This window comes from Streptococcus sp. 9.1(2021) (assembly GCF_030466425.1).
Taxonomy (GTDB): domain Bacteria; phylum Bacillota; class Bacilli; order Lactobacillales; family Streptococcaceae; genus Streptococcus; species Streptococcus wuxiensis.
In genome coordinates, this window is record NZ_JAGQFU010000003.1 from 1 (window position 1) to 57,671 (window position 57,671).

The window sequence follows — 57,671 nt, forward strand, 5'->3', positions numbered from 1 at the left end:
CCAAGCTTCAGCGTTCTACTTGCATGTATTAGGCACGCCGCCAGCGTTCGTCCTGAGCCAGGATCAAACTCTCATTAAAAGTTTGAGTTCTCACTCATTTCTGTCACTGACAGATTTATTGTTTTTTTTCATTGTTCAGTACTACAACATCAGTTGTAGTGCCCTGCACATTGGTTCGTCTTGTTCAGTTTTCAAAGGTCTTTGTCGCGCTTACGACAACTATATTAGTATATCACAGTCACTTTTCTCTGTCAACAGGTTTTTTTAACTTTTTTTAATTCCTATTTCCATCAACCGCGATACACCCATAGTCCGTACGGGATTCGAACCCGTGTTACCGCCGTGAAAAGGCGGTGTCTTAACCCCTTGACCAACGGACCCTGAGCTTTTTCAACTCTTTCTATTATACCTACTTTTAGAATCTTGTCAACTAGTTTGATTTGTTTTTTCTGAAATTTTTTACTGCTTTTTCATAGATTAGTTTTTATAAATAAGAAAGAGAGGATATAATAGTATCCTCTCTTGTATCTCGTCTACTAATATTTTAGTTTTCTTCAGCCATTTTTGATTTGACTTCATCATATGATAGGGCACGTGATTCCTCTTCTACTGATTCAGGCATTTTCCCTGTTTCGTAAAGAGATTTGATTTGTGTACTATCCAATGTTTCATATTTCAATAAGGCTTCTGCAATTAATTTATGCGTTTCACGATTTGATTGAATAATTTCAGCTGCTTTATTACGTGCTTCATTTAACAATGCTCGAACTTCTTCGTCAATTTCATAAGCTGTACGCTCTGAAATAGATTTTTGTGGAGTCTGAGCACCAAACATTGCATGATTTCCTTCGTATTGAACAGGTCCAAGTTTTTCGCTCATACCATACTCTGTAACCATTGCACGCGCCATTTGTGTAGCTTGCTCAAAGTCGTTTGATGCACCTGTTGTTTGGACATTAAAGATGATTTCTTCAGCAACACGTCCACCCATCAAACCAGCTAATTGTTCTTTCATATCTTCTTTAGACAGCAACATTTGATCTTCTTTCGGAAGAGCAATCATGTAACCACCTGCTCGACCACGTGGAACAATTGTTACCTTATGAACGACACGTGCATTTGATAAGACTAACCCCACGATAGTGTGCCCGGCTTCGTGATAAGCAACCATTTCACGTTCTTTTTGGGAAACAGTTTTATCTTTCTTAGAAGGTCCTGCAATAACGCGATCTTCTGCCTCATCAATATCAGAAGCATCAATGACTGATTTGTTGCGACGGGCAGCAACTAATGCCGCTTCGTTCAATACATTTTCTAAATCAGCACCAACAAAACCTGGAGTTTGTTGTGCTACTAACTTCAAATCCACATCTTCTGCTAGAGGTTTATTTCTAGCATGGACTTTCAGAATTGCTTCGCGTCCTTTAACATCTGGACGACCAACCAATACTTTTCTGTCAAAACGACCTGGACGAAGAAGGGCTGGATCTAGAACATCTGAACGGTTTGTTGCCGCAATGACAATGATTCCTTCATTTCCTTCAAAACCATCCATTTCAATCAAGAGTTGGTTCAAGGTTTGTTCACGTTCATCATTACCTCCACCAAGACCGACACCACGTTGGCGACCAACGGCATCAATTTCATCGATGAAGATAATAGCTGGCGCTGCTTTTTTAGCGTCTTCAAAGAGTGAACGTACACGGCTGGCACCGACACCGACGAACATTTCTACGAAGTCAGAACCTGAAATACTAAAGAACGGTACTCCAGCTTCTCCTGCTACTGCTTTAGCAAGTAATGTTTTACCAGTTCCCGGAGGTCCCTCTAAGAGAACACCAGCTGGGATACGAGCACCTAATTTTGTAAAGCGTTTTGGATCTTTCAAGAATTCAACAACTTCAACAAGTTCTTGTTTTTCTTCTTCAGCTCCTGCTACATCTGAAAAACGTACTTTGATATCTTCCTTATTAGCAGCCTTAGCTTTACTGCGTCCAAAGCTCATCGGATTGCGTCCGCTATTTCCTCCCATATTTCCCATCATAGAAAATAGGAAGAAGAATAAAATGGCAAATGGCACTACCGAAACTAGGATGTTAATCCACATACCACTTGAGCTTTCGTGCTTGACTTCAACTTGTGTTTGGTGTTCACCAGCTAGTTTTTGCAAATCTGCTACAGTAGTATCCGATGGAAGAATAATACTTGTAAATTTTTCTACTTTTGTTGCAGAAGGTGTGAAAAACTGAATACCTGTTTCCGGTTTTTCTGTTTTAGCAGTTTTATAGACACCAGACACTTCAATAACACTACCACTTGGTTGATAGGTTATTTCTTTTACATTGTCGTTAGTGATTTCCTGCACCAATTCTGAGTATTTAATTTGTTGACTGTGCCCGGCAACTCTCCCAGCGAAAAAGTACTGGAATCCCGTTACTAGCAAGAAAATCATCAACAAATAAAGAAATGGATTTTTTATAAAACCATTATTTTGTTTTTGCATTCAACAACTTACCCTTCTATTTTGAGTAAACTTCCTCTTTCAATACGCCTACATAAGGAAGGTTACGATAATTTTCATTATAGTCTAAACCATAGCCTACAACGAATTCATTTGGAATTGTAAAACATGTATAATCTGCTTCAATTTCTACAGTACGTCCTTCTGGTTTATCCAGCATAGTAACAATCTTAACAGACGCTGCTTCTCTAGCAGTAAACATATCTCTCAAACTTTTTAATGTTTGTCCAGTATCAATAATATCTTCTACAAAGACAATGTGTCTACCTTTAACATCTTGAGTGACATCTTGTTTGATATTAATGACACCACTACTTACAGTTCCACCATGATAACTAGAAACCATCATAAAATCCATTTCAAGATGAGTGTCAATATATTTGACTAATTCTGCCATAAAAGGAATAGATCCTTTTAAAATTCCAACTAAAATCGGATTCTTACCTTCGTAATCTTTTGTCAATTGAGCACCTAACTTCTTAGCTGCTTCTGTAATTTCATCTTGTGAAATCAAAATCTTCTTGATATCTTGTTCTAACATGATTTTACCTATCTATTTTTTCTATATAAAGTACAGTGTTCATTATATCATTTTTCATTTTTATACTCAAATCACTGAGTTCGATTCCTAAAATTGAATAAATTTGTCCAAATTGCTCAACAATAATCGCATTTTTTCGTTTTTCTGTAGGTATTTTTAAATCAATAAAAAGTCGCCTTACTTTTTTTCGATGACCATTTATTATCAAATAATCACCTGGCTGTCGATGTCGCAAAATCAATGATGTTTCACGGGAAACATTTATTTGTTGAACACTTTTACCTTTTAGAGGAATTCCAAATGAAAATAGAAAACCTTCATAATAAACTTGATTTTGATAGTTTAACACACACTCGCTACTTTTTTCATCAGACTTTGGTCTGATTTTACCAATTTGAAAGTGCTGGTATTCTTTTATAAGTTCATAACCATTTTTTATATTATGGCGATATTGACTCTTAGTTTTTAAAATATGATGAATTTCTTGAAATTGTTCTCTTGTTACATTTAAATCAGCAAAACGACTAAGGTATTGTTGTAGTAAAACTCCTTGCGTTGCTTCACTAAAAGATAAAAACTGAGTTAAATCTTCTACATCAATTGCTTGAGATAATTCAGCCAGAGCAATTTGATAGTCAGAAACTTCTTTTCCAAACTCTAAAATTGCTTTTTTTACCTGAACATTTTCTTTTTCTAACTGTGGCAGATAGAGGTTGCGAATACGATTGCGAAGATAGTGATTTTCTTTATTCGTTGAATCTTCAAAATGATCAATTTTAGGAAAATCCTTCTTATAAAAAGACAACAAAGGACGAATCAACTCTCCCTTAGCAAATATTTGTCTTTCTTTAATAGCTGATAAATGTTGTAGTCTAACACCTCTAATCAATCGCATAAAGATCGTCTCAACTTGATCATCTGCATGATGAGCTGTTACAAGAGCTGTAGATGAAGTTTTCTCCATCACTTCTCTAAAAAATTCATAGCGAAATTGACGTGCATTCGCTTCTGAAAAATCTCCAGTAAAACAAGCTACATAAATTGGAACTCCAGCTTGTTCAGCTAATTTTCTTAATTCATTTTCTTCCTTATCTGACTCTGGTCGTTGTTTATGATTTACATGAGCTAAAAACAATTCAATACCAAGTTCTTTTTGATAGGTCAAAAGAAGTTGAAAAAGAAACATCGAATCCAATCCACCAGACAAGGCTAGCACAACTCTTGAGTGTCCTTCAAAGTAACCTTTTTCTAGAAAATGATTTAAAAAATCTCGGTCTCTCATTTTAGGACCTCGTAGACATCCTTAGCAATTTTAGAAATGGTATCGTAATCAGAATTTTTGGTAAAGATTGAAATAACGAAAGGAGAATCTGTATAGACTATTCCCACATCGTGTTTAAATTCATCTGCATCCCCAATTTTATGAGCTACATTAGCAGAAATATTCTTAGCAATCCGCTGATTATCAAAAGATGTTTGTGAAAGAGATTCTAAAACAAAACCATTCTGATTATAAATAGTTTCCATAACTTGACCAGCCATTTTAGCTGAAGCCATCTTATCTGTCACATCCCATTCTTCACCTGCGATAGTAGCCATTTCTTTTTTAAAGGCTTCATCTGATTTATTCGTAATATAATAAGCAAGAATATTATGAGCTACATTGTCAGATTCTTTTGCAGTTTTTGTGATTAAATCTTTGATTGTGTATTCTTTATTGTCCGCTGTTTTAGGGAGACTTCCGCTTCCTTCCGGTTTATAAGAACCAGGGAAATCATTAACTTCGGAAACATACTTCAATTTCGTGTCAAGTTGGTAATCACCTTGATTGATTTTTTCCTGAACAGAATAAAGATAAGGTAATTTCATAACACTAGCAGCGTACATTTTTTTATTTTCATTAATGCCAGCTTCCTTACCTGTACTCAATTGTTTAATATAAATAGAGAACTGTTCATTTTGATAATTTGCAGATAGCAACTCTTGTACTTTCTGAATACGATTATCATCATCAGAAATATAATCCGTCGAAATCCAGCCCGTTTGCTTGATATGTAAGAATTCACGACCTTCAGCAAAAATAGACATATCTGCTTCAACTTCTTGATAAGGCGCTAAAGTAGACTTTAATTCTTGTTGATCATAAGGACTATTATAAACGACAAATCCTGGTTCTAGCCATACTCGTTTAGAAAAATCGTTTACGATGGAACTATCGTATAAAAGTCGTTTATCAGCCATTACAAATTGATTATTTGACAATTTAAAGACAGGCTGTCCTTGTTTATTTAATCGCCATTCTAAAACAGATAATTTTGTTTCTGCATTTACTTTACCCGATTCATTAATCAGGTCTTCTGTAGAATAAACTGGCGTCTCACCATAAAATTTTGGAGATTCTATAACATCTTGATAATAAAAATGATATGGAGTATGAGTTAAAGAATAAACTTCTTGTTTTGGAATGATAACTGGATTCTCAGTGCTTACTACTTGAACGCTTTTTAGGAAAATAGGAAGTAGTAATATCACTAAAAATTTACGCATTCTTTTTCCCCTCTTCTTCTTGTAGTCGTAACAGATGATTCTTTTGAGCTAACTCATCTAATTTTTCATCTGACTGACTTAAAAATTTTTCGATAATATCTAATAAATTTTCCATTTCACATTACCTAGGAAGTAAGTCCGGAATTGTATAAACTTCCTCCCATGTTTTTGAATAATAATATTTTGCACGGGAATATTTAGCCGCATAGGATTCATCTTTTAGCTTAGTTGCTAAACTAGCTTCTTTATCCTTTTCATCGCTCAAGTCCTGATATTGTTTTTTCAAATCAGCTAGTTGCTGGCGACGTGTTAGTAATTGTTGGTAACTTTGTGCTAAATTGTAAGTTGGTAAGATGAATAGCAACATAATCAAAATCAAAACCCAACCCATAAAACGATTACGTTTTTGACGTTCTTCCATCATGTATTTACGTCGTTGGTGTTCATTTTGAATAAATGAATTATTCATTTGGACTATTTTTTTATACATCGTCTTCTACCCTTGTTTCACTTATAATATCATACATTCCAGCTGCATCTTCTTTTTTTGTGCTATCTTTCATTTCGAGCACCTTTACAAGCAACAATTTATTTCCAAAACGAATTTCAACCTGATCATTTATTTTTAAATCAGTTGAACTTTTAGCAAGGATACCATTTACCTTGATTCGCCCTTTATCTGCAACTTCCTTAGCTACCGTACGGCGTTTAATAATTCGTGATACTTTTAAATATTTATCTAATCTCATCTTATAATACCTCAAATTATTATTGTACCATTTTTATCCCTTTTATAGAAGAAAAAAGGTAATCCCTAATGTGACTCTTTTAAGTCTTTTATCTTCGCTAACGATTCTCCAAAGGTTAAGAGTCCTTCTAAAATCTCATAATCTTTTTTATTTCGGATATCAAATACAACTTCGATTAAACCTTGATTTTCAGAAATATTAGCCTTCAAATTTGTCTGAGAAAGAGCCTGGAAATAATCTTGGGTTAAAAATAGCTGTTGCGATATTTTTTCAAATTGAATGACAAGCTTATTATTTCTTCTTTCAACACGATTGACAAATACTTTATCTAGATAAGCTTTAGCTAATCCAATTTCTAAGAGATAGGCAACTACATCTGGATACTCACCAAAACGGTCAATTAACTCATCTTGTAATTCTTCATAGTTGACACGGTTGTCAATTTGACGAATTCTCTTGTAAATCTCAATTTTATGTCGTTCATCCGAAATATAACCATCTGGAAGATAAGCATCAATTTGTAGAATTAACTCAGCATTTCCTTTTTCACGTTTCTTGTCAGTTCCATTTTTCTTAGCAATTGCTTCTTCTAGTAATTGAGAATAGAGTTCAAAACCAACAGAATCGATAAAACCTGACTGCGAACTTCCTAAAAGATTACCCGCTCCACGAATAGATAAATCGCGCATAGCGATTTTGAAACCAGAACCCAATTCGGTAAATCCCTTGATAGCTTCTAATCTCTTTTCTGAAACTTCTGTCAAAGATTTGTCAGGTCGATACATAAGATAGGCATAAGCAATGCGATTACTACGACCAACCCGACCTCTTAATTGATACAAGGTTGACAATCCCATGTTGTCTGCATTTTCTATAAACAAGGTATTGGCATTTGGAATGTCTACTCCTGTTTCAATGATTGTTGTTGTTACTAAAATATCATATTCACCTTCAATGAAATCAAGTAGTGTGTTCTCCAAACGAATTTCACTCATTTGACCATGAACAAAACCAATAGAAGCTTCTGGAATCAGTTCTTGTAACTCTGAAACCTTCTTTTCAATCGTGTCAACTTTATTGTAAAGATAGTAAACCTGACCACCACGATCAATTTCTCTCAATACAGCATCTCGAATGACACGATCATTCTGTTCAAGGACATAGGTTTGTACAGGATATCGATTGGTTGGGGGAGTTTCGATGACAGATAAATCTCGAATACCTAGCATCGACATATGTAGAGTTCGAGGAATTGGTGTAGCTGTCAAAGTTAAGACATCAACCTTCTTTTTTAATTCTTTCAAAGCTTCCTTATGTTTAACACCAAAACGTTGTTCCTCATCGATGATGATTAATCCTAAATCAGCAAATTCAACATCTTTAGATAAAACTCGATGAGTTCCTATCAAAATATCTACTTGACCTTTTTTCAATTTTTCAAGTGTTTCAGTCTGCTCTTTTTTACTTCTAAAACGACTCAAAACATCAACATTGACAGCAAATTGCTCAAATCTTTCCTTAAAATTACTATAATGTTGCTGAGCAAGAACTGTGGTTGGTACTAAAACAACAACCTGTTTATGATTATTTACAGCCTTAAAAGCAGCTCGCATGGCCACCTCAGTCTTACCAAAACCAACATCTCCAACCAAAAGTCTATCCATTGGTTGAGAAGCCTGCATATCCTTTTTGATTTCATCGATACTTCGAAGTTGGTCCTCAGTTTCAACATAAGGGAAAGCCTCATCAAAAGCAACCTGATCTTCATCATCTTTTGAAAATGCAAAACCTTCAAGTTGACTCCTCTCTGCATATAACTTAATTAAGTCATCTGCAATGTCTTCAACTTGATTTTTAACTTTTTGCTTAGCTTTTTTAAAACGTCCATCGTTTAATTTGTTTAACTTTGGAGCCTTACCGTCACTTGAAACATACTTAGATAAGGTTTGGATTTGTTCTACAGGGATAGAAATTCGATCTCCATTTTGATATTGGATACTTACATAATCTCGGTGAATCCCTTTGAGTTCAATCGTTTCGATTCCTAAATATTGACCAATCCCATGAATTTGATGAACAACATAATCTCCTTTTTGGAGCTCATTATAGTCCTTTAATCTCTCAGCATTGCTAATATTTTGTCTTCTATATTTACGTTTAATCTTCTTTTTGAAAATTTCATATTCAGTGATGAATACTAGATTCTCATCCACAAAATGAAAACCATGACGAAGGTTTCCTTCAACAAGATTGACAGTTCCTTTACAGATTTCACTTTGATTACTATTGTCAACTTTAATGCTATATTCATCAAGAATCGTTGACAGTTTTTTTAGTTCTGTTTGGCTGCTTGATTGAAGAACAATCGTATATTTTAATTTTTTATAGCGTTCAATTTCTTCTTTCAGAAAAGAAAACTGATTGAAGAATTCTTGCATAGGATATTGATTAAATTGATAAAGATGATCAAATTTTAAATTTCCAAGTCCCTTTTGAAAATTAGAAAAGAAGCTGGCTGGTAAATATTTTTTTAACTGACTTTCTAAATCAGCAAAATATTGTAAACTTGATACAGCTTTACTATTGTGTAAATCCTCTGTAAAGTAGCTAGCTGTTTCCTTATCAAAAATATCATACTGATTCATGATTTTTTGAAAATCATCAAAGATAATAGGCGCTTGGTTCAAGTAGTCAATCAAGGTCCACTGTTTTTTATAAAAAACAGACAAAAATTTACGAATATCAGCATGAAGAACTTGCTCTTTCGCACAACTAAAAACTTCTTCTAGGTACGACTTTAAGGTAGGTGAAATAGTTTTATCAATCTCATGTTCTAAGAATTGTTGACCACGATTATAATCCTCAGCAGTTAATAAAATGTCACTAGCTGGATAGATTAAGACTTGAGACTGACTTTCTTTTGATAATTGTGTATCTGCGTCGAATTCTCTAATCCCATCTATTTCATCACCAAAAAATTCTATTCGGTAAGGAGATAGTTGCGAAGTTTCAAAAATATCTAAAATATCCCCTCGAAGACTAAATTCGCCTTGACTTTGAACTTGAGTAACTTTTTTATAACCAAGTGAAATCAATTGATTTTTTAATTCTCTTTGTTCACATTCTTCGCCAACTTCAAGTTTTAACACACTGTTATCAAAAACTTGAGGATCTGGTAAGAATAAACGGCTAGCTGCCATGTTACAAACTAATATTCCTTTTTGAGATTTATCTCTTAGAAAACGCAAGGCTTCAATTCGCGAAAAAATCTTTTCTTGAGACGATACTAAAAATTCTACCATTGGTGAATCATCTACTAAAAATGGATAAACCATATCAGTATCCAGGATAGAAATTAAATCATTTACTAGACGCTCAGCTTCTCCATAAGTAGATGTCATTACTAAAATCTTGTTCTGACTTTTAACACTACTTGCAATAGCTAAAGACTTTGCTGATCCAGAAAATCCTAATAGTAATTGTCTTTGCTTCTGTGTTAAATTTTCATGCCAAGACAGGATTTGTTTATTCTCTAAAAAGAATTCGATTAATGACATTTCTTTACCCATTGTATTTCTGCATTGTTTTTTCAAAGTTTTTCTCTTGTAAATAATAATTTACAGCATCGTCAACCTTGTCAATAGACTGTAAAATACCTATATAGTCATCCTTGTCAAATTTACTCAAAACGTGGTGAACAACAGACATTCCTTTTTTAGGTCTACCGATACCAATCTTTACACGATTGAAAACCTGTGTACCAATATGTTGGATAATTGACTTGATACCATTATGGCCGCCAGCTGATCCTTTAGCGCGAAGTCGAATTTTTCCTACTTCCATGTCAAGATCATCGTAAATAATCAGTAAATCTTCGATATCTAAACCATAGTAAGTTAATAAAGCATGAACTGCTTTCCCACTTTCATTCATAAAAGTTGTTGGTTTCACTAGATAAATTTTTTCACCATTAAGGAAAAATGAAGCTAATTCAGCTTGGAATATTTTATCGTGTGTAAAGGATACATTCTGTTTTTTTGCTAGTTGATCAATCAACATAAAACCAACATTATGCTTTGTCTCAAAATATTTATCCCCTGGATTTCCCAATCCTACAAGTAATTTTGTCATTAAAATTTCCTTTCAAAAGCCAAAAGGGTTGGAATTTTTTTCCAACCTAATTGACACTATTTAAAATGTTGATTATACGTTAAAGCGGAATTCCATAATATCGCCATCTTGAACGACATATTCTTTTCCTTCTTCACGCAAGCGTCCAGCTTCTTTTACAGCCTTTTCAGATCCGTATTTAATCAAATCATCATAAGACATAGTTACTGCACGAATAAAACCTTTTTCGAAGTCAGAGTGGATGATACCAGCAGCTTGAGGGGCTTTCATGCCACGTTTAAAGGTCCAAGCACGAACCTCTTTTTCACCAGCTGTAAAGTAAGTTCCAAGTCCTAATAGATGGTAAGCTGCACGAGTCAACTTATCCACACCTGATTCTGTCAAACCAATAGCTTCAAGAAACTCTTTTTTATCTTCATCGTCTAATTCAGAAATTTCTTCTTCAGCACGCGCAGAAATGACCACTACCTCTGCATTTTCTGTTGCTGCGAAGTCACGAATTTGCTTCACATATTCGATAGAGTCTGGGTCTCCAACAACATCCTCATCCACATTCGCTACATAAAGAACTGGTTTCGTGGTCAAGAGGAAAAGACCTTTGACAACCTTTTGCTCTTCATCTTTAAATTCAATAGTACGAGCTGATTTACCGTCTTCAAGGACAGGTTTAATCTTTTGGAGAACGTTAAATTCTGCAACTGATTCCTTATCTTTTTGCGTACGAGCCATCTTTTCCACACGCGCATAGCGTTTATTAACAGATTCTAAGTCAGCAAGAATCAATTCTAGGTTAATGGTATCAATATCTGCTAATGGATCTACAAAAGCATCTTCACGACCTTGCTCACGCATGACATTCTCATCATCAAAGGCACGAACTACATGGACAATGGCATCAACTTCACGGATATTGGCCAAGAATTTATTACCGAGACCTTCTCCTTTTGATGCACCTTTTACAATCCCTGCAATATCTGTAAATTCAAAGGTTGTTGGGACTGTCTTCTTAGGAGTAATCATTTCAGTCAATTTTTGGAGGCGTTCATCTGGAACTTCTACCATCCCAACGTTTGGGTCAATAGTTGCAAATGGATAGTTTGCAGCCTCTGCTCCTGCTTTTGTAATTGCATTAAATAGGGTTGATTTACCAACGTTTGGCAAACCCACGATACCTGCTGTTAAAGCCATAATTTCTCATTCTCCGTTCACATTTCAATCTTCAATATTATAACACAAAAAGGGAAAACTTGCTAACCCTCTAACTCCTTGCATTTAGTCGATAATTTTACTCATTTTTCTTTCAAAATCATAGCGACTCATCATGACAACATGATCACAATTACTGCATTTTATTTTGATATCTGCACCTAGACGTGTAATTTCCCAACGATTCGCTTTTTTACCTGTAGACTTGATTGTACAAGCATGTGGTTTTTTCATTTCAACAAAATTTCCAACTTGATACATACTACTCTCCTTTTCATATTTCTGATTATATCATAAAAGAGGTGAGCTAGGCTCAACCTCTTTAACTTAATTTGTACGAACTGGTGTGATCAGCTGCATGAAATCTTCATCTGTATCAGCTGGTACCAAGGTAAATGGACGAACCGCTGAAATGAAGCTGATTGTTACCTTTTCACTATTCAAGGCTTTTAGTGCTTCAATCAAGTAAGTTGGGTTAAAGCTAATAGTTAAATCTTCACCAGATACAGCATTTGTATCGATTTCTTCGTTTACTTTACCAACTTCTGGAGAATTTACATGCGCTGTAACTACTCTTTGTTTGATTTCTAATTTTACAGTTCCATTTTGAGTAGCACTTGATAAAAGACGTGCACGTTCCATAGATTGACGTAGATTCACAACATCAAAAGTCACTGTCGTATTAAAATCTGTTGGAATCAGACGATCTGTATCAGGATAATTACCTTCTAAGAGACGTGTATAGAAGCTAATATTTTCGCTTCTAAAGAGAATTTGGTTGTTTGCAAAGAATATCTCTACTGTTTCGATATCGTCCGTAAAAACAGCTGAAAATTCGCGTAGAGAGCGACTTGGAATGACAACATCAAAATTATCACTATTTTTTTCAAGAGTTAATTTCTTCTGACTGAGACGGTGAGAATCTGTCGCAACTGTTTTCAATTCTTGATGATTACTTAGGACAAAGTGTACACCAGTCAAGATTGGACGGCTTTCTTGTACACTAGCAGCAAAGGCAGTTTCGTTGATAATCTTCTTAAGAAGTTTTGTTTCAAGAACTAGAGGATTACTTGCTGTGATTTCCTGAATACGTGGATACTGTTCGCTGTCTTTTCCTTTCAGAGTAATTTCTGATTTTCCACTTGTTAGTACAATTTGATGTTGTTCAATTTCTTTAAAATCAAGAGTCACATCTGGAAGACTAGAAACAACATTGATAAAGAAAGAAGCTTCTAAAAGAATTGATCCTAAAGAGTTAATCAAAAGACCTGCATTTTCATCTTTTTGAGAAATGAAATTCTCAATTGAAATTTGACCATTTGATCCAATTAATGTAATTCCTTCGTTAGTCACATCAATTTTAATAGTTGATAAAACAGGAATAGCATTTTTTGAACTAATAGCACGTTTTGTAATATTTAATGATTGCAGGAATAAATTTTTATTAATAGAAAAATGAATCATGGAATCTCCTTTATTTATTTTTATTATTAGAAGGTTAATAGTAATAGTAGGCTATGTGAAATCTGTGGAAAACCAAGTTTAGTTTAGAAAAATCAAGAAGTTATACTTGTTTAAAATTTGTTAATAAATCAGTAAAATTTTAAACACTTATCCACAAGTTATTTGATTTTCTTTTTGATGGTTTCGATTTCTATACGTAATTTATCATCAGTTTCAATCATAGATTTGATTTTTGCATGAGCATGAATGACGGTTGTATGATCTTTACCACCAAATTCTTTTCCGATTTTTGGAAGACTGTTATCAGTTAATTCTCTAGCTAGGTACATAGCAACTTGGCGAGCTAGAACAATATTCTGAACACGTCTAGTTCCCTTCATCTCCTTAACGCTCACATCATAAAATTTTCCGACTTCCTCTTGAATTTTTTCAATCGGAATGACGATCATGGTGCTGACGCTTTGTTTTCTAGCACGTATAGCCTCAGATGCAATATCCACAGTTATAGTGTTGATTTGTTTGACTTTAGCCATGAGACTAATATCTTTGAGCGCACCTTCTAATTCACGTACATTTGAATCAAACTGGCCAGCCAAATATTCGATTGTGTCAGGTTGAAAATGATAATCTAAATCCTCTGTTTTACTATTTAGGATAGCGATACGAGTTTCAAAATCAGGTGGAGTAATATCCGTTGTTAATCCCCACGAGAAGCGCGTGACAAGTCGTTCAGGTAGATTTTCTAGTTGTTCTGGCCTACGGTCACTCGTTAAAACAATCTGTTTATTATTACTATGAAGGTTATTAAATGTGTTGAAAAACTCTTCCTGAGTTTGCACTTTATTTCCACTGAGAGATTGAATGTCATCAATAAGAAGGAGATCTATACTTCGATAGGTTTTTTTAAAATTATCCATATCATTGAGTCTTAGATGATCTAAAAATTCATTAATAAAGCTTTCAGCAGGAATATATTTTACACGCGTATTAGGATTTTTTTTGAGAATTTCATTACCCAAAGCATTGAGCAAGTGAGTTTTCCCTAGACCAGGTCCTCCATATATAAACAGAGGATTATAAGTTAGTCCAGGATCTTCCGAGACGGCTAAAGCAGCAGACTTAGCCCAAATATTTCCATCACCTTGGATAAAATTATCAAAAGTATAGATATCTCTTAATCCTGTTTCTGAATAGGGTATAGATTTTTTAATTTCTTCCTGTTGATGATTACTGTTTTCAACATTGCTTGCTATATCGGAGGTATTAGAATCTTCTTTAGTCAATACATATTGAGCTTTTATTTCAGTGTCGTAGATTTGGAAACCGACAGCTACAATAATATCATTGAGTTTTGTACTCCAAACCATTTCCATTTCAGATCTTGGCAAAAATATGGTAGCTACATTTCCCTCAACCTTTATTAATTCAGCAGGTGTTGCGTAGAAATCAAACATTGATCGTGTCAATCTCTCTTTAGCTAATTCTAAAATCTGATTCCAAAATTGTTTTTCTTTCAACAACAAACTCCTCCTTTTCTAAATGGTGTAATCTTAAACACTATTTTATCACATAGCAAGCAATTTTTCCACAACTTGTGAAAAACAATCCACAATGTTTAAAAAAATTATCCACAACTTGTGGATAAGAGGTCTATATTTTGATTTAATAGCCTTTTTCTATACTAATCCAGTGGATAAGTATGTGAGTTTAGAAAAATAAAATAACAGCCTTATTTCAGGCTGTTAATAAAACGTTGGTATTCTTCTTGATTATGAAAAGAGATAGTTATTTTTCCTGCCTCTTTTTTTTGAAGGACGATTTGGACATCTAATCCCAACAATTTTTTCAAATTTTCTTCTTCTTCTTTGATAAAGTGATCTTTTTCTTTGCTTTTCTTCTTATTTTTTTCTTCTTTAAGTAGATGTTCCACCTGCCGAACTGATAAATCCTCTTTCTGAATGCGATTGAGTAAATTTTTTTGTTCTTTCAAAGGTAGTTGGATTAGAAGTCTAGCATGTGCTTGAGACAATTTTCCAGTTTCTACTTCTGTTAAAATAAAATCAGGGAGCGTTAGCAATCGAACAAGATTAGTGATATAAGGGCGTGATTTCCCCATTTTTTCAGCAATGTCTGAATGAGTATATCCTTTATCAATTAAAGATTGATAAGCTTTTGCTTCTTCAATCGGATTTAAGTCTTCTCGTTGTAAATTTTCAATGATTGAGTGAACCATCATATCCTGATCAGATAATTTTTTGATGATTACAGGAACTTCTGATAGCCCAGCTGCTATCGATGCCCGATACCGTCTTTCTCCAGCTAGGATTTCATATCCGATAACTGGAGATTGACGGACAATAATGGGTTGAATTAAACCATTTTCTTTAATAGATTGGGCAAGTTCTTTTATTTTTTCTTCTGAAAATTCTTTACGTGGTTGATAGGGATTTTTTTGAATATCACTAATACGAATGAGTTTAAATTCTTCCATGCTTCTACAGTATCATAACTTTGATATTCTGTAAAGTTAGTTTACAAAACTGTAAACTATTGATTTAAATCACTAGTACTCTTGTCCAACTTGATTTTAGTTGTTTCTTCTTTACCATTACGGTAATAAGTTACAGTCATTTCATCTCCAATAGAGTGGCTATATAGAGCATTTTGTAATTCAGTTGTAGATGAAATCTTAGTATCATCTATTTTTGTGATAACATCATATTGTTGTAAATGTCCATTTGCAGGCATGTTCTTTTGAACAGATCGAACAGCTACACCAGAAGTAACGTTGTCAGGAAGTTTTAATTTTTGTAGATCGGCAGTGCTAAGGTTTGTCAAATTAACCATGTGGATACCAAGAGCTGGTCGAGTTACTTTTCCATCTTTTTCCAACTGTTTGATAATATTCTTAACATCATTTGCAGGAATAGCAAAACCAAGACCTTCTACGGATGTTCCACCATTAGAGGCGATTTTACTTGATGTAATACCGATAACTTCTCCCTGGATGTTAATCAAAGGTCCTCCAGAGTTACCAGGGTTAATAGCTGTGTCTGTTTGGATAGCATTTGTTGAAATAGCTTGACCATCTTCAGATTTCAAAGAAACGTGTCTGTTCAAGCTTGATACAATCCCTTGTGTAACTGTATTTGCATATTCTGAACCCAAAGGACTACCGATTGCGATAGCTGTTTCCCCAACAGATAATTGACTTGAGTCACCAAACTCAGCTACTGTAGAGACCTTTTCTGAAGATATTTTTACTACTGCAATATCAGAATAGGTATCAGAACCAACAATTTCACCTGGTACTTTTGTTCCATCTGCTAGACGAATATCAACTTTTTTAGCGCCACTAATAACGTGAGTGTTGGTTACAAGATAAGCATCATCCCCATCTTTTTTATAGATAACACCAGAACCTTCACTGTTAATTTGTTCAGTGTTTGAATCTGTATCAGTATCATTAGTTCCAACAAAACCACCTTGAGAGTTTTCTGAATAAGTGATAATCGATACAACTGCATCTTTAACTTTATCTACAGCCTGTGTGGTAGAATTTTCATTTTTCGAAGCAGTCTGAGTGACTGCTGCACTATTTTGTTCTCCACTTCCCTGCTTTTGGTTGAACTGAAGAACAGCCAAACTTCCTAAAAGACCACTAAAAAAGCTAATAAGTATAACTAGTAAAAGTTGTCCAATTGTTTTTGAAAACTTGTTTAAGTTTTTCATAGAATCCTCCATATTTGACTAATTAGTGAAAGTATAAAATTACTAACTTAATTCTAACTTAAAAAACTTAAGTTTTCAACAATCTGTGGATAATTGTTGAAAATTTGTGAATTTATAGTGTTTTTCACCTTTTTCATTTGTGAATAAGATGTGAATAGAACACGATTATGGTAAAATAGAAGCATGAAAATTAAACTTGTAACAGTTGGAAAACTAAAAGAAAAGTATCTCAAAGATGGAATTGCAGAATATTCTAAAAGAATATCACGATTTGCTGCCGTAGAAATGATCGAATTAGCTGATGAAAAGACACCAGATCGTGCTAGCGATTCAGAAAATGAAAAAATCTTAGATTTAGAGGGAAATCGAATTCTTTCCAAAATTGGGGATAGAGAATTTGTTGTCGTTTTAGCTATTGAAGGGAAAACCTTGTCTTCTGAAGAATTCAGTAAACAGTTAGAACAAGCATCTATTAATGGTTATTCAACCTTAACATTTGTGATTGGTGGGAGTCTGGGTCTTTCTCCTCAAGTAAAAAATCGAGCGAATCTATCCCTTAGTTTTGGTAGACTGACTCTTCCGCATCAATTAATGCGTCTAGTTCTTGTAGAACAGATATACCGAGCCTTTACCATCCAACAAGGTTCTCCTTATCATAAATAGGATTGACTATTCTCGATTATTTTGATAAGATAAACTAGTTAGGTCTCATAGCTCAGCTGGATAGAGCATTCGCCTTCTAAGCGAACGGTCGCAGGTTCGAATCCTGCTGGGATCATATACTAGATTTAACGCTGGGGAAACCCAGCGTTTTTTGTAAAAATTAACAGTTCAGGTACAAAAATGTGCAGTTGAGAATGAAATGTTTTAAAACAGACTCCGTTTTGTATAATAGTTTTGTAAGTGCATTTACAAGAAAAAAACAATAAAGGAGAATTTAATATGGAAAAAACAGTTAAATTAGAGCAGTTCAAAAAACTTACAGAAAAAGAATTACAGGAAATCCAAGGTGGTGATTGGAGATTTTTAGATTCAATACGTGAACTTATATTTCCAAAGAAAAAATAAAAAAAGGTAAAGAGTAATGGATTTATTTGGATTATTTATAGCTATTTTCTATTTTTTTATAATTAGCAAAAGTTATAGATGGATATGTAAAGTAACTAGAAAAGAACAATTTATTTTTCTATGTTATACACTTATTTCAGTGTTGTTACTTGAGGAATTTATTAGTCTACTAAACTTAGGTGGCTTTGGTATATCTAAATTTTTATTTCCATTACTTATTTCCATTTACCAGATAAAATTAAAGAGATACAATAAGTATAAGGGGATATTTATCAGTCTACTATTGTCTTTATTATATCATAGCACTCATACTTTTTTATCAGTAACTTTATCTTCTATAACAGGTGATTCTTTTGTAACAAAATATGAAGCTCTCTTTTTTGTAGTAGTTTTATTGCTGACTTATTTTGTAATAAAAAAAATTATTACTTATTTTCATCTTGAACTTAATTATTTTGATAAAGATTACCTCTATCCATTTTTAAAAAAAGTTATACTTGGTTTCTTTACTTTACATATTCTATCATTCATTTCAGATATGGTAAGTACTCATGCGCATTTTAATAGCTTTGGTAGTATTTTAGCAACAATTGTATTTATTTGTTTACTACTAATCTTCTTCGCTATGAATTCTTATAAGGTGCGAGTTGAAAAAGAAATAGCCCTAAAACAGAAAAAATTTGAACAAGAACATTTACAGACCTATACAGATGAAATTGTTGGTTTGTATAATGAAATCCGTGGTTTCCGTCATGATTATGCAGGTATGCTTGTCAGTATGCAAATGGCTATTGACAGTAAAGATTTACAGGAAATTGACAGAATTTACAATGAAGTCTTAGTAAAAGCTAATCAAAAATTACGTTCAGATAAGTATACATACTTTGATTTAAACAATATAGAAGACTCAGCTTTACGAAGTTTGATTGCTCAATCTATTGTATATGCCAGAAATAATGACGTAGAGTTTACACTAGAAGTAAAGGATATTATCACAAGGTTGTCAATTGATTTACTTGATCTTGTGCGTATTATGAGCGTATTATTGAACAATGCCGTTGAGGGTGCTGCAGAAAGTTCCTCAAAACAAATGGAAGTTGCAGTGATTAAGATGGATTTAGAAACAGTTATCGTGATTCAAAATTCGTGTAAAATTACCATGACGCCTTCAGAAGACTTGTTTGAACTAGGTTTTTCTACTAAAGGTAGAAATAGAGGAATTGGCCTTAATAATGTCAAAGAGATTTTGGATAAGTATGAAAATATCATTTTAGAAACAGAGATGGAAGATAGTACGTTTAGACAGATTATTAGATTTAAGAGAGAGTTTGAATGAAAGTATTAATTTTAGAAGATGTTATTCAACATCAGGTCAGACTAGAAAGAACCCTAGATGAAATTTCAAAGGAATTAAATATTCCTATTTCTTATAAAACAACAGGTAAAGAACGAGAATTTAAGGAATACATCGAAAATGATGAAGTAAACCAGCTTTATTTTCTAGATATTGATATTCATGGAGTTGAGAAAAAAGGATTTGAGGTAGCACAGTTTATTCGTCGCCACAATCCTTATGCAATTATCGTATTTATCACTAGTAGGTCAGAATTTGCTACCTTAACTTACAAATATCAAGTATCCGCCTTGGATTTTGTTGATAAAGATATCAATGATGAGTTATTTAAAAAACGTATCGAACAGAGTATCCTATATACCAAAAGTATGCTGCTTGAAAATAAAGATGTTGTGGATTATTTTGACTATAATTATAAGGGAAATGATTTAAAAATTCCTTACCATGATATTTTATATATTGAAACAACAGGAGTATCTCATAAGTTAAGGATTATTGGTAAGAATTTTGCCAAAGAATTTTATGGTACTATGGCGGATATTCAAGAAAAAGATAAAAATACTCAAAGATTTTATTCTGCTCATAAATCATTTCTTGTCAATGTAGGAAATATTAGGGAAATTGATCGAAAAAATTTAGAAGTGGTTTTTTATGAGGATCATCGTTGTCCAATTACCCGTCTAAAGGTACGGAAATTAAGAGATATTCTGGAGAAAAAATCTAAAAAGTGATTGACAATTAGTAAGAAATTGATATAATGGTTATATCTGCTACAGATAGATGGTCCGTTGGTCAAGGGGTTAAGACACCGCCTTTTCACGGCGGTAACACGGGTTCGAATCCCGTACGGACTATATTATCCGCCATAGCTCAGTTGGTAGTAGCGCATGACTGTTAATCATGATGTCGTAGGTTCGAGTCCTACTGGCGGAGTTAAACAAAAAGAACACCATTGGTGTTCTTTTTTTGTCTCTAATTTACATCTCCCAACATTTTCATAAGAAAGTTTGTCATTTCTTGTGGACTTTCTTTTTTTCCATGAGCAATCCAGGTTTGACATACACCAAATAGTGCGTTTGTTAGATAAATGCTACTATACTCTAACTCAGTATTGTTTAAATTTAATTGCATAAAGCGTTTTTGGAGGTCAGTGCTAAGCATAATGTGAAGTTTATTTCTCAAGAAGTTTTGTATCTCTTTTGTACCATTTTCAGATAGAAGAGCAGCTAGTAAAGGTTCAGACTCTAAGTATTCAAACACTTCTAGAATAGCATCTCTTTTATGATTTGCGTGTTTTTGGAAAATATACTCAAAGGTATGAAAAAGCTTACTTTGGTAATGTTCAATCATATCATACTTATCTTTGTAATGAGTATAAAAACTAGAACGACTAATTCCAGCTTTTTCTGCCAGCTTAATAGTGCTAATTTGATCAAATGGTTGTTCCGTTAATAATTGAACCATGGCGTTCTCAATAATACGTTTGGTTTTTAAGCGTTTGTTGCTCTCTTTCATAGTTCCTCCTTGTGAACAAAAATAGACTTAGTGTCTAAAAATTATGATTTTGACTTGTAAATAAGAATTTTTAATGTATAATCTATTATATCAAAATTTTAGACAATATGTGTAAAAAAGGAGACAATATGTTTAAAGAATGGAAAGCAATTTTTAAAAAACCAACCTTTATCATTGTAATGATAGGGATTTCTCTAATTCCTGCTTTATACAACATCATATTTTTATCATCTATGTGGGATCCATATGGCCAGTTATCTGAGTTGCCTGTAGCGGTCGTTAATAATGATAAAGAAGCATCTTATAATGGAAACACAATGACTATTGGAAAAGACATGGTGTCCAATTTAGAGAAAAATAAATCATTAGATTTTCATTTTGTCAGTGAAGAAGAAGGTAAGAAGGGTCTAGAAGACGGTGATTACTATATGGTAGTAACTTTACCAAGTGACTTATCTGAAAAGGCTGCTTCTATTCTATCAGATCACCCAGAACAAATGAATATTAACTATCAAACTTCTAGTGGGCATAGTTTCATTGCAAGTAAGATGAGTGATTCTGCCATGACACAGTTAAAACAAAATGTTTCTGCTAATGTAACCGAAACCTATACGAAAGCTTTATTTCAAAAGATGGGAGATTTAAAATCTGGTTTAACGAAGGCAGCTGATGGAAGTGAACAATTGGCCAATGGGGCTAGTCAGTTAGCTGTAGGAAGTCAGACATTGTCTTCTAATCTTGATACTTTAGCTAGTTCAAGTTTAACCTTTTCTGATGGCTCAAATCAATTTACAAAAGGGTTGACAACGTATGTAACAGGAGTAAAGCAACTGAATAGTGGCTTAGGTACATTTAATGATGGTTTACAGAACTATACAAGTGCAGTTTCACAGGTTGACACTGGACTTAATCAATTATCTTCCAAGACTCCAGAATTAGTAGCAGGTGTCAATCAGCTAAATACTGGAATGAAGTCATATGCAGGAGGAGTTTCGCAACTAAATACAGGTCTCAATCAATTTTCAGTTGGTGTCAATGCTTACACAAGCGGTGTTGACAAACTATCTATTGGGGCAAATCAATTATCTAGTCAATCAGATACATTGAGAGACGGTATTACCCAATTAAATAAAGGGATTAAAGAAATTTCGACTCAATTGAATACTTCATCTCAACAAAAAGAGGAAATCACTCAATTAGCAACTAGTTTAGATGAATTGAATAAAGCACTTCAAGCTGTAACTATTTCAGATAATACTGAACTTAAAAGTACAATATCTAATGATTTAGCGAATATATCTACTCTTGCTCAAACTATTGTGACTAATAGTCAAACAGAGCAAGAGAAAACTCTTACCAATCTCCAAGCAACAGCAACTTATCAATCTCTTACTGATACTCAGAAACAAGAACTGACTGCAGCTGTTTCAAATAATTCTAATTCTACGATAGAGTCAGCAAAAGCAATTTTAACGACGGTAGGAGATTTAAAAGAAAATTTGGAAAGTGTAAACCAACCAGTCTCTAATCTATCTACTTTACAGACTAAAGCAAATCAAGTATTACCTGTGGCGTCTAGTTCCTTGACATCTATGTCAAGTGGATTTACACAGTTGCAAAATGCTGTAGATAATAAGTTAGTTCCTGGAAGTCAATCGATTGAAAATGGGGTTAATGATTATACTAAAGGGCTGGATACCATTTCTTTAGGTGTAAACCAACTAAATGAAAAGAATACAACTTTAACAACAAGTTTGGATCAATTGGTTTCTGGATCAAGTAAGTTGACAGAAAACTCTTCAACCTTGACAACTGGTTTGGATTCGCTAGCTGGGAAAACTCCAGAACTAGTAACAGGTATCGAAAAACTCTCATCTGGTTCTAGCCAATTAAATAGTAAGAGTTCAGACTTAATTGCAGGACTGGATAAAATACAGCTAGGTTCTAGTCAATTAACAGATAAATCGAGTCAATTGCTTTCAGCTAGCTCTCAGTTAGAAAGTGGAGCAATGAAAATTGCTGATGGTGCTGGAAAACTAGCAGATGGTGGAACAACTTTAACTGCTGGTATTGAAAGTCTGCAAGTAGGATCTACAGGACTAGGAGAAGGATTAAATAGTGCTAGCAATCAACTAAAAACAGCATCAACAGAGCCTAACAATGCAGAAGTATTATCTGAGCCCTTGAGTCTTTCAAAAACAGACAATGATCAGGTTCCTGTAAATGGGATTGCTATGGCTCCTTATATGATATCTGTTGCCCTCTTTGTTGCTGCGTTATCAACAAATATGATTTTTGCTAAGTTACCTTCAGGTCGTCATCCTGAAAGTCGTTGGGCTTGGGTTAAATCTCGTTTCGAAATAAATGGAGTTATAGCTGTTTTAGCAGCTGTCTTAGTCTATGGAGGAGTTCATCTTATCGGTCTAACAGCAAATCATGAAATGAGAACCTTGCTCTTAATCATCATCGCAAGTTTGACCTTTATGTCTATGGTAACCGCGTTAACGACATGGAATAGTCGCTTAGGTGCTTTCTTCTCTCTTATTTTACTATTATTACAATTAGCATCAAGTGCAGGAACTTATCCGCTTGCTTTGACTAATGATTTCTTTAAGGCTGTCAATCCTTGGTTACCAATGAGTTATTCAGTTTCAGGATTGAGACAAACGATTTCTATGACAGGGAATGTTCATTATCAGGTAATTTTCCTTCTCGTAACTTTAGTTCTATTCATAGGAATAGGTATGCTTGCTTATCAACCTAAAAAACTGGAAGAAGATTAAAAAAATCGACCAATTTGGTCGATTTTTTATGTGCATGAATCTTGTCAAGAATTTATAAATCTAATAATAGAATGTTTCACGTGAAACAATGAATAGGTTGAATAGAATCAGATTGACAGAACTATCAACTAAAAATTCATAAGAAATAAAAAAACTCAGTTGGGCTCCCAACTGAGTTTTTTTTTAAGTTCTACCTAATCTTTCCAAAGTTCTTTGACTTTTGCTTGAACTTCAGCATTTTCTAAGAATTCATCATAGGTTTCATCAATACGATCGATGACGCCGTTTTTAGATAAGACAATAATGTGGTTAGCCAAAGTTTGAATAAACTCATGGTCGTGACTGGCAAAGATGATGGACTCTTTAAAGTTTTTCAATCCATCGTTCAAGCTTGAGATAGATTCCAAGTCTAAGTGATTTGTAGGATCGTCAAGTACAAGAACGTTTGACTTTAAAAGCATGAGTTTTGAAAGCATCACGCGCACCTTTTCTCCCCCAGACAAGACGTTTACAGGTTTGTTAACTTCGTCTCCAGAGAAGAGCATACGACCTAGGAAACCACGCAAGAAAGTGTTGTCATCTTCTTCTTTACTTGCGAATTGACGGAGCCAGTCAAGGATAGATTCATTGCCAGCAAAATCAGCTGAATTGTCTTTTGGCAAGTAAGAGCGACTAGTTGTAACTCCCCACTTGACAGTCCCTTCATAGTCAATTTCACCCATAATGGCACGAATCAAGGCAGTTGTTTGGATGTCATTTTGTCCGATAAGAGCTGTCTTGTCACCTGGACGCAAGATGAAGCTGATGTTGTCAAGAATAGTTTCACCGTCAATCTTTACAGATAGATTTTCTACTGTCAAGAGGTCGTTCCCAATTTCACGTTCAGCTTTAAAGCTGATAAATGGGTATTTACGACTAGAAGGAACAATTTCCTCTAGCTCAATCTTGTCAAGCATTTTTTTACGTGAAGTTGCTTGTCTTGATTTAGAAGCATTAGCAGAGAAACGAGCAACGAATTCTTGAAGTTGTTTGATTTTTTCTTCTGCTTTAGCATTACGGTCTGCTAGTAATTTAGCAGCAAGCTCAGAAGATTCCTTCCAGAAGTCGTAGTTTCCGACATAGAGTTTGATTTTTCCAAAGTCCAGGTCAGCCATGTGAGTACATACTTTATTCAAGAAGTGACGGTCGTGGGATACGACAATGACAGTATTATCAAAGTCGATTAGGAAATCCTCTAACCAAGTGATGGATTGAATATCCAGACCATTGGTTGGCTCGTCCAAAAGAAGGACATCTGGTTTACCGAAGAGGGCTTTAGCAAGGAGAACCTTTACTTTGTCGCCATTTGCTAGTTCACTCATATTTTGGTAATGAAGTTCTTCTGGAATATTCAAATTTTGTAAGAGTTGTGAAGCTTCACTCTCAGCTTCCCAACCACCTAGTTCAGCGAATTCTCCTTCAAGTTCAGCTGCGCGAACACCATCTTCTTCTGAAAAATCTTCTTTCATATAAATGGCGTCTTTTTCTTTCATGATGTTGTATAGTTTTTCATTACCCATGATAACAACATCAATAACACGCTCATCTTCGTAGTCAAAGTGATTTTGACGAAGTACTGAAAGACGTTCGTCTGGTCCAAGAGAGATATGCCCAGTTGTCGGTTCAATATCTCCAGCTAATATTTTTAAAAAGGTTGATTTTCCAGCACCGTTGGCACCAATCAAACCATAGGTATTTCCTTCTGTAAATTTGATGTTTACATCATCAAAAAGTTTACGATCACTAAAACGTAGTGAAACATCAGATACTGTTAGCAAAGTTTTTCTCCTATTATATGTAATACTCTAATTCTACTAGAAAATCACCAATTATTCAAATTTTTATTTGTCAATTTTTTGTAAACAAAGTTGACAACCCCTTTACGATTGAAAGGGGTAACATCTCTATTGTTTCAATAAAAAAATTATCTGTCTTTTTATTAAAAAAATGCTATAATTGAAAGGACCATATCAAAGGAGAATAAGATGAGTAAACCCATTATTTTAACAGGAGATCGTCCAACGGGGAAATTACATATTGGGCACTACGTTGGTAGTTTGAAAAATCGTGTCTTACTACAAGAAGAAAATAAATATGACATGTTTGTTTTTTTAGCTGACCAGCAAGCACTAACAGACCATGCAAAAGATCCACAAACTATTGTAGAGTCTATTGGGAATGTTGCTTTGGATTATCTTGCAGTGGGATTAGATCCTAATAAAGCAACGATTTTCATTCAAAGCCAGATTCCAGAATTGGCAGAGCTTTCTATGTATTATATGAACCTAGTTTCATTAGCTCGCTTGGAACGAAATCCAACCGTAAAGACTGAAATTGCTCAAAAAGGCTTTGGTGAAAGTATTCCTACTGGATTTTTAGTTTATCCTGTTGCGCAAGCAGCAGATATTACAGCATTTAAGGCTAACCTGGTTCCAGTAGGGAATGATCAAAAGCCGATGATTGAACAAACACGTGAAATTGTGCGTTCTTTCAACCATGCCTATAACTGTGATGTTTTAGTAGAACCAGAAGGAATTTACCCTGAGCATGAAGGTGCGGGACGTTTACCAGGTCTTGATGGTAATGCCAAAATGTCGAAATCACTTAATAATGGAATTTACTTAGCTGATGATGCGGATACTTTGCGTAAAAAAGTAATGAGTATGTATACAGATCCAGACCATATTCGTGTTGAGGATCCAGGTAAGATTGAAGGAAATATGGTTTTCCATTACTTGGACGTATTCGGTCGACCTGAGGATGCTCAAGAAATTGCTGAAATGAAGGAACATTATCAACGTGGAGGCCTTGGTGATGTTAAGACCAAACGTTATCTACTTGAAATCCTAGAACGTGAACTTGGTCCAATCCGTGAACGTCGCCTAGAATATGCTAAAGATATGGGTGAGGTTTATAATATGCTCCAAAAAGGTAGTGAAAAAGCTCGAGAAGTTGCTGGGCAAACACTATCAGAAGTAAAAGCTGCAATGGGTCTAAATTACTTTCACTAATGGATAAAATATGAACTATAAAACTATTTCTTCTTTAAAATAAGAGGGATAGTTTTTTATTTATTCTCTTATAAATTTAATTGACAAATTTTCATAGAATGGTATGATAGATACAATACAAAAAGCGTTTAGCTCAATAAAGAAAGAAAAGAGGAAACTTCAATGTCTAATTGGGACACTAAATTTTTGAAAAAAGGTTTTACCTTTGATGATGTATTGCTAATTCCAGCAGAGAGTCATGTGTTGCCTAATGATGCGGATTTAACAACAAAATTGGCAGATAATTTGACTTTAAATATCCCAATTATTACAGCTGCAATGGACACTGTAACAGAAAGCCAAATGGCCATTGCAATCGCGCGTGCAGGTGGACTTGGAGTTATCCATAAAAATATGTCTATTGAGCAACAAGCTGACGAAGTTCGAAAGGTAAAACGTTCTGAAAATGGTGTTATCATTGATCCATTCTTCTTGACTCCTGAACATACAATCGCTGAAGCAGATGAACTCATGGGCCGTTACCGTATCAGTGGTATCCCAGTGGTTGAAACTCTAGAAAACCGTAAGTTAGTTGGTATTTTGACCAACCGAGATCTGCGTTTCATTTCTGACTACAACCAACCAATTTCAAAACACATGACTAGTGAAAACCTAGTTACTGCTCCGGTTGGTACAGATTTAAAAACTGCTGAGAGTATTCTTCAAGAACACCGTATTGAAAAACTACCTCTAGTTGACGAAGAGGGTCGTCTTTCTGGTTTAATCACCATTAAAGATATTGAAAAAGTGATTGAGTTCCCAAATGCGGCAAAAGATGAATTCGGTCGTCTTCTAGTTGCTGGTGCAGTAGGTGTTACTTCTGATACATTTGAACGTGCAGAAGCCCTCTTTGAAGCAGGAGCTGATGCTATTGTTATCGATACTGCCCATGGTCACTCAGCGGGTGTACTTCGTAAAATCGCTGAAATTCGTGCTCATTTCCCAGACCGTACACTGATTGCTGGGAACATCGCTACTGCTGAAGGTGCGCGTGCTCTTTATGATGCAGGTGTTGACGTTGTTAAAGTCGGTATTGGTCCAGGGTCAATCTGTACAACTCGTGTTATTGCTGGTGTAGGAGTTCCCCAGGTAACAGCAATTTACGATGCAGCAGCAGTTGCTCGTGAATATGGTAAAACGATTATCGCTGATGGTGGAATCAAATATTCTGGAGATATTGTAAAAGCCCTTGCTGCTGGAGGAAACGCAGTGATGCTCGGATCAATGTTTGCAGGAACAGATGAAGCTCCAGGTGAAACTGAGATCTTCCAAGGGCGTAAGTTCAAGACATACCGCGGTATGGGTTCAATCGCTGCTATGAAGAAGGGTTCAAGCGACCGTTACTTTCAAGGTTCTGTCAATGAAGCAAACAAACTCGTTCCAGAAGGAATCGAAGGTCGTGTTGCTTATAAAGGTGCAGCAGCTGATATTGTTTTCCAAATGATTGGTGGTATTCGTTCTGGTATGGGTTACTGTGGTGCTGCTAACTTAAAAGAATTACATGACAATGCTCAGTTTATCGAAATGTCAGGTGCTGGTCTAAAAGAAAGCCATCCACACGATGTGCAAATCACTAATGAAGCACCAAACTATTCAATGTAATAAAAAAAATCTCCTGTTAAACGGGAGATTTTTTTTGTTTTACAAAGATGTAAAGTTTAATTTACAGTCAATTGACCATTATCTACTGTAAAGACGCTCAAGTTATCAGGTAAGTTTTGAAGATGGTCTAAACTAGTAGTTGTAATAAACGTTTGAATGTTATGAGAAATAGTTTCCAATAATTTAAGTTGACGAGTATTGTCAAGTTCACTCATGACATCGTCAAGTAAAAGAATGGGAGATTCTTTGGTAATGCTCTCCATCAATTCGATTTCAGCAAGTTTTATAGAAAGCACCAAGCTACGATGTTGCCCTTGACTTCCGAAACTTGCTTCCATTCCATTAATCATGAAAATCATATCGTCCCGATGAGGACCAACTCCAGTATTCTTCTTAAATAAATCTCTGGATCTACTTTTTTGAAGTGCTATATAGAAAGATTCAGTCAAATTTTCCTTGTCAACAAAGTTTACAGAAGGTTGATAACGGATTGACAGATTTTCTAACTGATCTGAGATGTCAAAATGTTTTTTCTTGCCAAAGAGTTCCATTTTCTGGATAAAGTCAGCTCGATGATTCATTACACGACAGCCATACTCTACCAGTTGGTCATCAAGAACAGACAGGAAAGTCTCATCTATGTTTTGTGTAGATTTGAGATAGGTATTTCTCTGTTTAAGGACGTGGTTATAACTTGACAGGTCTGACAAGTAAATTGGTTTAATTTGCCCTAATTCTATGTCAATGAATTTACGACGAATGGCCGGAGCGCCTTTGACAAGTTGTAAATCTTCTGGGGCAAATAAGACAACATTCATATGACCAATATAGTCTGATAGGCGAGCTTGTTTCAAGTAATTCACTTTAGTAATTCGCCCTTTTTGTGTTAAGTCAATTTCAAGTGGAATGCTTGCTGTTTTCTTTTGCAAGATTCCAGAAACTTGCAGTTGTTCTTCTTCAAATTGAATTAAATTTTTATCAGTCTTTGTTCGATGACTTCTTGTTAAGGCTAAAAAGTAAATACTTTCGAGAAGATTGGTTTTTCCTTGAGCGTTTCGGCCAACAAATACATTTAATTTTGGATTAAAATTAACTTCAACATCTCGATAGTTACGAAATTGTTTAATGGATAGATTTTTCAGCCACATATTTATCTACCTGGGAAACGTGGTGCAGGTTTTGCTTTTGTTGATTGGTTCTTTTTCGCTGGCTTTTTTTGTACCTTTTTATTCATTTCCTTGACAAGTTTAGCTACACGTTCTTTCTCAAGTTTTTCTAGACGAAACTCCTCTAGTTCTTCTGATGTTGGTTTAACTAGAATAATTTGAGTTTTTAAATCAGGGATTTCAATAGAATCCCCGATTCTAATTTTCTTGCCTCGACGATTTTCTAATTCTCCATTAAAATATACAAGATGGTCAGATAAAAAAGATTTAATAGCACCGCCACTTTGGATGATTCCAAGATCTTTCAAAAGAGCTTGGAGAGTAATAAATTCTTCAAATAATTTGTATTCCATAGTTCACCTCAATCTTTGGTATTATACCATATTTTGCACAAAATAGTTGAGAAGAAACTACTGATATGAAAACGATTTTAATTTCAAAAGAGTCAAAGAGAACAGGAAAAATTTTCGTTTTCATGGTATAATAGAACTCTATGTAAAAGGAGGTAAAAGATGGAGTTATTCCCTGGAATTGCAGTGCATTTTATCCAATCTAAAAAGTTTAAGACAAATAAAATAACCATGCGTTTCACAGCTCCATTATCTCTGGATTTAATTTCTGGTCGCATGCTAAGTGCCAGTATGCTTGAAACCGCTAATAAAGGCTATCCAACTGCTCAGGTTCTTAGAAAACATCTGGCAGCATTGTATGGAGCAGATTTGTCAACTCATGCTTATAGAAGGGGGCAAAGTCACTTAGTAGACGTGAGTTTGACTTATGTTCGAGATGAATTTTTAAGTAAGAAAAACGTATTAACTGCTCAGATTTTAGAATTATTGTATCAAGTCATATTTAATCCATTGTCAAATGAAGATGAATTTGAGAACAATGCCTTTGAAATTGAAAAAAAACAATTGTTGGCGAGACTAGAATCAGAATTAGAGGATCCTTTCTTCTTTGCCCATAAAGAATTGGATCAGTTGTTTTTCCAAGAGGAATCAATGCAGTTTTTAATTGCCAGAATTTCTGAAGAGACTTCTAAATCTTGCTATTCAAGTTTTCAAAAAATGCTGAAAGAAGATAGAATTGATTTATTCTTTTTAGGTGATTTTAATGAAATTGAAGTCTTAGAAAACTTGAAGAAATTTAACTTGACAGGTCGTAAAGAAACTGTAAACATTCAATATCAGCAAGGTTATTCAAATGTTCTTAGAGAAGGAATTGCTAGAAAAAACCTAGGTCAGTCTATTCTAGAAATGGGTTATCATAGCACAATTGGTTATGGAGATGATCAAAAGATGGCCTTGCTTCTTGTGAATGGTTTGCTTGGAGCTTTCCCGCACTCTAAATTGTTTACCCAAGTTAGGGAAAAGGAAGGGTTGGCCTACACTGTTTCTAGTCACTTAGATCTCTTTAGTGGATTTTTAAGATTGTTTGCTGGGATAAATCGTCAAAACCGAAACAAGGTAAGAAAATTGATGAATGATCAATTGTTAGCTATCAAAAATGGTAGATTTACAGATTCTGAAGTTAATCAAACTAAGGAAATGATTCGTAGGGCGATGTTGTTGAGTCAGGATAATCAAGATTCGATTATAGATAGAGAATACTTAAGCCTCTTTTTTGGTAAATCGGTTTTAGACCTGGATACTTTGATAGAGAGACTAGAGCAAGTTGACAAGGATGAAATCTATAGGGCAGCATCTAGTTTGAAATTGCAGGCTATCTATTTTATGGAAGGAGCAGAATGACTAGAGTTACTTTTCAAGAGAAATATTATCCTGCTGTAAAGGAAACTCTTTATCAAGCAAAATTAGAAAATGGATTGACAGTTTCTTTACTTCCTAAAAATGATTTTAACGAAGTTTATGGTGTAGTAACTGTCTATGTTGGTTCAGTTGACACTGAGTTTACAGCTAGAGATAGTAAAAAGAAAACATATCCTAAGGGAATCGCTCATTTTTTAGAACATAAACTTTTTGAAAGAGAAAATTCTGAAGATATCATGGCTGCATTTACCAAATTAGGTGCAGATAGTAACGCCTTTACAAGCTTTACAAATACAAGTTATCTTTTTTCAACCTCTGACAATGTCGCTGAGTGTTTGGACTTGCTTGACGAGCTTGTTACTAGCTTTAACATTACTGAAGAATCTGTTGAACGAGAAAAGGATATTATTCAACAAGAACGCGAAATGTATCAGGATGATCCTGATTCTTGCTTGTTCTTTAAAACACTTGCAAATCTATATCCAGAAACTCCACTAGCTTCAGATATTGTTGGGACTGAAGATTCGATAGAAGATATTAGTTTAGAGGATCTACGGGACAATTTTGATGAATTTTACACTCCTGTCAATAGCCAAATTTTCCTCGTTGGAAATTTTGATTTAGAGTTGATACAGAATTATTTCTTGCAAAAGGATGTTGGAGGTTGTATCGTTCCAAATCCAAAAGAACCAATCGCTTTACACCCTGTAAAGAAGGTTGAGAGCATTCGTATGGATGTTGCATCACCTAAATTAGCAATAGGAGTTCGAACGAATTCTGATATGGGTCATCAGGACTGCTATCGATATAGCGTTCTATTAAGAGCGTTATTTACGATGATGTTTGGTTGGACCTCTAAAAGATTTCAGAGTTTGTATGAAACTGGAAAATTAGATTCTTCATTATCTTTAGAAGTTGAGATCAATCGACGTTTTAACTTTTTGATGCTAACAATGGACACAAAGGAACCTGTTGCTATTTCGCATCAATTCCGAAAGGCAATTCAGAGCTTTGTTACTGATGCAGATATTTCGGAAGAACATCTTGATTTAATAAAAAGTGAAATTTATGGAGAATTTATCCATAGTATGAACTCTTTAGAATTTATTGCGACCCAATATCAGTCACATTCTGACGAAACAACCCTGTTTGATTTACCAAAGATTATACAGGAAATGACCTTGGACGATGTTCTTGAGGTAGGACATCATTTTATCGACAATAGTGAAATAGTTGAATTTACGATTTTTCCACTATAGCTATCGAAATATAAAATAAACTAGAAAGAAGGCATGGTAAGTATGAGAAAAAAAACAATTGGTGAAGTGTTACGTTTAGCAAGAATCAATCAAGGTTTGAGTTTAGAGGAATTGCAGCGCAAGACAGACATTCAACTGAATCTGCTTGAGGCTTTAGAATCAGATGATTTTGACCAATTGCCAAGCCCTTTTTATACACGTTCTTTTTTGAGGAAGTATGCTTGGGCAGTTGAGTTGGATGAAAACCTTGTTTTAGATGCATATGATTCAGGGAGTATGATTACCTATGAGGAAGTTGATGTTGATGAGATAGAACTATCAGGTCGTAGACGTTCTAATCGCAAGAAACGTTCCTTGCTCCCTCTGTTTTACTTTATTCTCTTCTCCTTATCTATTATAATTTTTGTTTCTTATTATGTTTGGAATTACATTCAAACACAACCGACAGCAACAACTTCAGCCAACTATAATGTTGTGACTACGACAACAAGTGCAACAAGTAGTGAAACGACAACTAGCAATCAAACCACTAGTCCATCAAGTTCGAGCAACGCATCAACTGTGACGGTTTCTGGTCAGGGAGATGTTATATCGGTAGAATATAAAACTGCTAAAGATACTGCCGAACTTCAACTATCTGTGACGGATGCAACAAGCTGGATTAGTGTTTCAGATACTGAATTGGCTGGAGGAACTACTCTTGAGCCTAATAATAAGATGGCCAAAACAACAGTTTCTAAAGGCTCTCCAGTAACTATCACATTAGGTGTTGTCAAAGGCGTGAAAATCAAGATCGATAATCAGGAAATTGATACTTCGAAATTAACTGGTCAAACTGGCTGGATTACATTGAAATTAAGTTCAAATTAAGGAAGGATAACATGAAAAAAGAGAATATTCCTAATATACTTACGCTTGGTAGAATTTTATTTATTCCGATTTTTGTTCTCCTTCTATCATTTGGACAGTCTCCTGTGTTACATAAAATAGCAGCAATTATTTTTGCCGTTGCTAGTATCACTGACTATCTAGATGGCTATTTAGCTAGAAAATGGCAAGTAGTTAGCAATTTTGGGAAATTCGCAGATCCAATGGCAGATAAGTTGTTAGTTATGTCGGCATTTATCATGCTAGTAGGTCTAAATATGGCTCCTGCTTGGGTAGTAGCTGTTATCATTTGCCGAGAACTTGCAGTTACTGGGTTGCGCCTACTCTTAGTTGAAACTGGTGGAACTGTTTTAGCTGCAGCAATGCCAGGAAAAATCAAAACATTTAGCCAGATGTTTGCGATTATCTTCTTGTTATTTCATTGGAATTTACTTGGTCAGATAACTCTTTATATCGCTTTGTTCTTTACAGTTTATTCTGGTTATGATTACTTCAAGGGAAGCGCGTATTTGTTTAAAGGAACCTTTCGCTAGATATGGAATCGATTATTGAAATTAAGAATCTGTCATTTCGATACCAGGCAGATCAAGAACACTATGATGTTCATAACATTTCGTTTCACGTGAAACGTGGAGAATGGTTGTCTATCGTTGGTCATAATGGTAGTGGAAAATCAACAACTGTTCGCTTGATTGACGGTTTGCTAGAAGCGGAATCTGGAGAAATTTGGATAGACGGTGATTGCCTAACTCCGGAAAACGTCTGGGAAAAAAGACGTAAGATTGGTATGGTATTTCAAAATCCTGATAACCAATTCGTGGGGGCAACCGTAGAAGATGACGTTGCTTTTGGACTAGAAAATCAAGGGATTCCACTTGAAGAGATGAAGCGTAGAGTTACAGAAGCCCTATCCTTAGTTGGGATGGCTGGATTTTCTAAAAAAGAACCTGCTCGTTTGTCAGGTGGCCAAAAACAGAGAGTGGCTATTGCAGGAGTTGTTGCCTTGCGACCAGACATTTTAATTTTGGATGAAGCTACAAGTATGTTGGATCCAGAGGGACGACTAGAGCTGATTAAGATAGTTCAAAAGATTCGCCAAGATCACCAAATGACAGTAATCTCCATTACGCATGACCTAGATGAGGTGGCCATGAGTGACCGTATTTTGGTGATGAAAAAAGGAGAAATCGAATCAACTAGTACTCCTAGAGAACTATTTTCTAGGTCAGATTTAGATCAAATTGGTTTAGATCAACCCTTTGTCAACCAATTAAAAGAATCGCTACGTACTAGTGGCTTGAAATTACCAGAGCACTACCTGACCGAAGAGGAGCTCGAGGAGGCTTTATGGGAATTATTCTAGACAATGTGAGTTATACGTATCAGGAAGGAACCCCCTTTGCCTCAGCTGCCTTGTCCGATGTTAATTTGTCAATAGAGGACGGATCTTATACAGCAATTATTGGGCATACAGGAAGCGGGAAATCTACAATTCTACAACTTTTGAATGGTTTGTTGGTTCCCACAAAGGGAAGTGTTCATGTCTTTGATACATTAATTACATCAACATCCGTCAATAAGCAAATTCGTCAAATTCGCAAACAAGTGGGCTTAGTCTTTCAGTTTGCAGAAAATCAAATCTTTGAGGAGACTGTCTTAAAAGATGTGGCTTTTGGACCTCAAAATTTTGGAGTTTCTGTAGAAGAGGCAGAAGCTATTGCGCGTGAAAAACTAGCTTTAGTAGGAATTGATGAGTCACTCTTTGGACGTAGTCCCTTTGAGCTTTCAGGCGGACAAATGAGAAGGGTTGCGATTGCTGGTATTTTGGCGATGGAGCCTAGCATTTTGGTCTTAGATGAGCCAACAGCTGGTTTGGATCCAATTGGTCGAAAAGAGTTAATGGCCTTGTTTAAAAAACTTCATCAGGATGGTATCACGATTGTTTTAGTGACCCATCTGATGGATGATGTGGCCGAATTTGCTGATCAAGTTTATGTGATGGAAAAAGGGAAGTTGGTCAAGAGTGGGAAGCCAAGTCTTGTTTTTCAAAATGTCGAATTCATGGAAAAAATCCAATTAGGTGTTCCAAAAATAACAAGATTTGCTCAAAGGGTAGCTGAACGAGGAGTTTCTTTTAAACAATTGCCGATAACGATAGAGGAGTTTAAGGAGTTCATCAATGGATAACATGATTTTAGGTCGTTACATACCAGGAAATTCGATTGTTCATCGTTTGGATCCTCGTAGTAAGTTAGTGGCAATGATTTTATTGATTATGATCGTTTTTTGGGCCAATAATCCAATAACTAATCTGATCCTTTTCGTTGTAACAGGTATATTTGTAGCCTTATCTGAGGTTCCCTTATCCTTTTTCATAAAAGGTTTGCGGTCCATGTTTTTTCTGATTGCTTTTACAACCCTTTTTCAACTTTTCTTTATCTCTGGTGGAGATGTCTTGTTCGAGATGGGGTTTATTAAAATCACGAGTCATGGCATTGAGCAGGCGGGAATCATTTTTTGTCGCTTTGTGTTGATTATCTTTTTCTCAACTTTGCTTACCTTGACAACCATGCCATTAAGCTTGGCTACAGCAGTTGAGTCCTTACTTGGCCCCTTGAAAAGATTTAAGGTTCCTGTTCATGAAATCGGGCTCATGTTGTCTATGAGTTTACGTTTTGTACCAACCTTAATGGATGATACGATTCGAATTATGAACGCTCAAAAGGCGCGTGGTGTTGATTTTGGAGAAGGAAATATAATCCAAAAAGTTAAGGCTATGATTCCTATTTTGATTCCTTTATTCGCTACGAGTTTGAAACGAGCGGATTCTCTTGCTACAGCCATGGAGGCTAGAGGATATCAAGGTGGGAACGGACGTAGTCAGTACCGACAGTTGAATTGGATGAATAAAGATAGTGTGGCCTTACTCCTGGTATGTGTGTTGGGTTTGATTCTATTTTTGTTGAAATCCTAAAGTGAAGTATAGAATGAGATAGGGTAGAGGTATGAACCGTTTTAAAAAATCAAAATATATCATTGTTCTATTTGTCGTTATACTAGTAGTTTCTGTTCTTTTAGTAATGACGAAATCAAGTACAGTTGTGACAAAAGCTGGAGATGGCATTTCTCTGATAGATAGAATTGTGCAAAAACCATTTCAATGGTTAGAATCTACAAAGTCAGATTTAGGAAATTTGACGAGGGCTTACAATGAGAATGAAACTCTCAAAAAAGAATTCTATCAAATGGAAAAGGAAAAGAATGAAGCAGATCGCTTAAAAGAAGAAAATGAACAACTGCGTCAATTACTAGATATGAAGTCAAAATTGAATGCGACTAAACTAATTGCTGCGGATGTTATCATGAGAACTCCGGCGACTTGGAAACAAGAATTAACAGTTAATGTTGGTTCGCAACAAGGTGTAACAACTAGTATGCTTGTTGTTTCTAGTGGAGGATTGGTTGGAAGCGTTGAAAAAGTAGAAGACAACTCAACTGTGGTCAATTTATTAACAAATGCTGAAAATACAGAGAAAATTTCTGTTAAAATTCAGCATGGATCTAGTAGTATTTATGGTATTATCGTTGGCTATGACAAGGAAAAAGAACTACTGAAAATTAGTCAGCTAAATAATAGTGGAGATATTAGTCAAGGTGATAAAGTGGTAACTGGAGGTTTGGGGAACTTCAATGTCACAGACATTCCTGTAGGAGAAGTCGTATCTGTGACCCCTACCAATGATTATCTGACAAGAGAAGTTATGGTCAAAATGCATGCTGATCCAATGAATCTTAAAGTCGTAGAGTTAGTGGGGAATCCATCATGAGACTTTTTAAGCAAATAGGGATGTTTTTGCTCTTGCCCGTAATCATTTTAATAGATAGCCACTTAGGACAATTTGTAAATAGCTTTTTTCCACATCTTCAAATTGTAAGCCACTTTATTTTCATCTTCTTATTATTCGAAACAATAGAAGTATCAGAATATCTATTTTTGGCCTATTGCTTGGTTCTAGGACTTATATACGATATCTATTTCTTCCATCTGATAGGGATAGCCAGTCTTCTTTTTGTGATTATTGGAGCAATCGTATATAAAAGCAACTCTGTTATTTTGTTAAATAGATGGACAAGATTATTAGCTATTTTAATGATGACTTTTACATTTGAATTTGGTAGCTTTATCCTAGCACACGTGGTAGGATTGACTGCAGAAAATCTACCTGTTTTTATAGTTTATAGTCTGGGTCCTACTATGATATTGAATTTTATATGGATGATAGTTTTCCAATATATTTTTGAAAAAATATATCTATAAGAAAGAAACAAAACTGTAATAAAGGCGTAATATTTATTAGGCCTTTTTTTGGTATACTAGTAATGTCTTTTTAAAGAAGGAGTATTTATACATATGAAGAAAAAAATTCTAGCATCACTTTTGTTAAGTACAGTATTGGTTTCACAAGGAGCTGTTCTTTCAAGTGTTAAAGCTAACACAACAGATGAAAAAATTGCAGCTCAAGATAGCAAAATTAGTGAGTTGACAACGCAACAAAAGGAAGCTCAAAAACAAGTTGATGAGATTCAAACTAAAGTAACAGCTATTCAAACGGAACAAGAAAAGTTGCAAGCTGAGAATGAAAAACTTCAAGAAGAGTCTAAAAAACTTGAAGGTGAAATCACAGAGCTTTCAAAAAACATCGTAGCTCGAAATGAATCGCTTGAAAACCAAGCTCGAAGTGCACAAACTAACGGAACTGCTACAAGCTACATTAATACAATTATTAACTCTAACTCAATCACAGAAGCTATTTCTCGTGTAGCAGCTATGAGTGAAATTGTTTCAGCAAACAATAAAATGTTGCAACAACAAAAAGAAGATAAAAAAGCTATCTCTGAAAAACAAGTTGCAAACAATAATGCAATCAACACAGTTATTGCCAATCAACAAACACTTGCTGATGACGCTCAAGCCTTGACAACAAAACAGGCAGAATTGAAAGCCGCTGAGTTGAATCTTGCAGCAGAAAAAGCTACCGCAGAAAGTGAAAAAGCTACTTTGTTAGAGCAAAAAGCAGCAGCTGAAGCAGAAGCTAAGGCAGCAGCTGAAGCAGAAGCAGCATACAAAGCGAAACAAACAAGTCAACAACAAACAGTTGCTGCTTCAGCAAATACAACCTTTGCAGCACAAGTACAAGCAACTTCAAGCTCATCATCAGACGATGACTCAAGTTACACACCTGCACCAACTCCTGTAAGCCAACGTCCTACATATAGTACAAACGCTTCAAGTTATCCAGTAGGTCAATGTACATGGGGAGCAAAAACTTTAGCACCATGGGCTGGCGATTACTGGGGAAATGGTGGTCAATGGGCTGCAAGTGCAGCGGCTGCAGGTTTCCGTACAGGTTCTACACCACAAGTTGGAGCAATTGCTTCATGGGATGATGGAGGATACGGACACGTAGCAGTTGTTACAGCAGTTGAATCATCAACTCGTATTCAAGTTTCTGAATGTAACTATGATGGTAGTGGAACTCAACCAATCGGAAATTATCGTGGATGGTTTAATCCTACAGCATCACGTGGTACAGTAAGATACATTTATCCAAACTAATATACTGATTATTACTAAAATTAGGGTGAGGTTTTATGAATCTCACCCTTTGTATAGTGCTGAAAAATAAATTTCATTATATAATTACTTGAACTTATTTTCTATTTTTATAGTTTTTTAGTTAAAGTAAAATGAAACTTAGGGATTTAGTACGAGTGTAGCATGTTGATAAAAAAATGGTTTCTAAGGGAGTCGGTGTTGAAGTTATGTTTACGTATAAAATAAATGTTGATGTGAAAGAGTGGGATTTGTTTTTAGAAAATCATCCTCAAGGAAATTTATTGCAGAGTAGTGATTGGTCCAAGATAAAGGATACTTGGGGGAATGAGAGAGTTGGCTTTTATAAAGAGGATCAACTAGTTGGAGTAGCGAATATCTTAATTCAGCCGCTACCATTAGGACTTTCTATGTTCTATATTCCACGAGGTCCTGTAATTGACTATGAAGATAAAGAGCTTCTGAAATTTGTACTTTTAACGTTGAAAAAACTTGCTAAAAAAAGCAATGCAATAATGGTTAAATTTGATCCAAGCCTTTTTATCAGTCGAAGTCTTATCGACCAAAAAACTATTCAAAATTCTAAAACTTTTGAAATTGTTGAGGAATTGCAAAAAAATAAAGTTCATTGGACAGGATTGACAAAGGATATGGCAGAAAACATACAACCTCGTTTTCAAGCTAATATTCATAAAGAAAACTTCTCGCTGGATCAACTGTCCAAATCTACTCGACAGGCCATCCGAACTGCAAGAAATAAAGGATTGGAAGTGAAATTTGGCGGACTTGATTTATTAGATGAATTTTCATTTTTAATGAAGAAAACAGAGTCTCGTAAGAACATCAGTTTACGAGGCAAAGATTATTATCAAAAATTACTGACTACTTATCCTAACCACTCCTTTATCACGCTAAGCTATTTAGATTTACCAAATAGACTGATAGAAATTGAGAAGCAACTCGAAAAGAATCTAAAAATAGCGCAGAAGTTTACAGATAAAACGAAAGAAGGTAAAGTAAAAGATAATCAGCAAGAGAGAGAACGATTAGAAGAAGAAATTGCTTTTCTCAAGAGCTGTATTGATAGAGGGGATAGTGTTGTCCCATTGTCTGGAACTTTGACCGTCGAATTTGGGAAAACATCTGAAAACTTATATGCTGGAATGAATGAAGAATTTAGACACTATCAACCTGCTATTCCAACATGGTTTGAGACTGCTCAACATTCATTTGAACGTGGGGCAGAGACTCATAATATGGGTGGAATTGAAAACAACTTAGAGGGTGGATTATTTAATTTTAAATCTAAATTTAATCCCACTATTGAGGAATTTGCTGGGGAGTTTAACTACCCAACTAGTTCATTGTACTTCTTGTTTAATCTAGCTTACAAAATGCGCAAGAAGCTTCGAAGTAGATAGGATAAACTAATTATTTTGCTACTACATTAAATTTTTAAAAATTAGCTATTAGAACATCTCAGCAGTATATGTTGAGATGTTTTAAATTTAGAGTGTTTACGAGTAATTTAATAAGGAGAAAATAACAAAATTACTTGAAATAAAGATCCAATTATGATAAAATGAAACTTGTCGTGTGAACGATAATACTCATTCTTGATGAATTGTGAAACTGTTGCCTTTGGGTTGTTTTGCAAGCTGAAATCGAGAAGAGGAAAAAACAAAAAAGGAGAAATACTCATGGCAGTAATTTCAATGAAACAACTTCTTGAGGCTGGTGTACACTTTGGTCACCAAACTCGTCGCTGGAACCCTAAGATGGCTAAGTACATCTTCACTGAGCGTAACGGAATCCACGTTATCGACTTGCAACAAACTGTAAAATACGCTGACCAAGCATACGACTTTATGCGTGATGCAGCAGCTAACGATGCAGTTGTATTGTTTGTTGGTACTAAGAAACAAGCTGCTGACGCTGTTAAAGAAGAAGCAGAACGTTCAGGTCAATACTACATCAACCACCGTTGGTTGGGTGGAACTCTTACTAACTGGGGAACTATCCAAAAACGTATCGCTCGTTTGAAAGAAATTAAACGTATGGAAGAAGAAGGAATCTTTGATGTTCTTCCTAAGAAAGAAGTTGCACTTCTTAACAAACAACGCGCTCGTCTTGAAAAATTCTTGGGTGGTATCGAAGACATGCCTCGCATCCCAGATGTAATGTACGTAGTTGACCCACATAAAGAGCAAATCGCTGTTAAAGAAGCTAAAAAATTGGGTATCCCAGTTGTAGCGATGGTTGACACAAACACTGATCCAGATGATATCGATGTAATCATCCCAGCTAACGATGACGCTATCCGCGCAGTTAAGTTGATCACAGCTAAATTGGCAGACGCTATCATCGAAGGTCGCCAAGGTGAAGACGCTGTAGCAGCAGTTGAAGCAGAATTTGCAGCTTCAGAAGCTCAAGTAGACTCAATCGAAGAAATCGTTGAAGTTGTTGAAGGCGATAACGCTTAATTCGTATAAATAGTAATTACCTAGGAGGGCGGGGCTTAGCCCGGCTCTCCTATTTTTAAAAAATATAGGAGAATCAAAATGGCAGAAATTACAGCTAAACTTGTTAAAGAGTTGCGTGAAAAATCTGGTGCTGGTGTTATGGACGCTAAAAAAGCACTTGTAGAAACTGACGGTGATATCGAAAAAGCAATCGAATTGCTTCGTGAAAAAGGTATGGCTAAGGCAGCTAAGAAAGCTGACCGTGTTGCTGCAGAAGGTTTGACTGGTGTATTTGTTAACGGTAACGTCGCAGCAGTAGTTGAAGTAAATGCTGAAACTGACTTCGTTGCGAAAAATGCTCAATTCGTTGAATTGGTAAATGCAACAGCTAAAGTAATCGCTGAAGGTAAACCAGCTAACAACGAAGAAGCACTTGCATTGACAATGCCTTCAGGTGAAACACTTGAAGCTGCATATGTATCTGCAACAGCGACTATCGGAGAAAAAATCTCATTCCGTCGTTTTGCTTTACTTGAAAAAACAGATGCACAACACTTCGGTGCTTACCAACACAACGGCGGACGTATCGGTGTTATCTCTGTAATCGAAGGTGGAGACGAAGCCCTTGCTAAACAAATCTCAATGCATATTGCTGCGATGAAACCAACGGTTCTTTCATACAAAGAATTGGATGAGCAATTTGTTAAAGATGAGTTGGCTCAATTGAACCACGTAATCGACCAAGATAACGAAAGCCGTGCAATGGTTAACAAACCAGCTCTTCCACACTTGAAGTATGGATCAAAAGCACAATTGACTGATGAAGTTATCGCTCAAGCTGAAGCTGACATTAAAGCAGAGTTGGCTGCAGAAGGTAAACCAGAAAAAATCTGGGATAAAATCATTCCAGGTAAAATGGATCGATTCATGCTTGACAACACTAAAGTTGACCAAGCATACACACTTCTTGCACAAGTCTACATCATGGATGACAGCAAGACAGTTGAAGCATACCTTGAATCAGTTAACGCTTCAGTAGTTGAGTTCGCTCGCTTTGAAGTTGGTGAAGGTATCGAAAAAGCTGCAAATGACTTTGAAGCTGAAGTTGCAGCTACAATGGCAGCAGCTTTGAATAACTAATAATAAAAAGAGGAAGCAGATTTGCTTCCTTTTTCATATAGAAAAAAATTTATAGAAAAATTAAAAAGCCCTTGTTAAAGGGCTTTGTGTATTTAGGAGACTATACTTCGAACTCATAGAGCGCTGTAGATAGGTAACGTTCTCCGTTATCTGGTGCAAGCGCAAGGACTTTTTTACCTGCCCCAAGTTTTTTAGCAACTTCGATTGCTGCATAGATAGCTGCGGCAGAAGAAATACCTACCAAGAAGCCTTCTTTCCCACCAATTTCGCGACCAAGTGCAAGAGCATTGTCTGATGTCACGCGAACGATACCATCATAAGCTTCTGTATCAAGTGTTTCTGGGATGAATCCTGCAGAGATACCTTGAATTTTGTGAGGTCCTGGTTTTTCACCTGATAAGATTGCTGACTCATCTGCCTCAACTGCAAAAACTTGAATGTTTGAGTTAGCAGTTTTAAGAGCATGAGAGACACCAGAAATAGTTCCTCCAGTACCAACACCAGCAACAAAGGCATCTAAACCATCAGCTCCGAAATCAGCTAGAATTTCAGCTCCTGTTGTTCTTTCGTGAACTTCTGGGTTAGCTTGGTTATTAAACTGTAATGGGAGGAAACCATCGCGTTCAGCAGCAATTTCTTGTGCTTTTGCAATCGCACCCTTCATTCCTTCACTACCGGGAGTGAGGACTAGTTCAGCACCATAAGCTTGGATAATTTTACGGCGTTCAACACTCATTGTTTCAGGCATAACGATGACAACTTTATAACCTTTAGCAGCACCAACCCATGAAAGACCGATACCAGTGTTCCCACTTGTTGCTTCTACAATAGTAGAGCCTGGTTTCAGTTTACCCTCTTGCTCTGCTTTTTCAATCATACTAAGAGCGATGCGGTCTTTAACGGATGAACCTGGGTTAAAGGCTTCTAGTTTTACGTAAACGTCTGCTGCACCTTCTGGTACAATGTTATTCAATTTAACAATCGGTGTTTTTCCGATAAGTTCTGTGATATTGTTATAAATAGCCATGTTAGCACCTCTTTATATAAGATGCTTCTAGTATAACACTATCTTAAACTTTTGTAAAATATAGAAATCCTATCGAAGTGATAGGATTTTTTTATAACAATCAGAAAAAATAGTCAGTGTAAACCTAAAAATTGAGAGAAGGTATTTAAAAGTGGTTTACACAAGGTTTACAGGGACTTCAACTTCTCGTAAGCCTTGATCTGTTAGGATAACTTTCCCATTAAAAAATTCTATAAGGGCAGCTTTGGTATCTTCTTTATCTTCTTTATCGACAAAGATAATTGTGTCAACTTGATCTGTAAAGTTGGTTTCGAGTTCCATAAGATTATGTTCTTTAAGAAAATTCCCATACTCTTGATATTGAGCATAGCTCATTTGAGTTTGAATTCCTGCTTGTTCCTTAATTTCAACGATTCCAATCTCTTTGACAGCTAAGGCAACACTACCTGCATAAGCGCGAATAAGACCTCCTGCTCCCAGTTTGATACCACCAAAATATCTGGTAACAACTACACAAACATTGGTCAAATTGTGATTTTCTAGAACTCCTAGCATAGGTACACCAGCAGTTCCACTTGGCTCCCCATCATCACTGGTTCGTTTGATTTCACTGCGCTCACCGATAATAAAAGCAGAGCAGTTGTGGGTAGCCTTATAGTGTTCTTTTTTGATAGCAGTGATAAAGGCACGAGCTTCTTCTTCACTATAGACACGTTTTGCATGACAAATAAATCGTGATTTTTTGATTTCTTCTTGGACTTGTCCGTCCTCTTTTATCGTTCTAAATTCCATATTTTTATTGTACTAAAAAATAGTCTAAAGTTCTAGATTTTACGAATAAAGAAGTATGAAAATAAATCCAAATTATCTTGGTCGACTTTTTACAGAACAAGAATTAAGCCCTGAAGAACGACAACTGGCGGAGAAGCTGCCAAGCATGAGAAAAGAGAAGGGGAAACTCTTCTGCCAACGATGTGATAGTATGATTCAAGATGAATGGTCTCTACCTATTAATGCTCATTACTGCCGAGAATGTTTGTTGATGAAGCGAGTTAGGAGTGATCAGGCCTTATATTATTTCCCTCAAGAAGATTTTCCTAAACAAGATGTTCTTAAATGGAAGGGACAATTGACTCCATTTCAAGAGAAAGTATCAGATGGCTTACTTCAAGCAATAGAGAACCAGCAACCGACTTTAGTTCATGCAGTGACTGGCGCTGGGAAGACAGAGATGATTTATAAAGTTGTTGCGAAAGTTATTAATGATGGTGGCGCAGTTTGTCTAGCAAGTCCACGGATAGATGTTTGTTTGGAGTTGTATAAGCGATTGCAGAATGACTTTGCTTGCGAAATAGCTTTACTGCATGGAGAGTCTATACCATATTCTCGAACCCCTCTGGTTGTTGCGACAACACATCAATTATTAAAGTTTTATCATGCTTTTGATTTGCTAATAGTAGATGAAGTAGATGCTTTTCCTTATGTTGACAACAAGATACTTTACAAAGCTGTAAAGAATTGTGTAAAGGAAAATGGACTCAGAATTTTTCTCACTGCAACTTCTACAGATGAGTTGGATAAGAAGGTTCGCTTAGGGGAGCTAAAACGACTAAGCCTGCCAAGGCGGTTCCATGGAAATCCTTTAATTATTCCCAAACCGGTTTGGCTATCTGATCTGGATAAATGTTTGGATAAGTTTCGCCTACCACCAAAGCTAAAAAGATATGTTGAAAACCAGAGAAGAACTGGCTACCCCTTACTAATATTTGCATCAGAAATTACAAAGGGAGAGAAGTTGAAAGAAATCTTACAAGAGACATTCCCAAATGAGAAAATTGGTTTCGTATCCTCAGTTACTGAAGATAGATTAGAGCAAGTTCAAGCTTTTAGGGATAGGGAATTGACCATATTGATAAGCACAACAATATTGGAGCGCGGAGTTACCTTCCCTTGTGTTGATGTCTGTGTCGTAGAAGCAAACCATCGTCTTTTTACAAAATCAAGCCTCATTCAAATTGGAGGACGTGTAGGTCGTAGCATGGATAGACCTACAGGAGATCTAATTTTCTTTCATAATGGATTAAATCGTTCGATTAAGAATGCTATAAAGGAAATTAAACTGATGAACAAGGAGGCAGGGCTATGATTTGTTTACTATGTGCCCAACATTTGAAGAAAAATCTAACCTTTGGAGAGCTTCTTTTTTTGAAAAAGGAGGAGAGCACACTTTGTTTAGCTTGTTACTCAAGTTTTGAAATGATTGAGGAAGAACATTGCCCAAATTGTTATAAAAAAGGAGTGTCAAGTTCGTGTCAAGATTGTCAACTTTGGTGTAAAGAAGGGATTGAAGTAAGCCATGAAGCGATTTTTAGTTATAATCAAGCCATGAAAGACTTCTTTAATCGTTACAAATTTGATGGCGATTATATTCTCCGAAAAGTTTTTGCTATGATTTTAAAAGAGAATTTAAAAAAATACAAGGATTATCATTTTGTTTTAATACCATTAAGCCCTGAGAGGTATGCAAAAAGAGGTTTTAATCAGGTTGTAGGCCTAATAGAAGCGGCAGGACTTTCCCATCTGGATGTATTAGGGAAAAGAGAAGAGAAAGCAAGTTCCTCAAAAACTCGTTCGGAGCGTTTGGCCACGGAACTTCCGTTTTTTATTAAAGAAGACAGTAGGATTCCAAAGAAGATTCTATTGATTGATGATATTTATACGACAGGAGCGACTGTTAACCGTGTCAAGAGTATGCTAGAGAATGCAGGAGCAAAAGATGTTAAAACATTTTCCCTCGTAAGATGAGGAAAAAGATTGCAAAAAGATTATGAAAGCGTTATAATAAATGTAGAAAAACAAATATGTTTAGAAAGAAGGTACTTATATGATTAAATATAGTATCCGTGGTGAAAACCTAGAAGTAACTGAAGCAATTCGTGATTATGTAGTTTCTAAACTCGAAAAGATCGAAAAATACTTCCAAGCAGATCAAGAATTAGATGCGCGTGTCAATTTGAAAGTGTATCGTGAAAAGACTGCTAAGGTAGAAGTAACAATTCCACTTGGGTCTATTACTCTTCGTGCAGAAGACGTTTCTCAAGATATGTATGGATCTATTGATTTGGTGACAGATAAGATTGAACGTCAAATCCGTAAAAATAAAACTAAAATTGAACGTAAGAACAGAAATAAAGTTTCTACTAGCCAACTATTTACAGATGCCTTGGTAGAAGAGACAGATGCTGCTCAACCAAAAGTTGTTCGTTCAAAACAAATTGATTTAAAACCAATGGACCTTGAAGAAGCACTTCTTCAGATGGACTTATTGGGGCATGATTTCTTCATTTATATCGATGTTGAAGATGAAACAACAAATGTCATTTATCGACGCGAAGATGGAGATATTGGTCTTCTTGAAGTGAAAGAATCATAATACTTAATATGCTTAGATTAAAAAGGTGGTTTACACTAGTGTAAACCACCTTTTGTGTTCATGAATACTACATTTGAGCACAAGTGCTATTCCTTCTTTAAAGGTCGCTTTTTCAGTGCAAATATGGTATAATATTGCGCAAGAGGTTTGTAATGAAAAAAAATGAAATGAATCCCTTTTTTATATTCTTATTTGTTGGGATTTCCTTTATAATCATGACTGTATTGGTTATTTTTCTTCAAAATAACCTAGTCACAATAGCATGCTTATTTTTCTTAATGGTGGCATTTCTTTTGCTATTTTATTTTCAGAAGAAATCTTATCAAAAAACAGAAATTGAACAAATCCAATACGTAAACCATCAGGCAGAAGATAGTTTAAGTTCACTCTTAGAACAGATGCCTGTTGGAGTTGTCAAGCTAAACATGGAAAGCAGTGAGATTGAGTGGTTCAATCCCTACGCAGAGTTAATGTTGACAACGGAAGATGGAGAAATTGACCTTCCTCAACTTCAAGAAATTATAAAAACATCCATATCTTCGCCTGGAATTTATGCAAATGTGGGGGAAAAACGTTATGCAGTGCATCTAGATAGAAATTCTGGCGTGCTCTACTTTTTTGACGTTTCTGGAGAGTACGAAGCCACAGTAGAATTGGTTACAAGTCGCCCTGTTATTGGTATTATTTCGGTAGATAATTATGATGATTTAGAGGACGAAACATCTGAATCAGACATCAGTCATATTAATAGTTTTGTCGCAAATTTTGTATCAGAATTTACTGGAAAATATCAGATGTTTTCTCGTAGAGTGACCATGGATCGTTTTTACTTATTTACCGACTATACGGTATTAGAGCAATTGATGCAGGATAAATTTTCTGTAATTGATACCTTCCGTGAAGAAGCTAAGCAGAGAGATTTAGCCTTAACCATGAGTATGGGCTTGTCATACGGTGATGGCGATCATGAGGGTATTGGTAAAGTTGCTTTATCAAATCTAAACCTTGCAGAAGTTCGAGGGGGAGACCAGGTCGTTGTAAAAGAAAATGATGAGACGAAAAATCCAATTTATTTTGGTGGTGGTTCTGCAGCTTCTATTAAGCGAACAAGAACACGTACAAGAGCAATGATGACGGCAATCTCTGAAAAGTTGAGAAGCGTTGACCATGTCTTCGTGGTTGGTCATAAAAACTTAGACATGGATGCTTTAGGCTCTGCTGTTGGTATGCAATTGTTCTCGAGTAACGTCTTGGATGATAGTTATGTGGTCTATGATGCAGAACAAATGTCTCCGGACATTCATCGTGCCATTCAATTTTTAGAGAATGAGGGAGTAACAAAACTCATCCCTCTAACTCAAGCTATGGGAATGGTCACTAATCGTTCCTTGCTAGTGATGGTGGACCACTCTAAGACAGCTTTAACCTTGTCAAAAGAGTTTTATGATTTGTTTACACAAACCATCATTATTGACCACCATAGACGAGATCAGGATTTCCCGGAAAATGCTGTTATCACCTATATCGAGAGTGGAGCAAGTAGTGCGAGCGAGCTTGTAACAGAGCTAATTCAATTCCAAAACTCTAAGAAAGCACGCTTAAGTCGTATCCAAGCTAGTGTTCTTATGGGCGGTATGATGCTGGATACTAAGAATTTCACCTCTCGTGTAACTAGCCGAACCTTTGACGTGGCAAGTTATCTAAGAACACGTGGTAGTGATAGTATTGTAATTCAAGAACTTGCGGCGACTGACTTTGAAGAGTATCGATTGGTTAATGAGCTAATCTTGCAAGGACAGGCCGTACAACCTTCTATTCTTGTAGCTCAGGCCAAGGATGGTAAGGAGTATGATATTGTAGTGATTAGTAAAGCAGCTGATACTATGTTAGCTATGTCAGGTATTGAAGCTAGCTTTGTCATTGCTAAAAACAGCCAAGGTGATATTTCCATTTCTGCACGAAGTCGAAGTAAGATCAATGTGCAACGGATTATGGAAGAGTTGGGAGGTGGAGGCCACTTCAACCTGGCAGCTGCCCGACTGACAGATATGACTCTGCAAGAAGCAGGTGATAAACTAAAAACCGTTATTTCTAATGAAATTAGAGAAAAGGAGACAGAAGAATGAAAGTAATCTTTTTAGCAGATGTAAAAGGCAAAGGAAAAAAAGGCGAAATCAAGGAAGTGCCAACAGGTTATGCGCAAAACTTTTTGATTAAGAAAAACCTTGCTAAAGAAGCGACTTCTCAAGCAATTGGTGAGTTGCGCGGGAAGCAAAAATCTGAAGAAAAAGCACATGCTCAACTTCTTGCAGAAGCACAAGAAATTAAGGCGAAACTTGAAGCAGAAGAAACAATTGTTGAGTTTGTTGAAAAAGTTGGTCCAGATGGAAGAACTTTTGGTTCAATTACTAGCAAGAAAATTGCGGAAGAGCTCCAAAAACAATTTGGAATTAAAATTGATAAACGTCATATTCAAGTTCAATCTCCAATTCGAGCAGTTGGCTTGATTGATGTTCCGGTAAAAATTTATCAGGATGTAACTAGTGTCATCAATCTTCGTGTAAAAGAAGGATAAGCTAGATTTGAGTATTGATTTTGTAAAAGGAAGGAAAGTCTGATGGCAGAAGTAGAGGAACTACGAGTTCAGCCCCAGGATATTTTGGCAGAACAATCTGTATTGGGAGCTATATTTATCGATGAGAGTAAACTCGTGTTTGTTCGAGAATATATTGACTCTCGAGACTTCTTTAAGTATGCTCACCGTTTGATTTTTCAGGCCATGGTTGATTTATCAGATCGAGGCGAAGCCATTGATGCAACGACTGTTCGTACGATATTAGATGATCAAGGTGATTTGCAAAATATTGGTGGCTTGTCCTACCTTGTTGAGATTATCAACTCTGTACCAACCTCTGCAAACGCTGAATACTATGCAAAAATTGTAGCAGAGAAAGCCACGCTTCGTCGTTTGATTGCTAAGTTGACAGAGTCTGTAAACCAAGCTTACGAAGCCTCTAGTCCAGCAGATGAAATCATTGCTAGAGCAGAAAAAGGTTTGATCGATGTCAGTGAGAATGCAAATCGTAGTGGTTTTAGAAACATTCGTGACATTTTAAATCTTAATTTTGGGAATCTGGAAGTTCGATCACAACAAACGTCGGATATTACGGGGATTGCTACTGGTTATCAAGATTTGGATCATATGACAACTGGTTTGCACGAGGAGGAGTTAATCATTCTTGCTGCTCGTCCTGCGGTTGGTAAGACTGCTTTTGCCTTGAATATTGCTCAAAATATCGGAACCAAGCTAGACAAGACCGTTGCAATTTTCTCGCTTGAGATGGGTGCTGAGAGTCTGGTTGACCGTATGTTAGCTGCCGAAGGGCTAGTGGAGTCTCACTCTATCCGTACAGGGCAATTGACTGAGGAAGAATGGCGCAAATATACGATTGCTCAAGGCAATCTTGCAAAAGCAAGCATCTATATTGACGATACCCCTGGAATTCGAATTACGGAGATTCGTTCACGCGCCAGAAAATTGTCTCAGGAAACAGGCAATCTTGGATTGATCTTGATTGACTACCTGCAACTAATCACAGGGACTGGTCGTGAAAACCGTCAGCAAGAGGTGTCAGAGATTTCACGTCAGTTGAAAATTCTAGCCAAGGAACTGAAGGTGCCTGTTATCGCGCTAAGTCAGCTATCACGTAGTGTTGAGCAACGTCAAGATAAAAGGCCAGTATTATCAGATATTCGTGAGTCTGGATCTATCGAGCAGGATGCGGATATCGTAGCCTTTCTCTATCGAGATGACTATTATGAACGTGGTGGCGAAGAAGAGGAAGGTCTTCCAAATAACAAAGTAGAAGTTATTATTGAGAAGAACCGTAGCGGTGCACGTGGAACGGTAGAATTGATTTTTCAAAAAGAGTATAACAAGTTTTCAAGTATTTCGAAGAGAGAGGAACAAAGATGACAGATGCATTTACAGATGTAGCCAAGATGAAAAAAATCAAAGAAGAAATCAAGGCGCATGAAGGACAAGTCGTGGAAATGACCTTGGAAAATGGTCGTAAACGCCAAAAGAATCGTTTGGGAAGACTTATTGAGGTTTATCCATCACTCTTTATCGTTGAATTTGGAGATGTAGAAGGAGACAAACAAGCCAACGTCTACGTTGAATCCTTCACGTATTCTGATATTTTAACGGAAAAGAATTTGATTCACTATTTGGATTAAGATTGAAAGTGGGAGTTTTCTCACTTTTTTCTTTTTCTTTCGAATGATATAAATGAGGTCAACCTCAAAAATTTATCTATTCGAAGGAGAATGAATGACATATAGTAAAAAGGGAGCTTTTCTTAAGAGAACGACAGTGGGGACAGCTTCCCTACTGTTAGCAGGTGCTTTTTTGTTTGGTGGAGGAGCTGTTCATGCCAATCAGGCAAACAATGGCTCACTGGCACGTGGAGATGATTATCCTTATTATTATAAAAATGGAAGTCAAGAAATCGATAAATGGCGTCTATACTCCAGACAGTGTACATCTTTCGCTGCCTTTCGTTTAAGTAGTGTTAATGGATTTGAACTACCAGCTGCTTATGGGCATGCGAAGGAATGGGGATACCGTGCTCAAAAAGAAGGATATCGTGTAGATCAGAGACCAGCGATTGGAGCTATTGCTTGGAGTACGAGGGGAACACATGGCCACGTAGCTTGGGTTTCTAACGTGATTGGAGACATGGTTGAAATTGAGGAGTACAATTACGATTATACAGAAACGTATTATCGTAGAATAGTAAAAGCAAGTTCTATGTCTGGTTTCATTCATTTTAAAGATGTAGGACAGGCTAGCACAGGAAATCATCAGTCAACTTTAGTATCTAGTGGAACCCATGTTTTTACAGAAAAAGCTGCTATTATGAACCAGCCATCACAAGCGGCTGGGATTATTGACTATTACTATCCTGGAGAAAGTGTTCATTACGATCAGACTCTTGAAAAAGATGGTTATAAATGGCTTTCTTATCTATCCCGAACTGGAAATCGCAGATATGTCCAGCTAGCTAAAATAGCAACTGCTAAGAACGGATGGGAAAAACAGGGGATAACATGGTACTACTATGAAAATGGGAAAGTCGCTCTTGGTTGGAAAAAGATAAACGGCAGTTGGTACTATTTCCAAACTAATGGTTCAATGAGAACAGGTTGGCTAAAAGACGGTTCCAAGTGGTACTACTTGAAATCATCTGGAGAAATGCAGACAGGTTGGTTGAAGGATAAAGGTATTTGGTATTATCTGGAAAGTTCTGGAGCTATGAAAACTAGTCAGTGGTTCCAGGTTTCAGGGAAACATTATTACGTGAACGCATCTGGAGAATTGGCAGTAGATACAACAATCGATGGTTTTCAAGTTGACAGCAATGGTGCGCGAGTAGAACAAGCGTCTCAATAAGCCTTGACCGATAATCTAACTCTTAGCAATGGTATTTTTCCCTGCTTTCCTTTATAATGGGTGTATGGACAAGAAAAAATTATTATTGATTGATGGATCTTCAGTTGCTTTTCGAGCATTTTTTGCACTTTACCAGCAACTGGATCGTTTTAAAAATGACAATGGACTACATACCAATGCAATCTACGGATTTCATCTGATGCTAAATCACCTACTGGAGCGTGTCCAACCGAGTCATATTTTGGTTGCTTTTGATGCGGGGAAAACGACTTTCCGTACAGAGATGTATGCAGACTACAAGGGGGGTCGTGCTAAAACTCCAGATGAGTTTCGTGAGCAATTCCCCTTCATTCGTGAGATGCTAGACCATCTTGGGATTCGCCACTATGAATTAGCCCAGTATGAGGCAGATGATATCATTGGAACTCTTGGTCGCTTGGCTGAAAAGGATTCTTTTGATGTAACAATCGTCAGCGGAGATAAAGACTTAATCCAGTTGACGGATGAGCATACAGTAGTTGAGATTTCTAAGAAAGGTGTCGCTGAGTTTGAGGCCTTTACACCAGAATATCTCATGGAAAAGATGGGAATTACCCCAGCTCAGTTTATTGATCTTAAGGCCCTTATGGGGGATAAGTCTGATAATATCCCTGGCGTCACCAAGATTGGTGAAAAGACTGGCATTAAGCTCTTGTTAGAACACGGATCGCTGGAAGGTATTTATGAAAATATCGATGGCATGAAGGCTTCAAAGATGAAGGAAAATCTTGTCAATGACAAGGAACAAGCCTTTCTGTCTAAAACACTAGCGACCATCGATACGAAAGCGCCAATCGAGATAGGTCTAGATGATTTGGTCTATAGTGGACCAAATGTGGAAAACCTTGGGAAATTCTACGATGAGATGGGCTTTAAACAGCTCAAACAAGCCTTGAATGCTTCTCAGGCGAATCAAGCTGAGACTTTGAATTTCACCGTGGTGGACAAGGTGAGCGAAGACATGCTGAGTGCCGACTCTATCTTCCACTTTGAACTTTTTGGTGAAAACTACCATACAGATAACTTGATTGGTTTTGCTTGGTCTTGTGGAGACAAGCTCTATGCTACAGATAGGCTGGAACTTCTGCAGGATCCGATTCTTAAGGATTTTCTAGAAAAAACGCCTCTGAAAGTATATGACTTTAAGAAAGCTAAAGTTCTCTTAAATCGCTTTGGTTTGGACTTGCAGGCTCCTGCTTTTGACAGTCGCTTGGCCAAATACCTTCTCTCTACTGTAGAGAATAATGAAATTTCAACCATTGCTAGTCTCTATGGTCAAACTTACCTAGTCGATGATGAAACCTTCTATGGTAAGGGTGTCAAGAAAGCTATCCCTGAGAGAGATACCTTCTTGGAACACTTGGCTCGCAAGGTTGCTGTGCTGGTTGAGACAGAGCTTGTATTGCTTGAAAAGTTAAGTGAAAATGGACAATTAGACCTCCTCTATGAGATGGAGCAGCCTCTGGCCTTTGTTCTTGCTAAGATGGAAATAGCTGGGATCAAGGTTAAAAAAGAAACTCTACTTGAGATGCAAGCTGAAAATGAGCTTGTCATTGAAAAGCTGACTCAAGAGATTTATGAACTAGCTGGTGAGGAATTTAATATCAACTCGCCTAAACAGTTGGGTGAACTACTTTTTGAAAAGCTAGGTCTCCCTATAGAATACACCAAGAAAACCAAGACAGGTTATTCAACAGCAGTGGATGTGTTAGAGCGCCTAGCTCCTATTGCCCCAATCGTCAAGAAAATTTTAGATTATCGTCAAATTGCTAAGATTCAATCGACTTATGTGATTGGTTTGCAGGATTGGATTTTAGCGGATGGCAAGATTCACACGCGCTATGTGCAGGATTTGACTCAGACAGGGCGTCTGTCTAGTGTGGATCCAAACTTGCAAAATATTCCTGTTCGCTTGGAACAAGGTCGCCTCATTCGTAAGGCTTTCGTGCCAGAGTGGGAGGATAGTGTCCTTCTCAGCTCTGACTACTCACAGATTGAATTGCGAGTTTTGGCGCATATCTCTAAAGATGAGCACTTAATCAAGGTTTTCCAAGAGGGAGCTGATATCCATACCTCGACAGCCATGCGTGTCTTTGGAATTGAGCGTCCCGAGGATGTGACTCCAAACGACCGTCGTAATGCCAAGGCTGTCAATTTTGGAGTGGTTTACGGAATTTCAGACTTTGGTTTATCCAATAACCTAGGTATCAGCCGTAAAGAGGCTAAGGCATACATCGACACTTACTTTGAACGCTTCCCTGGTATCAAAAATTACATGGATGAAGTGGTTCGTGAGGCGCGTGATAAGGGTTATGTGGAGACTCTCTTCAAACGTCGTCGTGAGTTACCAGATATCAATTCGCGTAACTTTAACGTTCGTGGTTTTGCGGAACGTACAGCAATCAACTCACCTATCCAAGGATCGGCTGCAGATATCCTCAAAATCGCTATGATTCAACTAGATAAAGCATTGGTAGAGGGTAGCTATCAGACTAAGATGCTGTTACAAGTACACGATGAAATAGTTCTTGAAGTGCCTAAGTCAGAATTAGCTGCCATAAAAAAACTCGTCAAACAAACCATGGAAGAAGCCATTCAACTCAGTGTGCCACTGATTGCTGATGAAAATGAAGGCGTGACTTGGTACGAAGCTAAGTAGAAATGGCCTATCAGACAAAAAAGAAATCCCCTTGAACATTATGGCTCAAAGGGATTTTTTTTCAGGAAAAGACAAAAGTGAAACTATCTAGCTAATAGTAGGATTTATTTGATTTGTTTCTTTTGTTCTTTTTTGGCAAGTACTGGTAGAATAACACCTAAACCAATCAGAATAATTGGGGTCAAGATGTTTGTAAGAAGAGAGAAGTGCCAAGCAGTTGGATTCTCAGCATAGCTAATTTTTGGAACCATACCTAGGATACAAGCAAAGGCAGTGAAGAGGAAGCACCAAGTACCGATTACAAAGCCAAGCTTAGGATTGTTCACAAACTTGTATTCGGCATTTTTGTATGTTTTCCAAGCGCGATTAAGCATCATGTAGGCAAGGAATACCCAGAGATAACGCATTGGCATTACGATAGAATTGAGGTTGGTCATCCATTTTACAAGTCCATCAATTTCTTGGATACCAAAAATTGGAAGGATGATGATAAGGCTAACGAGGACACCTGTAAGGAGGTAACCGTTAATGAGGACACCTTTTTCAGTACGTTTACGAAGCCAGCTTGGGATGTAGTTTTCGTCAGCATTATTGAGTAGGATTTGTAATGGTGCGTCAATAGAAAAGGCAAGCGCAGCAATTTGTCCGACCATATTTGTAAGAGCGTAAATCACAACGAAAAGATTTCCAACTCCCCAAGAATTTCCTAACATTTGGAAGGCTTGATAAGCACCATTACGCATGAGGTCTTCAGGGATGTTATTACCATCAAATAGCATTCCCATGGCAACTGAACCAAGGATAGCAGAGAGTCCTACCATGATGGCCATGACAATCATACCTTTTGGAAATTCTTTTGCAGGATTGCGAGTTTGATTCACATAAGGGGAAATTTTTTCACAACCACCAACGGCAAAGACCAGTAGTGAGATGGTTGTAAAATAAGAAAAATCAAAGTTTGGAATGTAGGTACTCAGTTGATCCATATGTGGTGTCGCAAACTGGATGTCTGGCTTAATGAAAGGCAGACCGACAGCCAAAAGCACAAAGAGTAAAGACATAATCAACATGGCACTTCCTGCCAAGCTACCGATGACTTTCAGTGTTGTCAATCCTTTTGTAGAAAGATAGAGGAAAAGTCCAAAGATTAGCAAGCAGAGAATAACAATCCAGTGGATATCGATTTGTTTTAGAAATTGTCCGTTACCCTGCAAGGCCCATCCAAGCGGAATCAGGATTCCTTGAGGTTTTTGTGCGAGATAAGGGATGTGCACAACCCAGTAGGTCCAAGCGGCAAAGTAGGCGAGGCGTTTGGTTGATGTTTTTTCAACCCAGTCGCTAACACCGCTTCCGCTTTCCTTGAAGGTAGAACCTAGTTGTCCGACGATGAGTGAATATGGGATAAAGTAGAGTGCGAGGATTAAAACCCAAGATACGACTACTGAAATTCCCTGTTGAGAATAGTTGTTGACGACGTTTCCTAGCCCCCAAACCATGTTGAAAGCAATTAGAGAAACCATCAGCCAATTAAGTTGGTGTTGATCTTTTTTCATAATGTCTCCTTTTCTGATAATTTCAGTATATCATGATTTTTTGAAAGCGCCTAACAAAATTTGAAATTTACTATAAAAAAGTAAAAGCTAGCTAACAGATAGGGAATAGGGCTTGTTGGTTTAGAAAAGGATTATCCACAAACTGTGGATAACTTGACACCATCCTATCAAAAATATTTTTATAGTTATCGTTTGTAAAGGGGACAAGAAATTTAGGAATTATAAGAGAGGAGGATCTGGTATAAAGCCTAATTAGACAAGGATTCTAACAGCATTTCTATTGCAGATCATAGATACTTAGGTTGGAAAGATATTTTGGAAAAACTTGAAAATTTTTTCCAAAGAACAGTTGGAGAGTTTTTCACAGTTTGTGGATAACTTTATATGGATAAGAAAACCCCTTTGTGCATGACAAAGGGATTTGATCTATTAGTGCTTCGGTAACCAGCTGAGGGTAAAGTCAAGAGTCTTAGCATTGAGCAGTTCCTGATGGCTGATACTTTGTTTTTCTTTTCCGTCCAGTTGACAGTCTTGGACAAAGTGGAAGTGTTCATAATTTTGTTGAGTATGAACATCCAACCACTGATTTGTTTCTGCCAGATAGACACGAAGGTGGTCAAAGAGTGGAATTCCAAGATCATAGCTTGCTTTTCCTGGGCAGGTTGGGTAAAGTCCGAGAGCAGACCATACATACCAAGCTGAAAGACTACCATTATCCTCATCGCCCGGATAAGCATCCCAGCTAGCTCGGAAGGCTTTTTGACGGAGGGTCTTGATTAAGAGACTGGTATATTGGGGATAACTACTGTAGCGGAAAAGATAAGGGATGTGGAAGCTTGGTTGGTTTGAAATGGCTAGTTGACCAAATGGCGCTGTTGCCATCTCGCTCATCTCATGAATTTCAT

Annotated in this window: 52 protein-coding genes, 4 tRNA genes and 1 rRNA gene (1 of these 57 running past the window's edge); 32 read left to right on the forward strand and 25 right to left on the reverse strand. The window is 36.3% G+C overall.

Annotation, left to right across the window (positions count from 1 at the left end):
- From KBU52_RS07780 to KBU52_RS07860, 17 genes are all read right to left on the reverse strand, one after another.
- Positions 1-79: ribosomal RNA gene (locus tag KBU52_RS07780) — 16S ribosomal RNA — on the reverse strand; the annotation flags it as partial.
- Positions 80-308: 229 nt separating this feature from the next.
- Positions 309-380: transfer RNA gene (locus tag KBU52_RS07785), tRNA-Glu, on the reverse strand.
- 164 nt (positions 381-544) lie between these two features.
- Positions 545-2,503, reverse strand: a complete 1,959-nt coding sequence (gene ftsH / locus KBU52_RS07790; protein WP_254724816.1) for an ATP-dependent zinc metalloprotease FtsH — start codon at positions 2,501-2,503, stop codon at positions 545-547.
- Between the two features lie 16 nt (positions 2,504-2,519).
- Positions 2,520-3,062 carry a hypoxanthine phosphoribosyltransferase gene (gene hpt, locus KBU52_RS07795; protein ID WP_006149113.1) on the reverse strand — a complete coding sequence of 181 codons (543 nt, stop codon included), beginning with the start codon at positions 3,060-3,062 and terminating at the stop codon, positions 2,520-2,522.
- 4 nt (positions 3,063-3,066) lie between these two features.
- The gene (gene tilS / locus KBU52_RS07800; protein WP_254724815.1) at positions 3,067-4,344 is read right to left on the reverse strand and encodes a tRNA lysidine(34) synthetase TilS; all 1,278 of its coding nucleotides are present in this window, start codon (positions 4,342-4,344) and stop codon (positions 3,067-3,069) included.
- Positions 4,341-5,609, reverse strand: coding sequence for a serine hydrolase (locus KBU52_RS07805; protein ID WP_254724814.1), 1,269 nt, complete (start codon positions 5,607-5,609; stop codon positions 4,341-4,343). The genes tilS and KBU52_RS07805 overlap by 4 nt, the downstream gene beginning before the upstream one ends.
- On the reverse strand, positions 5,602-5,724 hold the full coding sequence (locus KBU52_RS07810) for an SP_0009 family protein (RefSeq protein ID WP_004250924.1): 123 nt from the start codon (positions 5,722-5,724) through the stop codon (positions 5,602-5,604). The genes KBU52_RS07805 and KBU52_RS07810 overlap by 8 nt, the downstream gene beginning before the upstream one ends.
- 6 nt (positions 5,725-5,730) lie before the next feature.
- Positions 5,731-6,099, reverse strand: coding sequence for a septum formation initiator family protein (locus tag KBU52_RS07815; protein WP_004250925.1), 369 nt, complete (start codon positions 6,097-6,099; stop codon positions 5,731-5,733).
- The gene (locus KBU52_RS07820; protein WP_254724813.1) at positions 6,092-6,358 is read right to left on the reverse strand and encodes an RNA-binding S4 domain-containing protein; all 267 of its coding nucleotides are present in this window, start codon (positions 6,356-6,358) and stop codon (positions 6,092-6,094) included. Before KBU52_RS07820 ends, KBU52_RS07815 begins: the two co-directional genes overlap by 8 nt.
- Positions 6,359-6,423: 65 nt before the next feature.
- Entirely contained in the window at positions 6,424-9,927 is a 3,504-nt protein-coding gene (mfd, locus tag KBU52_RS07825) for a transcription-repair coupling factor (protein ID WP_254724820.1), read from the reverse strand.
- Positions 9,920-10,489, reverse strand: a complete 570-nt coding sequence (gene pth, locus KBU52_RS07830) for an aminoacyl-tRNA hydrolase (RefSeq protein ID WP_004250929.1) — start codon at positions 10,487-10,489, stop codon at positions 9,920-9,922. Before pth ends, mfd begins: the two co-directional genes overlap by 8 nt.
- Before the next feature lie 72 nt (positions 10,490-10,561).
- A complete protein-coding gene (gene ychF, locus KBU52_RS07835) occupies positions 10,562-11,677 on the reverse strand; it encodes a redox-regulated ATPase YchF (protein ID WP_254724812.1) in 1,116 nt (371 codons plus the stop codon).
- Positions 11,678-11,761: 84 nt separating this feature from the next.
- A complete protein-coding gene (locus KBU52_RS07840) occupies positions 11,762-11,956 on the reverse strand; it encodes a DUF951 domain-containing protein (RefSeq protein WP_004250933.1) in 195 nt (64 codons plus the stop codon).
- Positions 11,957-12,022: 66 nt separating this feature from the next.
- Entirely contained in the window at positions 12,023-13,159 is a 1,137-nt protein-coding gene (gene dnaN, locus KBU52_RS07845; protein ID WP_254724811.1) for a DNA polymerase III subunit beta, read from the reverse strand.
- Between the two features lie 158 nt (positions 13,160-13,317).
- On the reverse strand, positions 13,318-14,676 hold the full coding sequence (gene dnaA / locus KBU52_RS07850; RefSeq protein WP_254724810.1) for a chromosomal replication initiator protein DnaA: 1,359 nt from the start codon (positions 14,674-14,676) through the stop codon (positions 13,318-13,320).
- A gap of 212 nt (positions 14,677-14,888) precedes the next feature.
- Positions 14,889-15,650, reverse strand: coding sequence for a ParB/RepB/Spo0J family partition protein (locus tag KBU52_RS07855; protein ID WP_254724809.1), 762 nt, complete (start codon positions 15,648-15,650; stop codon positions 14,889-14,891).
- 56 nt (positions 15,651-15,706) lie between these two features.
- Positions 15,707-16,891: a S1C family serine protease gene (locus KBU52_RS07860; protein WP_254724808.1), complete on the reverse strand. Its 1,185-nt coding sequence runs from the start codon at positions 16,889-16,891 to the stop codon at positions 15,707-15,709.
- Between the two features lie 183 nt (positions 16,892-17,074).
- Here KBU52_RS07860 and rlmH point away from each other — a divergent pair, with 183 nt between their 5' ends.
- From rlmH to KBU52_RS07895, 7 genes are all read left to right on the forward strand, one after another.
- Complete coding sequence (rlmH, locus tag KBU52_RS07865; RefSeq protein WP_254724807.1) at positions 17,075-17,554, forward strand: 23S rRNA (pseudouridine(1915)-N(3))-methyltransferase RlmH; 480 nt, start codon at positions 17,075-17,077, stop codon at positions 17,552-17,554.
- Positions 17,555-17,595: 41 nt separating this feature from the next.
- Positions 17,596-17,669, forward strand: a tRNA-Arg gene (locus KBU52_RS07870).
- A gap of 164 nt (positions 17,670-17,833) precedes the next feature.
- A complete protein-coding gene (comC, locus tag KBU52_RS07875) occupies positions 17,834-17,959 on the forward strand; it encodes a competence-stimulating peptide ComC (protein ID WP_254724806.1) in 126 nt (41 codons plus the stop codon).
- Positions 17,960-17,975: 16 nt separating this feature from the next.
- Entirely contained in the window at positions 17,976-19,295 is a 1,320-nt protein-coding gene (gene comD, locus KBU52_RS07880; RefSeq protein ID WP_254724805.1) for a competence system sensor histidine kinase ComD, read from the forward strand.
- A complete protein-coding gene (comE, locus tag KBU52_RS07885; protein WP_254724804.1) occupies positions 19,292-20,044 on the forward strand; it encodes a competence system response regulator transcription factor ComE in 753 nt (250 codons plus the stop codon). Before comD ends, comE begins: the two co-directional genes overlap by 4 nt.
- A 51-nt stretch (positions 20,045-20,095) precedes the next feature.
- Positions 20,096-20,167, forward strand: a tRNA-Glu gene (locus KBU52_RS07890).
- 5 nt (positions 20,168-20,172) lie between these two features.
- Positions 20,173-20,246 (forward strand) — tRNA-Asn (locus tag KBU52_RS07895).
- A 39-nt stretch (positions 20,247-20,285) separates the two neighbouring features.
- On the opposite strand, the gene KBU52_RS07900 is transcribed toward KBU52_RS07895, so the two are convergent.
- Positions 20,286-20,828, reverse strand: coding sequence for a TetR/AcrR family transcriptional regulator (locus KBU52_RS07900; RefSeq protein WP_254724803.1), 543 nt, complete (start codon positions 20,826-20,828; stop codon positions 20,286-20,288).
- Between the two features lie 128 nt (positions 20,829-20,956).
- Between KBU52_RS07900 and KBU52_RS07905 the strand changes: the two genes are divergently transcribed.
- The gene (locus KBU52_RS07905; protein WP_254724802.1) at positions 20,957-23,611 is read left to right on the forward strand and encodes a YhgE/Pip domain-containing protein; all 2,655 of its coding nucleotides are present in this window, start codon (positions 20,957-20,959) and stop codon (positions 23,609-23,611) included.
- 194 nt (positions 23,612-23,805) lie between these two features.
- Here the strand turns inward: KBU52_RS07905 and KBU52_RS07910 are convergent, their stop codons facing one another.
- Entirely contained in the window at positions 23,806-25,428 is a 1,623-nt protein-coding gene (locus KBU52_RS07910) for an ATP-binding cassette domain-containing protein (protein ID WP_036756440.1), read from the reverse strand.
- A gap of 207 nt (positions 25,429-25,635) precedes the next feature.
- Here KBU52_RS07910 and trpS point away from each other — a divergent pair, with 207 nt between their 5' ends.
- Both trpS and guaB read left to right on the forward strand, forming a co-directional pair.
- Positions 25,636-26,661: a tryptophan--tRNA ligase gene (gene trpS / locus KBU52_RS07915; protein WP_004250956.1), complete on the forward strand. Its 1,026-nt coding sequence runs from the start codon at positions 25,636-25,638 to the stop codon at positions 26,659-26,661.
- A gap of 162 nt (positions 26,662-26,823) precedes the next feature.
- Positions 26,824-28,302 carry an IMP dehydrogenase gene (gene guaB, locus KBU52_RS07920; RefSeq protein ID WP_006149092.1) on the forward strand — a complete coding sequence of 493 codons (1,479 nt, stop codon included), beginning with the start codon at positions 26,824-26,826 and terminating at the stop codon, positions 28,300-28,302.
- A 56-nt stretch (positions 28,303-28,358) separates the two neighbouring features.
- Here the strand turns inward: guaB and recF are convergent, their stop codons facing one another.
- Both recF and yaaA read right to left on the reverse strand, forming a co-directional pair.
- Complete coding sequence (gene recF / locus KBU52_RS07925) at positions 28,359-29,450, reverse strand: DNA replication/repair protein RecF (protein ID WP_254724801.1); 1,092 nt, start codon at positions 29,448-29,450, stop codon at positions 28,359-28,361.
- A 2-nt stretch (positions 29,451-29,452) separates the two neighbouring features.
- Entirely contained in the window at positions 29,453-29,821 is a 369-nt protein-coding gene (gene yaaA / locus KBU52_RS07930; RefSeq protein ID WP_254724800.1) for a S4 domain-containing protein YaaA, read from the reverse strand.
- A 159-nt stretch (positions 29,822-29,980) separates the two neighbouring features.
- Here yaaA and KBU52_RS07935 point away from each other — a divergent pair, with 159 nt between their 5' ends.
- The 13 genes from KBU52_RS07935 to tsf all read left to right on the forward strand — a co-directional run bounded on the left by KBU52_RS07935 (position 29,981) and on the right by tsf (position 42,600).
- Positions 29,981-31,219: a pitrilysin family protein gene (locus tag KBU52_RS07935; RefSeq protein WP_254724799.1), complete on the forward strand. Its 1,239-nt coding sequence runs from the start codon at positions 29,981-29,983 to the stop codon at positions 31,217-31,219.
- The gene (locus KBU52_RS07940; RefSeq protein ID WP_254724798.1) at positions 31,216-32,496 is read left to right on the forward strand and encodes a pitrilysin family protein; all 1,281 of its coding nucleotides are present in this window, start codon (positions 31,216-31,218) and stop codon (positions 32,494-32,496) included. The genes KBU52_RS07935 and KBU52_RS07940 overlap by 4 nt, the downstream gene beginning before the upstream one ends.
- Before the next feature lie 42 nt (positions 32,497-32,538).
- Positions 32,539-33,366 (forward strand): cytoskeleton protein RodZ, encoded by an 828-nt coding sequence (gene rodZ / locus KBU52_RS07945; RefSeq protein WP_254724797.1) that lies wholly within the window; start codon positions 32,539-32,541, stop codon positions 33,364-33,366.
- Between the two features lie 11 nt (positions 33,367-33,377).
- A complete protein-coding gene (gene pgsA / locus KBU52_RS07950; RefSeq protein ID WP_024054159.1) occupies positions 33,378-33,917 on the forward strand; it encodes a CDP-diacylglycerol--glycerol-3-phosphate 3-phosphatidyltransferase in 540 nt (179 codons plus the stop codon).
- A gap of 2 nt (positions 33,918-33,919) precedes the next feature.
- Entirely contained in the window at positions 33,920-34,747 is an 828-nt protein-coding gene (locus tag KBU52_RS07955; RefSeq protein WP_254724796.1) for an energy-coupling factor ABC transporter ATP-binding protein, read from the forward strand.
- Complete coding sequence (locus KBU52_RS07960) at positions 34,732-35,571, forward strand: energy-coupling factor transporter ATPase (RefSeq protein ID WP_254724795.1); 840 nt, start codon at positions 34,732-34,734, stop codon at positions 35,569-35,571. The genes KBU52_RS07955 and KBU52_RS07960 overlap by 16 nt, the downstream gene beginning before the upstream one ends.
- The gene (locus KBU52_RS07965) at positions 35,564-36,358 is read left to right on the forward strand and encodes an energy-coupling factor transporter transmembrane protein EcfT (RefSeq protein ID WP_247913078.1); all 795 of its coding nucleotides are present in this window, start codon (positions 35,564-35,566) and stop codon (positions 36,356-36,358) included. Before KBU52_RS07960 ends, KBU52_RS07965 begins: the two co-directional genes overlap by 8 nt.
- 31 nt (positions 36,359-36,389) lie before the next feature.
- Positions 36,390-37,211: a rod shape-determining protein MreC gene (mreC, locus tag KBU52_RS07970; protein WP_254724794.1), complete on the forward strand. Its 822-nt coding sequence runs from the start codon at positions 36,390-36,392 to the stop codon at positions 37,209-37,211.
- On the forward strand, positions 37,208-37,702 hold the full coding sequence (gene mreD / locus KBU52_RS07975; protein ID WP_254724793.1) for a rod shape-determining protein MreD: 495 nt from the start codon (positions 37,208-37,210) through the stop codon (positions 37,700-37,702). The genes mreC and mreD overlap by 4 nt, the downstream gene beginning before the upstream one ends.
- Positions 37,703-37,795: 93 nt before the next feature.
- Positions 37,796-39,001, forward strand: coding sequence for a peptidoglycan hydrolase PcsB (pcsB, locus tag KBU52_RS07980; protein WP_254724792.1), 1,206 nt, complete (start codon positions 37,796-37,798; stop codon positions 38,999-39,001).
- Positions 39,002-39,207: 206 nt separating this feature from the next.
- Positions 39,208-40,419 (forward strand): aminoacyltransferase, encoded by a 1,212-nt coding sequence (locus tag KBU52_RS07985; protein ID WP_254724819.1) that lies wholly within the window; start codon positions 39,208-39,210, stop codon positions 40,417-40,419.
- A 279-nt stretch (positions 40,420-40,698) separates the two neighbouring features.
- Complete coding sequence (gene rpsB / locus KBU52_RS07990; protein WP_254724791.1) at positions 40,699-41,481, forward strand: 30S ribosomal protein S2; 783 nt, start codon at positions 40,699-40,701, stop codon at positions 41,479-41,481.
- Positions 41,482-41,559: 78 nt separating this feature from the next.
- Positions 41,560-42,600: a translation elongation factor Ts gene (tsf, locus tag KBU52_RS07995; RefSeq protein WP_254724790.1), complete on the forward strand. Its 1,041-nt coding sequence runs from the start codon at positions 41,560-41,562 to the stop codon at positions 42,598-42,600.
- Between the two features lie 100 nt (positions 42,601-42,700).
- Here tsf and cysK read toward each other — a convergent pair whose 3' ends face one another.
- Together cysK and KBU52_RS08005 are read right to left on the reverse strand one after the other, a co-directional pair.
- Entirely contained in the window at positions 42,701-43,627 is a 927-nt protein-coding gene (cysK, locus tag KBU52_RS08000) for a cysteine synthase A (protein WP_006149073.1), read from the reverse strand.
- A gap of 156 nt (positions 43,628-43,783) precedes the next feature.
- Positions 43,784-44,419, reverse strand: coding sequence for a YigZ family protein (locus KBU52_RS08005; RefSeq protein WP_254724789.1), 636 nt, complete (start codon positions 44,417-44,419; stop codon positions 43,784-43,786).
- Positions 44,420-44,474: 55 nt separating this feature from the next.
- On the opposite strand from KBU52_RS08005, the gene KBU52_RS08010 reads away from it, so the two are divergent.
- From KBU52_RS08010 to polA, 9 genes are all read left to right on the forward strand, one after another.
- A complete protein-coding gene (locus KBU52_RS08010) occupies positions 44,475-45,773 on the forward strand; it encodes a DEAD/DEAH box helicase (protein ID WP_254724788.1) in 1,299 nt (432 codons plus the stop codon).
- Complete coding sequence (locus KBU52_RS08015) at positions 45,770-46,432, forward strand: ComF family protein (RefSeq protein WP_254724787.1); 663 nt, start codon at positions 45,770-45,772, stop codon at positions 46,430-46,432. Before KBU52_RS08010 ends, KBU52_RS08015 begins: the two co-directional genes overlap by 4 nt.
- Before the next feature lie 79 nt (positions 46,433-46,511).
- Positions 46,512-47,060, forward strand: a complete 549-nt coding sequence (raiA, locus tag KBU52_RS08020; RefSeq protein ID WP_006153348.1) for a ribosome-associated translation inhibitor RaiA — start codon at positions 46,512-46,514, stop codon at positions 47,058-47,060.
- A 152-nt stretch (positions 47,061-47,212) separates the two neighbouring features.
- On the forward strand, positions 47,213-49,186 hold the full coding sequence (locus tag KBU52_RS08025) for a DHH family phosphoesterase (RefSeq protein WP_254724786.1): 1,974 nt from the start codon (positions 47,213-47,215) through the stop codon (positions 49,184-49,186).
- Positions 49,183-49,635 (forward strand): 50S ribosomal protein L9, encoded by a 453-nt coding sequence (gene rplI / locus KBU52_RS08030; RefSeq protein WP_004250991.1) that lies wholly within the window; start codon positions 49,183-49,185, stop codon positions 49,633-49,635. Before KBU52_RS08025 ends, rplI begins: the two co-directional genes overlap by 4 nt.
- Positions 49,636-49,677: 42 nt before the next feature.
- Positions 49,678-51,036, forward strand: a complete 1,359-nt coding sequence (dnaB, locus tag KBU52_RS08035; RefSeq protein WP_006153396.1) for a replicative DNA helicase — start codon at positions 49,678-49,680, stop codon at positions 51,034-51,036.
- Positions 51,033-51,299: a Veg family protein gene (locus KBU52_RS08040; protein WP_004250994.1), complete on the forward strand. Its 267-nt coding sequence runs from the start codon at positions 51,033-51,035 to the stop codon at positions 51,297-51,299. Before dnaB ends, KBU52_RS08040 begins: the two co-directional genes overlap by 4 nt.
- Before the next feature lie 94 nt (positions 51,300-51,393).
- A complete protein-coding gene (locus tag KBU52_RS08045) occupies positions 51,394-52,515 on the forward strand; it encodes an SH3 domain-containing protein (protein ID WP_254724785.1) in 1,122 nt (373 codons plus the stop codon).
- 64 nt (positions 52,516-52,579) lie between these two features.
- Positions 52,580-55,213, forward strand: coding sequence for a DNA polymerase I (gene polA, locus KBU52_RS08050; RefSeq protein ID WP_254724784.1), 2,634 nt, complete (start codon positions 52,580-52,582; stop codon positions 55,211-55,213).
- A gap of 104 nt (positions 55,214-55,317) precedes the next feature.
- On the opposite strand, the gene KBU52_RS08055 is transcribed toward polA, so the two are convergent.
- Positions 55,318-56,766 (reverse strand): APC family permease, encoded by a 1,449-nt coding sequence (locus KBU52_RS08055; protein ID WP_254724783.1) that lies wholly within the window; start codon positions 56,764-56,766, stop codon positions 55,318-55,320.
- 429 nt (positions 56,767-57,195) lie between these two features.
- Positions 57,196-57,671, reverse strand: partial view of a GH92 family glycosyl hydrolase gene (locus tag KBU52_RS08060; RefSeq protein WP_254724782.1) — the final stretch only. 1,609 nt of this gene lie beyond the right edge of the window; the window shows 476 of its 2,085 coding nt (coding positions 1,610-2,085); the start codon falls outside the window, past its right edge — the gene reads right to left on this strand; it ends in the stop codon at positions 57,196-57,198.

What these genes read in the sequence shown, in the direction of transcription:
- ftsH (WP_254724816.1), bottom strand. Translation starts at nt 2,503, where the DNA reads ATGCAAAAACAAAATAATGGTTTTATAAAAAATCCATTTCTTTATTTG.
- hpt (WP_006149113.1), bottom strand. Translation starts at nt 3,062, where the DNA reads ATGTTAGAACAAGATATCAAGAAGATTTTGATTTCACAAGATGAAATT.
- tilS (WP_254724815.1), bottom strand. Translation starts at nt 4,344, where the DNA reads ATGAGAGACCGAGATTTTTTAAATCATTTTCTAGAAAAAGGTTACTTT.
- KBU52_RS07805 (WP_254724814.1), bottom strand. Translation starts at nt 5,609, where the DNA reads ATGCGTAAATTTTTAGTGATATTACTACTTCCTATTTTCCTAAAAAGC.
- KBU52_RS07810 (WP_004250924.1), bottom strand. Translation starts at nt 5,724, where the DNA reads ATGGAAAATTTATTAGATATTATCGAAAAATTTTTAAGTCAGTCAGAT.
- KBU52_RS07815 (WP_004250925.1), bottom strand. Translation starts at nt 6,099, where the DNA reads ATGTATAAAAAAATAGTCCAAATGAATAATTCATTTATTCAAAATGAA.
- KBU52_RS07820 (WP_254724813.1), bottom strand. Translation starts at nt 6,358, where the DNA reads ATGAGATTAGATAAATATTTAAAAGTATCACGAATTATTAAACGCCGT.
- mfd (WP_254724820.1), bottom strand. Translation starts at nt 9,927, where the DNA reads ATGGGTAAAGAAATGTCATTAATCGAATTCTTTTTAGAGAATAAACAA.
- pth (WP_004250929.1), bottom strand. Translation starts at nt 10,489, where the DNA reads ATGACAAAATTACTTGTAGGATTGGGAAATCCAGGGGATAAATATTTT.
- ychF (WP_254724812.1), bottom strand. Translation starts at nt 11,677, where the DNA reads ATGGCTTTAACAGCAGGTATCGTGGGTTTGCCAAACGTTGGTAAATCA.
- KBU52_RS07840 (WP_004250933.1), bottom strand. Translation starts at nt 11,956, where the DNA reads ATGTATCAAGTTGGAAATTTTGTTGAAATGAAAAAACCACATGCTTGT.
- dnaN (WP_254724811.1), bottom strand. Translation starts at nt 13,159, where the DNA reads ATGATTCATTTTTCTATTAATAAAAATTTATTCCTGCAATCATTAAAT.
- KBU52_RS07855 (WP_254724809.1), bottom strand. Translation starts at nt 15,650, where the DNA reads ATGGAAGAATTTAAACTCATTCGTATTAGTGATATTCAAAAAAATCCC.
- KBU52_RS07860 (WP_254724808.1), bottom strand. Translation starts at nt 16,891, where the DNA reads ATGAAAAACTTAAACAAGTTTTCAAAAACAATTGGACAACTTTTACTA.
- rlmH (WP_254724807.1), top strand. Translation starts at nt 17,075, where the DNA reads ATGAAAATTAAACTTGTAACAGTTGGAAAACTAAAAGAAAAGTATCTC.
- comC (WP_254724806.1), top strand. Translation starts at nt 17,834, where the DNA reads ATGGAAAAAACAGTTAAATTAGAGCAGTTCAAAAAACTTACAGAAAAA.
- comD (WP_254724805.1), top strand. Translation starts at nt 17,976, where the DNA reads ATGGATTTATTTGGATTATTTATAGCTATTTTCTATTTTTTTATAATT.
- comE (WP_254724804.1), top strand. Translation starts at nt 19,292, where the DNA reads ATGAAAGTATTAATTTTAGAAGATGTTATTCAACATCAGGTCAGACTA.
- KBU52_RS07900 (WP_254724803.1), bottom strand. Translation starts at nt 20,828, where the DNA reads ATGAAAGAGAGCAACAAACGCTTAAAAACCAAACGTATTATTGAGAAC.
- KBU52_RS07905 (WP_254724802.1), top strand. Translation starts at nt 20,957, where the DNA reads ATGTTTAAAGAATGGAAAGCAATTTTTAAAAAACCAACCTTTATCATT.
- trpS (WP_004250956.1), top strand. Translation starts at nt 25,636, where the DNA reads ATGAGTAAACCCATTATTTTAACAGGAGATCGTCCAACGGGGAAATTA.
- guaB (WP_006149092.1), top strand. Translation starts at nt 26,824, where the DNA reads ATGTCTAATTGGGACACTAAATTTTTGAAAAAAGGTTTTACCTTTGAT.
- recF (WP_254724801.1), bottom strand. Translation starts at nt 29,450, where the DNA reads ATGTGGCTGAAAAATCTATCCATTAAACAATTTCGTAACTATCGAGAT.
- yaaA (WP_254724800.1), bottom strand. Translation starts at nt 29,821, where the DNA reads ATGGAATACAAATTATTTGAAGAATTTATTACTCTCCAAGCTCTTTTG.
- KBU52_RS07935 (WP_254724799.1), top strand. Translation starts at nt 29,981, where the DNA reads ATGGAGTTATTCCCTGGAATTGCAGTGCATTTTATCCAATCTAAAAAG.
- KBU52_RS07940 (WP_254724798.1), top strand. Translation starts at nt 31,216, where the DNA reads ATGACTAGAGTTACTTTTCAAGAGAAATATTATCCTGCTGTAAAGGAA.
- rodZ (WP_254724797.1), top strand. Translation starts at nt 32,539, where the DNA reads ATGAGAAAAAAAACAATTGGTGAAGTGTTACGTTTAGCAAGAATCAAT.
- pgsA (WP_024054159.1), top strand. Translation starts at nt 33,378, where the DNA reads ATGAAAAAAGAGAATATTCCTAATATACTTACGCTTGGTAGAATTTTA.
- KBU52_RS07955 (WP_254724796.1), top strand. Translation starts at nt 33,920, where the DNA reads ATGGAATCGATTATTGAAATTAAGAATCTGTCATTTCGATACCAGGCA.
- KBU52_RS07960 (WP_254724795.1), top strand. Translation starts at nt 34,732, where the DNA reads ATGGGAATTATTCTAGACAATGTGAGTTATACGTATCAGGAAGGAACC.
- KBU52_RS07965 (WP_247913078.1), top strand. Translation starts at nt 35,564, where the DNA reads ATGGATAACATGATTTTAGGTCGTTACATACCAGGAAATTCGATTGTT.
- mreC (WP_254724794.1), top strand. Translation starts at nt 36,390, where the DNA reads ATGAACCGTTTTAAAAAATCAAAATATATCATTGTTCTATTTGTCGTT.
- mreD (WP_254724793.1), top strand. Translation starts at nt 37,208, where the DNA reads ATGAGACTTTTTAAGCAAATAGGGATGTTTTTGCTCTTGCCCGTAATC.
- pcsB (WP_254724792.1), top strand. Translation starts at nt 37,796, where the DNA reads ATGAAGAAAAAAATTCTAGCATCACTTTTGTTAAGTACAGTATTGGTT.
- KBU52_RS07985 (WP_254724819.1), top strand. Translation starts at nt 39,208, where the DNA reads ATGTTTACGTATAAAATAAATGTTGATGTGAAAGAGTGGGATTTGTTT.
- rpsB (WP_254724791.1), top strand. Translation starts at nt 40,699, where the DNA reads ATGGCAGTAATTTCAATGAAACAACTTCTTGAGGCTGGTGTACACTTT.
- tsf (WP_254724790.1), top strand. Translation starts at nt 41,560, where the DNA reads ATGGCAGAAATTACAGCTAAACTTGTTAAAGAGTTGCGTGAAAAATCT.
- cysK (WP_006149073.1), bottom strand. Translation starts at nt 43,627, where the DNA reads ATGGCTATTTATAACAATATCACAGAACTTATCGGAAAAACACCGATT.
- KBU52_RS08005 (WP_254724789.1), bottom strand. Translation starts at nt 44,419, where the DNA reads ATGGAATTTAGAACGATAAAAGAGGACGGACAAGTCCAAGAAGAAATC.
- KBU52_RS08010 (WP_254724788.1), top strand. Translation starts at nt 44,475, where the DNA reads ATGAAAATAAATCCAAATTATCTTGGTCGACTTTTTACAGAACAAGAA.
- KBU52_RS08015 (WP_254724787.1), top strand. Translation starts at nt 45,770, where the DNA reads ATGATTTGTTTACTATGTGCCCAACATTTGAAGAAAAATCTAACCTTT.
- raiA (WP_006153348.1), top strand. Translation starts at nt 46,512, where the DNA reads ATGATTAAATATAGTATCCGTGGTGAAAACCTAGAAGTAACTGAAGCA.
- KBU52_RS08025 (WP_254724786.1), top strand. Translation starts at nt 47,213, where the DNA reads ATGAAAAAAAATGAAATGAATCCCTTTTTTATATTCTTATTTGTTGGG.
- rplI (WP_004250991.1), top strand. Translation starts at nt 49,183, where the DNA reads ATGAAAGTAATCTTTTTAGCAGATGTAAAAGGCAAAGGAAAAAAAGGC.
- dnaB (WP_006153396.1), top strand. Translation starts at nt 49,678, where the DNA reads ATGGCAGAAGTAGAGGAACTACGAGTTCAGCCCCAGGATATTTTGGCA.
- KBU52_RS08040 (WP_004250994.1), top strand. Translation starts at nt 51,033, where the DNA reads ATGACAGATGCATTTACAGATGTAGCCAAGATGAAAAAAATCAAAGAA.
- KBU52_RS08045 (WP_254724785.1), top strand. Translation starts at nt 51,394, where the DNA reads ATGACATATAGTAAAAAGGGAGCTTTTCTTAAGAGAACGACAGTGGGG.
- polA (WP_254724784.1), top strand. Translation starts at nt 52,580, where the DNA reads ATGGACAAGAAAAAATTATTATTGATTGATGGATCTTCAGTTGCTTTT.
- KBU52_RS08055 (WP_254724783.1), bottom strand. Translation starts at nt 56,766, where the DNA reads ATGAAAAAAGATCAACACCAACTTAATTGGCTGATGGTTTCTCTAATT.